Genomic DNA, 57,367 nt, shown 5'->3' on the forward strand with positions numbered 1-57,367 from the left:
CCGCGTACCGGCGGCCGACCCGGCGGGCCGTGTTCTGGTCAGCGTGGATGGACGGATCAGCCAGCCGCTGCTCCAGCTCGGCGTACTCGTCGAGGAGGGCGGCCAGACGCTCGCTGCTCATGGACGGGTGCTCCTTCGACGACGGCGCTGGAGGGGTGAGACGGACGGCGCCCGCGCCCGGTGGGAAACCGGACGCGGGCGCCGATCGCGACGTTACTTGCCCTTCTTGGCCTGAACCTTGGCGTACTTCTGCTGGAACTTCGCCACCCGGCCGGCGGTGTCCAGGACGCGCTGCTTGCCCGTGTAGAACGGGTGGCACGCGCTGCACGTCTCGACGTGGATGGAGCCGCCCTTGGCGGTGCTGCGGGTGGTGAAGGTGTTGCCGCAGGAGCAGGTGACGTCGGTGGTCACGTACTCCGGGTGGATGTTGGGCTTCATGTCGCCTCGGTCCTCTCGTGGATGGTCGCCGGGTCGCCCTCGTCACGGTGCGCGACGATGCGGGCGTGAACCGGAACCGGTGGCCGATTGACCAGTGTGCCACGGGCGTACGCCGAGCCGGCAGCCGGCCCGCACAGCAGGTCCGGCATCGACAACGCACGCCCGTACTCCCGCATTCCCGGCCCGCCGCCGGGCATTCACCTGACCCGGCCGATCCGACGTACGACACGGAGGGACCGATGGCCCGCCTGATCGCCACCCGGGGACTGCCCGCCTCCGGCAAGACCACCTTCGCCCGGACGCTGCAACCGTCCGTGGTCCGGGTCAACCGGGACGACCTGCGCCGGATGCTGCACGGCGAGCGGCTCTTCACGCAGTGGGCCGAGGCACAGGTGACCGTCGTGCAGCGGGCCCAGGTCGAGGCGCTGCTGAAGGCCCGGGCGGACGTCTGCGTGGACGACACCAATCTGCGCTCCCGGACGCTGCGGGACTGGGCCGACCTGGCCGCCCGCTACGGGGCCGAGTTCGAGGTGCACGACTTCACCGACGTGCCGCTCGAGGAGTGCCTGCGCCGTGACGCCGCCCGCCCGGAGGCCGACCGGGTGGGCGAGGCGGCGATCCGGCGGCTGCACGAGCGGTACCTGGAGGGGCGCACGCTGCCGCTGCCCGTGCCGCAGGCCCGGACCGGCCGGGCGGCCACCGTCCACCCGCCGTCGGCCGAGCCCCCGGAGATCGTCCTGGTGGACATCGACGGCACGGTGGCGTTGAACGTCTCGCGCAGCCCGTACGACATGACCCGGGTCAGTGCGGACGCCCCGAACCCGGCGGTGATCGCGGCGGTCCGGGCGATGCACGCCGCCGGGTACGGGGTGGTCTTCTGCTCGGGACGGGACGCCTCCGCCCGGGCCGCCACCGAGGCGTGGCTGGCCCGGCACGTCAGGGTCCCCTACCTGGCGCTGCACCTGCGGGCGGTGGGCGACTCCCGCAAGGACTCGATCGTCAAGCGGGAGATCTACGAGCGGGAGGTCCGGGACCGGTACCGGGTGGTCGGCGTCTTCGACGACCGGATGCAGGTCGTGCGGATGTGGCGCGACCTGGGCCTCACGGTGTTCCAGGTCGCCGAGGGCGATTTCTGAGTCACGCGGAGGCCCGCACCGCTACGGCGCGGGCCTCCGGGTGCGGTGTCGGCCGGGGCCCCTTGTCTCCCCAGGATGCCGACAAGGGACCCCGCCGATCACCTCAGAATGATGGTCGCGGCGGCGGAAGCGGTGTTGACGTCGACCGTCAGGGTCACCGTCGCGCCCGGCCGCAGCGCCGTCAGCCGGCCGGTGGCCGGGTCGAACCAGGCCGCGTGCCAGGGCCGGAGCCCGAGCGGCGAGCCGACGTGCAGGTTGGGCGAGCCGATCCAGTCGGCGCTGACCGGCGCCGCCACCGGCACCGTCCGCACGTCGGCCTGGGTCAGCGTGGCCGTGACCGTCGCCGGTGCGCCGACCGCCACGGTGTCGGGGGCGGCCAGCGTCAGGCCGTCGACGTGCGCGTGGAACTCGGCGGACACCCAGCGGGGGCCGTCGGCGAGTGGGTCCCGGCGGGCCCGGTCGGCCTCGGCCGCCGTGACCGGGTCCACGCCGAACTCGGTCCAGCCGGTGAAGCCGCCCTGGTCGGCCGGGCTGGACGGACCCTTGCCGGCGTTGCCGTTGATCACGTACGGCACGCCGTCGACCCGGTCGGCGTGGAACGTGCCGACGTGCCCGCCGACGAACAGCGCACCCTTGCCGGTGCGGTGCTGGAAGTCGGCCAGCCACTGCTCCAGCAGCGCCGCCTCCTTCCGGTCGCCGAGTTGGCTGGCCTCGGCCGGGCTCGGGTCGCGGGGCGGGTGGTGGTGCAGGACGACCACCGAGCCGACCGCCGGGTCACCGGCCGCCGAGTCGAGCGCCTCGCGGAGCATCCGGACCTGGTCGAAGCCGCCGCCGCGCAGGGTGCCGGTGGACGAGTTGAGGGTGACGAAACGGGTTCCCCGGTGGTCGAAGACCCGCTCGGTGTCACCGAACACCGCCCGGAAGTTGTCGATCGGGGCGCCCATGATCTCGTGGTTGCCGGGGACGTAGTAGTAGGGCAGTTCGTCGCCCAACTCCTCGTCGAACAGCCGCTTGGCGAGCGCGAAGTCCGCCGGGTAGGCGGTGTCCACGAAGTCCCCGTTGACCACCACGAAGTCCGGTCTTGCGGCCTTGACCTCGCGGAGCGTACGGCGGGCCTGGGCGACCAGGTCGCTGTCCGGGTTGGCCGCCACGAACTGCGCGTCGGAGAGCACCGCGAAACGCCACGGCTCACCGTCCACCGTGCCGTCGCGCAGGACCACCCGGTCGGTCCGCGGCTTCTCGGCCGGCAGGTCGACCGCCGGCGGCACCTTGGCCACCAGGTCGTCGATGACCACCTCGCTGCGGTACTGCGCCGCGGCGTCGGTCTCCGCCACGTAGAAGCGGCGGATCCGCACCGGGTACTGCACGCCGGCTGGGACGGTGAACTCGACGTACCGCCAGCCGGTCCAGGTGACGTACGGCCCGCGCAGCACGTGCTGGGTGTCCTGCGCGTCGTGCAGGTGCAGGCTGGGCCACTCCCCGGTGCCGTTGCCGTGGATCCACATGCCGAACGCCTGCGGCTGGCCGGGCACCTCGATCCAGGCGGGCGGATCCGCGTACGCGGCCCTGGTGCCGGTCGACTGGCTGAAGTCGTACGACATCTTCAGGCCGGTGCCGGTGCGGCCCGGCGCGGGCGCGACGGAACCGCTGGCCCGGGCCTGGCTGAACCGCCAGGCGGCCGCGTCGTCGAAGGTGGCCACCGGCACGTCGGTGAGCCCGACGGTGACCGGCAGGACCGTGCTGCTGCGGCCGACGCGGACGGTGACCAGCGCGGAGCCGGTGTCGCGCAGCGCGGTCACCGACAGGTTGCCGTCGTCGGTCGGGGTGATGCGCAGCAGGTCCCGGTCGTATTCGAGCGTGAGGTCGGCGGGCTCGATCGGTGCGGTGTTGCCCTCGGCGTCGTAGCCGACCACGCCGAAGACGCCGCTGCCGCCGGAGCCGTCGAGCCCGACCCGGTCCACGGTGGAGTCGACCCGGTCCAGCGGACCGAGCACCGTGAGGTCGAGCGTGCCGCGCGCGCCGCCGCGCGACGCGGTGACGGTGACCCGACCCGGCGCACCGGCCCGGAACACACCCGTGGCGGACACGACGCCGCGCACGGCCGGGTTGGCCCGCCAGTGCGGGGCACCGGCCGCCGGCCCGTACGTCTCGTCGTACCCGGCGGCGGTGAGCCGGCGGGTCAGCCCGGGAAAGACCCGGTCCGGGCGGCCGCCACGGACCGGCGAGACGCCGGGCGCGCGGGTGGGGTCGCTCGCGGTCTCCAGCCAGTACCCGGTGAGCCGGCCGCTCCCCGTCGGCGCGTACAGGGCCAGGCCGTTGGGGACGGCCCGCTCGACACCGTCGGAGGGGCTGTTCTCCACCTGCACGGCGGCCGCTCCCGGTTCGCGGGCGAGCAGCGTCGACGAGCCGCCGCCATCGAGGTTGAGGGCGTCGTGGGCGCCGAGCTCGGCCATCATCCGGCCCATCTCGGTCTGCGTCACGCCCCGGCTGTCCACCTGCCGGCCGTCGACGGTGAGCATGATCATCCGGCGGCCGTCGGCGGTGAAGCCGACCGCCGTCCGGGGCGCCAGCGTGGCGTCGGCGATGCTCTGCACGACACCGCCACGTACCAGCACGTTGCCGCCGCCGACCGCCGCCTGGAGGCTGCTGCCGTCGGCCGGCTTCGGCCGGTAGGCGACCGTCACCGGGTCGCCGGGGCGCAGCCCGGCGAGGGCGTCGGCGCCGGCCTCGCGGCCGAGCAGGATCGTGGTGCCGGCGGGGATCGGCCCGCTGCCGGGCGTGGTCGCGACACTGGCGACGCGGCCGTCGACCACCACCACCTCGGTGACGCGCGGGGCGCCGGCCACCGGGCGTTCCCGGGTGTACGACCCCCAGAGGGCGGTGAACACGCCGATGCCGCCCGCCTGGACCATGTTGTTGAACTGGGTCAGCGCCACCGGGCCGGTGGGCAGGGTGGCGGTGCCGTCGAAGTGGACCTCGACGACCCGGCCGATCCCCTGGGTGGTGACGCCGACCGCGTTGTGGTGGCCGCTGACCGGGGACTGGACGAGTTGGCCGTGCTGGATGCCGACGCCCTGGGCGGCGCCGGAGTTGTTGATGTCGAAGAAGTCGCCGTTGACGGCGGCGACGGCGCGGGTGCGGTCGGCGGCGGTGCGCAGCGGCTCGGCCCGGCTGACCGCCCCCGAGTTGACGTAGTCGACGGTGACGCCGCCGGAGAGGTCGGCGGTGAGCGCGTCGGCGCGCAGCCAGCCGTCGGCGTCGTACCGGTCGAACGAGGTGAGCTGGAGGCCCGGCGCCACGGGACGCGTCGTCTTCGTGGTCTCCAGGCCACCGGCCGGCTCGACGCCGGTCCCGACCGGGGCTTCCGAGGTCGCGGCGGCGGGATCGCCGGCCAGCGTGACGGAGGCGGCGGCGTGCGAGGAGGCGAGCGGGGCGTCCTCGGCGGCGGTAGCGAACCGGGGTACGGCGTGCGCGGAGGCGGCCGCGGCGGTGACCGGAACCGCACCGGCGGCGAGCAGCGGCGTCAACAGCAGGGTGCCGACGAGACTGGCGGGTCGTCTGCGGGTACGCATGGACGACAGTCAACCGGCTGCGAATAGAAGTTTCAATACTCGGCCGCTCAAGCGAAGGAAAACTTCGCCGCGGGTGACTCGTCGACGCCGGTGTTCCCCACCGGACCGGCGGGACGCCCGGCGGCACCCACCACGATTCCCCCTTTGCTCTGCTTCAACCCACGCAACAAAACTCGTGTCGCCTTGTTGCGGTGGCTGAAGCAGAGCAAAGGGGGCGAAGCGAGGTTGTCGGCGTGGACGGCAGGACCAACGGCGAGGGGGCGCAGCCAACGGCCGCGCCCCCTCGTCTCGATCTACCGGGTCACTCCCCCGGCGTCGACTTCGCGATCTGCATCAGGAACTCGATGTTGGTACGCGACTGCTTGAGCCGGTCCAGCAGGAGATCCAGCGCGGCCTGCGAGTCCAGCGAGTGCAGCACCTTCCGGAGCTTGTGGACGATGGCCAGCTCCTCCGGCGCGAGCAGGATCTCCTCCTTGCGCGTGCCGGACGGGTGGATGTCGATGGCCGGGAAGGTCCGCTTGTCGGCGATCTTCCGGTCCAGCTTCAGCTCGGCGTTGCCGGTGCCCTTGAACTCCTCGAAGATGACCGTGTCCGCCATCGACCCGGTCTCCACCAGCGCGGTGGCGAGGATGGTCAGGGAGCCGCCGTTCTCGATGTTGCGGGCCGCACCCAGGAACCGCTTCGGCGGGTACAGCGCGGTCGAGTCGATACCACCCGACATGATCCGGCCGCTGGCCGGCGCAGCCAGGTTGTAGGACCGGCCGAGCCGCGTCACCGAGTCGAGCAGCACGACCACGTCGTGGCCCAGCTCGACCAGGCGCTTCGCCCGCTCGATCGCCAGCTCCGCAACGGTGGTGTGGTCCTGCGGCGGCCGGTCGAACGTCGCCGCGATGACCTCGCCCTTCACCGACCGCTGCATGTCGGTGACCTCTTCGGGACGCTCGTCCACCAGCACCACCATCAGGTGGCACTCCGGGTTGTTGTGGGTGATCGCGTTCGCGATCGCCTGCAGCACCATCGTCTTGCCGGCCTTCGGCGGCGACACGATGAGCGCCCGCTGGCCCTTGCCGATCGGCATGACCAGGTCGATCACCCGGGTGGTGAGGATGTGCGGCTCGGTCTCCAGCCGCAGTCGCTCCTGCGGGTAGAGCGGGGTCAGCTTGTAGAACTCCGGCCGGCGCTTCGCCTCCTCCGGCTCCATCCCGTTGATGGTGTCCAGCCGGACCAGCGGGTTGTACTTGTCCCGCCGCTGCTCCCCGTCCCGGGCCGCGCGCACCGCACCGGTGATCGCGTCACCTCGGCGCAGGCCGTACTTCTTGATCTGGGACATGGAGACGTAGACGTCGTTCGGGCCGGCCAGGTAGCCGGTGGTCCGCACGAAGGCGTAGTTGTCGAGCACGTCGATGATGCCGGCCACCGGGACGAGCACGTCGTCCTCGCCGACCTGCGGCTCACGACCGCCGTCGCCGCCCTCGGACCGCTCACCACGGCCACGACGGCGGTCCCGGAAGCGGCTGCGCCGGCCGCGCCGGCCGCCGCCCTCACCGTCCTCCTCGCCGTCGTTGTCACGCTCGGCACGCTGGCCGCGGTCGCCGTTACGGTCACCGCGCTCGTTGCGGTCACCGCGCTCGGCCCGCTCGCCGCGCTCACCGCGGTCACCGCGCTCGTTGCGCTCGGCCCGGTCACCGCGCTCGCCGCGCTCGGCCCGGTCACCGCGCTCAGCACGCTCGCCGCGGTCACCGCGCTCGTTGCGCTCCGCCCGGTCACCGCGCTCGCCGCGCTCAGCACGCTCGCCGCGCTCGTTGCGCTCCGCCCGGTCGCCGCGCTCGGCCCGGTCGCCGCGCTCACGGCCGCCGCGCTCAGCGCGCTCGCCGGTCTCGGCTTCCTCGGGCCTCGTCTCGACCCGTGCCTCGCCGGTCTCGGCGCCACGGGCCTCGCCGCCGCGGGCCTCCCCCGCTCCACGGCCACGGCGGCTCCGGGTCCGCCCGGTGGTCTCGGTCGCAGCCGGCTGCTCGGCCGCCTGCTCCGGGCGCCGCTCGGCCTCCGGCCGCTCGCCCGAATCCCGGACCTCCGCGTGTACCTCATCCCGGGCGGGAGCGGCCGCAGCCGCGACCTCGGCCCGCGGTCGAGGGGTCCCGGTGGCGGCCGCGCCGCCCTGGCGCTCGGTGATCGCGCTGATCAGCTCACCCTTGCGCATGCGAGCCGTGCCCGAGATGCCGAGCGACGCGGCCAGGCTCTGGAGCTCCGGCAGCAGCATCGCCGACAGGCCGGTGCCACTACGACGACGGCGGGTCGGGGCAGCGGACGTGGCATCGCTGGCGACGTTGGAAACATCCGACGTCACGTCGGTGGTGTCGCTCAATGGATTCCTTCCCTCGATAGGCCGGGACTGCCCGGGGTCGAAACGCAGGTGGCCGGGCGGCCTCGGTGCACCCGCCTCGCGTGACGCGTCGCGGGAGTCTGTGACACAGCAGCCGGTCGCTATCCCGAATCACCGACGTGGTGGACGGGGCTCGCCGTCTGCGGCGACCTGTGGAGACTGCGGTGCGGCGTGGCCTAGGCAGGGGTGACGGGCTGACCGCCGAAAGCTTCGGGGTGCGCCGACCCGCAGGAAGATCGCATGCTTCGCGGCTGTGCTAAGTCTAGAGCGTAATCAACTCTTCCGACCTGCGGCAACAGGGTCCCGCTCCGCGTGTCCCAGTCTACCCCGCCCGACCCGGGCGCCGTGTGCCTCTACCGGCAACGACCAGACCTGCCATTCTGTTCCCGGATCCAGGTCCGCGGGCGGCTCGCTCAGCGCCAGCACGGTCGGGCCCGCCCCGCTGACCACAGCCGCCACATCCGCCGCACGCAACGCAGCGACCAGCGCCGCGGTCGCGGGCATGCCCTCGGCGCGGTAGTCCTGGTGCAGCCGGTCGACCGTGGCGGGAAGCAGCAGCGCCGGCGCCGCGGTGAGCGCGTGGACCAGCAGGGCCGCCCGACCCGCCGTCAGCGCCGCGTCCCGGTGCGGCACGGCGGCTGGGAGCGCGGCCCGCGCCGCCGCGGTCAGGCCGCGTTCGGCCGGCACGAAGACGGTCGGCCGGACACCGTCGGCGACCGGCAGGGACACCGCCCGCGCGCCGCCGGGCTCGGTCCACGCGACCGTGAACCCGCCGAGCAGGCACGGGGCGATGTTGTCCGGATGGCCCTCGATGCGGGCGGCGAGCCGGAGCACCGCCGCGTCGTCCATCCGCCGCTCCCCGTCGACGACGAGGGCCCGGGCCAGCAGCACGCCCGCGACGATGGCCGCCGACGACGAACCGAGGCCGCGCGCCTGGGGTATGCGGTTGACGCACTCCACGGCCAGGCCCGGTGGCTGCGCACCCAGCTCGTCGAAGGCCGCGCGCATCGCGCGCACCACCAGGTGCCGCTCGTCACCGGGTAGGTCGCCCGCCCCTTCGCCGGTGACGCTCACCGTGACGCCCCCCGGGGTGACCTCGGCGGCGACGTCGTCGTGCAGGCCCAGCGCGAGCCCCAGGGCGTCGAAGCCCGGCCCGAGGTTGGCGCTGGTCGCGGGAACCCGCACCCGGGCCGGGTCGGGCGTGAAGTTCATCGGCACGCGCTCATGCTAGGGCCACCCGCCGACCATCCGGATCTCTGCCCGCACCCTGGGACCGGCGGCGGTACGCGCCGGCGGGCGCCGCTGTCGGGCGGCTCAGTGGGCGACCGACTCCGGCTCGGGCACCGGGTCGGTCAGCGAGAGCCGGCGGGTCGCGATCCGCCAGCCGACCGCGTAGACCAGGGTGACCAGGCCGCAGCCGGCCAGCACCACCCGCTCGTCGACGACGTCCACGACGGAGGCCACCACCAGCTGGCTCACCGAGATGGCCAGCGTCGCCAGCATCATGTCGGTGGCGAACACCCGCCCCCGCAACCGGTCCGGGACCTCGCCCTGGAGGGCGAAGTTCGACATCACCCAGTTGCTGCCGCCGGCGAAGTGGGCCACGAAGACCAGTGCGAGGACCAGCGGGAACCAGGCGACCACGGAGGTGCCGAGGTAGGCCAGCCCGTACAGCGACATCGACAGGGCCAGGCCCGGGAGCAACCAGGCACGATTGCCCAGCACCCGCCGCATCAGGATCGGGCCGACCAGCGCTCCCGCGCCACGGACCGCGAAGAGCAGCCCGGCACCGATCGGGCCCGCACCGTAGACGCCCGCGAGCAGCGGGAACACGGTCAGCACGCCGTTGCCGAGCCCGACCGCCGACTTCACCGTCACCAGCGCCAGCACCCGGGGCCGGTGCCCGATGTAGCCCAGCGCCTCCCGGACGGCGGCCCAGGTCTGCTGCGCCGGCCGGTCCCGGTCCCGCGGGGCCTGCAACGGCCGGCGGATCAGCCCCGCCACGACCGCCGCCAGGACCAGGGCGCCACCGGCCACCCAGAAGCAGACGTACGGGCCGGCCGCGCTGCTCAGCACCCCACCCAGGGACGCGCCGACGATCGTCATCGTGCCCCACGCCGAGCCGGCTACCGCGTTGCCGGCGGCCAGCTCGTCCGGGTCGAGCACGTTCGGCAGGGCCGCCTGGGCCGCGGGCGAGTAGAACGCCTTGGCGACCGCCACCACGCCGATGGCGACCATCGCGAGCCAGGCGGTGCCGGCACTGCGTACGCCCAACAGCAGCAGCACGCCGGCCAGGGCGGCGACGTTGGAGCCAATCATGATCTTGCGCCGGTCGAACCGGTCGGCCACCGTCCCGGTGTACGGCAGCAACAGCGCCACGATGCCGGTGTCGACGGCGAGAACCAGCGCACCCCACACTCCGCTGCCGGTCAGCGACGGCAGGAGCACCAGCAGCGGCACCATGACGAACCAGTCGGCACCGAAGACCACCAGCTCGGCCAGGAAGAGGTTGCGGAAGTTCCGGTTGCGGCGCAGGACCGAGAGGATGGACGGCACCACCGAACCCTATCCACGCCGGTGCCGCCCCTTCCGTCGCTCGGCGGACAGCACGGGGAGAAAGATCGTCAGACGGCGGATGCCCCCGACCGACGGGTCAGGGGCATCCGGCCGGCGTCGGCTACTCCGTCGGCGGGAGCGGCGACCGGCGGCTCTTCGGCAGCCGCAGCACCTCGAACTGGTCCGTGTGGTCCAGCAGCGCCGCCGACGGAGCCGGCCGGGCGCCGGAACCGCCGGCCGGCCCGGCGGCTCCGGTGAGCGACCCGACCGGCTCGGCGGTGCCGCCGGCCGCGACGGCTGCCGGCTCCGGCTCGGGAGCCGGCTCGACCGGGTCGGCCTCGGCGGCGGGGCCCTCCGGCGGCCCGCCCCGCCGGGCGGCGCGACGGGCCCGGAACGACTCCTTGGTGTGCTCGACCATGGCGTACAGGGTCGGCACCAGGACCAGGGTGAGCAGCGTCGAGCTGAGCAGGCCGCCGATCACCACGATCGCCAGTGGCTTCGAGATGAAGCCGCCCTCGCCGGTGAGCCCGAGCGCCATCGGCAGCAGCGCGAAGATGGTCGCCACCGCCGTCATCAGGATCGGGCGCAGCCGGCGACGGCCGCCCTCGACGACCGCCTCCCGTACCCCCATGCCCTGCGCGCGGTACTGGTTGACCAGGTCCAGCAGCACGATCGCGTTGGTCACCACGATGCCGACCAGCATGAGCACGCCGATCAGCGCCGGTACGCCCAGCGGGGTGCCGGTGGCCAGCAGCAGCCCGATCGCGCCGGTCGCCGCGAAGGGAACGGAGACCAGCAGGATCAGCGCCTGGGTCAGGCTGCGGAACGTCGCCACCATGATCAGGAAGACGATCGCGATGGCGGCGAGCACCGCCAGGCCCAGGTCGGCGAAGGCCTCCTCCTGGTCGGCGCTGACGCCGCCGATGGCGAACGTGGCACCGGGCACGTCGATCGCGTCCAGCTTCTCCTGCAGCTCCTGGCTGATGGCGCCCAGGTTGGAGCCGGTGGCCGTACCGGTGACCGAGACGCTGCGCTCGCCGTCGATCCGGCTGACCTGCTGCGGCCCGTCGGCCTCGGTGACCTCGGCGATGGCGCCCAGGGTGACCGCGCCGACCGGCAGGGCCCGCAGCTGCTCCATCGAGAGCGGCGGCTCGGCCGCGGAGCGCAGCACCACGTCCCGCTGCCCGCCCTCGATCGTGACCTGCCCCAGCGGTGCGCCCCGGTACACCTGCGCGACCAGCTGCCCCACCGCCGTCTCGGTGAGCCCGGCCGCGGCGGCCTTCGTCCGGTCGACCTTGACGTCGACCCGCTTCACCTGGTTGGCGAGGCTGGTCGTCACGTCCTCGACGCCGGCGAGGTCGCGCATCGCCGCGGCCGCCTCGTCGGTGGCGCGGGTCAGCGAGGCGGGGTCGGCGGCCTGGACGACCACCTCGAGCTGGTTGGCCGACGCGCCGCCCTGGCCCGCCCCGAACCGGAACTCGCCCACGCCGCTGCCGAGCCCGGCGAACTTCTCGCGCAGGACCCCCCGCATCTCCTTGGCGTCGGTGTCCCCGCCGAGGGCGAGGGACCAGGTGGCGACGTTGTTGCCGCCGGCGCCGGCCCACGGCATGTCGCCGGCGCCGGCGGTCACCTGGTACGTCTCGACGCCCTCCGTCCCGGCGAGCACCGCCTCCACCCGCCGGGCGGCCGCGTCGGTGGCGGCCAGGCCGGTGCCCGCGGGCAGCTCCTGCGTGATGGTCAGCGTGTCCTGGCCGGAGTCGTCGAGGAAGTTGGTCTCCAGCTGGCGGGACAGCCCGAACGTGCCGAAGAGGACCAGGGCGCCGAGCCCGAGGGTGATCCAGCGGGTCGCCCGCCGGCCGGTGGCGAAGCCGATGACCGGCAGGTACCCGCGTTGCAGCGGGTTGCGCAGCTCCTTCTCCTCGGCGGCCCGGCGTACGGCCGCCACGTCCACCGCCCCGCCGGCCGGCTTGAGGAACCAGTACGCCAGCACCGGGATGACCGTCAGCGACACCAGCAGCGACGCGAGCAGCGCCACCGTGACGGTGATCGCGAACGGCGCGAAGAGCTGGCCGATGAAGCCGCCGACCAGCGCGATCGGCGCGAACACGGCGACCGTGGTGAGTGTGGAGGCGGTCACCGCGCCGGCCACCTCGCGGACCGCGGTGATGATCGCCTCCCGCTTGGGCTCGCCGTACCCGAGGTGGCGTTTGATGTTCTCCAGGACGACGATCGAGTCGTCCACCACCCGGCCGACGGCGATCGTCAGCGCGCCGAGGGTGAGCAGGTTGAGCGAGTAGTCGCCGATCCAGAGTGCGATCAGCGCGACCACCACGGACAGCGGGATGGAGACCGCGGTGACGACGGTGGAGCGTACGGAGAGCAGGAAGACCAGGATCACCAGGACCGCCATCACGAGGCCCAGCAGGCCCTCGGTGGTGAGGCTCTCGATCGACTTCTCGACGAACGGGGCCTGGTCGAAGACGACGGTCAGCTCGGTGCCGGAGGCGGCGCGCAGGTCCGCGAGCCGGTCCCGGATCTCGTGCGAGATCTCCACGGCGTTGCCGTCCGGCGTGGCGGTGACGGCGATGCCGAGGCTGTCCTTCCCGTTGGTGCGCGTGATCGCGGTGGCCGGAGCCGTCCGCTCCTCGACCGTCGCCACGTCACCCAGGCGCACCGGGGCGGCGGGCGCCACCGTGAGGACGATCCCGCGCAGGTCGTCGAGGGTGGCCAGCGGCGTACCCACCTGCACCGGGAGAGTCTCCTCGCCCTCCACCACGGCACCCGCCGGGACGGTCACGCCGTTGGCCTGCAGCGCCTCGCCGAACGCGCTCGGCCGGATCCCGGACGCCGCGAGCTTCGCCGGGTCCGGGGTGATGACGACGACCTCGTCCTGGACCCCGGTCAGGTCGACCGTGCGGACACCGTCGATCGACTCCAACTCGGGCACGACGGTGTCGCGGAGCGTCGCACCGAGCGCCCGCTGGTCGTCCCCGCCGGAAGCGGCGAGCACCACCGCCGGCAGGTCGTCCGTGCTGCCCGCGATGACCTGGGGTTCGACCCCCTCGGGGAGCCGGGCCCGGTTGAGCGCGGTCTGCATCTTGTTGACCACTTCGTCCACGTCGGTGCCGAACTCGTACTGCACCTGGACGGTGGCCGAGCCCTCGCGCGAGGTCGAGGTGACCTTCTCCAGCCCCGGGACGCCCTGGAGGCTGTTCTCGATCGGCTCGGTGACCTGCGACTCGACGACCTCGGGGCCGGCGCCGGGGTACCCGGCCACGATGAACGCCGCCGGGAACTCCAGCGACGGCAGGAGTTGCTGCTTCAGCGACGGTACGGCGAACGCTCCGAACGCCGTGGCGACCACCGCGATGAGGGCGACGAGCCCCCGGTTGGCGAGACTGAATCTGGCGAGCAGCGACATCGGCTGGACTCACTCCTGGAGTGGACTGCGTTGGGGGTGGAAGAAGTGTCCCGCACCCGATCGCGGCGACCGCGACGGGGTTGCGTGGCCGGTCCCACCGGCGGGACCGACCGGGACGGCGTCGGACCCGCCGAGGTGCGGTCAGACGAGGTCGAGCGAGCGGGCGGCGGCGAGGGGGTCGTTGGCGATCGTCACCGGGGCGGGGGCCGTCGAGATGGCCCACTCCGGGTCCTTCAGGCCGTGCCCGGTGACCGTGCAGACGACCGTCGAGCCCGCCGGCACGGTGCCCGCGGCGGCCTGCTGGAGCAGACCGGCGACGCTTGCCGCGCTGCCCAGCTCGACGAAGACACCGACCTCCCGGGCGAGCAACCGGTACGCGGACAGGATCTCCCGGTCGGTGACCGCGGCGATCAGCCCGCCGGAGGCGTCCCGGGCGTCGAGGGCCTTCGTCCAGCTCGCCGGGTTGCCGATCCGGATCGCGGTGGCGATCGTCGACGGCTCGCGGACCACCTGGCCGGTCACGATCGGCGCCGCCCCGGAGGCCTGGAAGCCGTACAGCTTCGGGGCCTTCGTGACGTTGCCGGCCGCCTGCTCCTCGGCGTAGCCCAGCCAGTAGGCGGAGATGTTGCCGGCGTTGCCGACCGGCATGCAGTGGATGTCCGGTGCGTCGCCGAGCGCCTCGACGATCTCGAACGCGGCCGTCTTCTGACCGTGCAGGCGGTCGACGTTCACCGAGTTGACCAGGGCGACCGGGTAGTCCTGGGCGAGCTTCGCGGCCAGCGACAGGCAGTCGTCGAAGTTGCCGCTGACCTGGAGCAGCTTGGCCCCGTGCACCAGCGCCTGGGCCAGCTTGCCGAGCGCGATCTTGCCCTGCGGCACCAGCACCGCACAGGTCAGCCCGGCCCGGGCCGCGTACGCGGCGGCCGAGGCGCTGGTGTTGCCGGTCGACGCGCAGATGATCGCCTTGTTGCCGGCCTCGACCGCCTTGGAGACCGCGACCGTCATCCCCCGGTCCTTGAAGGAGCCGGTCGGGTTGGCGCCCTCGACCTTGAGGTGGACGTCGCAGCCGATCCGGGCCGACAGGACCGGCGCGGGCAGCAGCGGCGTGTTGCCCTCGTGCAGGGTTACGACGGGAGTGGCCTCGGTGACCGGCAGCCGATCCCGGTACGCGTCGATGAGACCCCGCCACATGTCGTACTCCTCGCCTCGGAGCCCCGGCCGCGCCGGGGCCACGTCAAGCCTGCACCAGCCGGAGCGGACCGCCGCCGGCGGACCCGCCGGCACCCACCAGGCGGGACACGGTCAGGCGCCGCCCTCGACCCGCAGCACGCTGGCCACCGAGCGGACGATGTCCAGCCCGCGCAACTCGTCGACGGTCGACGCGAGCGCGGCGTCCGGCGCGACGTGGGTGACGATGACCAGATCGGCGTCCTCGCCCCGGCCGGCCGCCCCGCCGCCCGCCGGCCCCTGCCGGACGGTCTCGATCGAGACGTCGTGCCGGGCGAACACGCCGGCCACCGCCGCCAGGACACCGGGACGGTCGGCCACGTCCAGACTGATGTGGTAGCGGGTGAGCGCCTCCCCCATCGGCCGCACCGGCAGGTCGGCGTACGCGGACTCGCTGGCCGCGCGGACCCCGGCGAGCCGGTTGCGGGAGACCGCCACCACGTCGCCGAGCACGGCGCTGGCGGTCGGCGCGCCGCCCGCGCCCCGGCCGTAGAACATGAGCTGACCGGCCGCCTCGGCCTCGACGAAGACCGCGTTGAACGCGTCGCCGACGCTCGCGAGCGGGTGGGTCCGCGGGATCATCGCCGGGTGCACCCGCACGCTGACCGTCTCCCGGCCGTCCGCGCCGGCGCCCCGCGCGGCGATGCAGAGCAGCTTGATCGTGCAGCCCATGGCCTTGGCGCTGGCCACGTCGGCGGCGGTGACCTCGGTGATGCCCTCCCGGTGCACGTCGGCCGCCCCGACCCGGGTGTGGAACGCCAGCGAGGCCAGGATCGCCGCCTTGGCCGCCGCGTCGAAGCCCTCCACGTCGGCGGTCGGGTCCGCCTCGGCGTACCCCAGCTCGGTCGCCTCCTCCAGCGCCTCGGCGAAGCCGGCGCCGGTGGCGTCCATCGCGGAGAGGATGAAGTTGGTGGTGCCGTTGACGATGCCGGTCACCCGGGTGATCCGGTCGCCGTGCAGCGACTCGCGCAGCGGCCGCAGCAGCGGGATGGCACCGGCCACGGCCGCCTCGTAGTAGAGGTCGCCGCCGCCCTCGGCCGCCGCGTCGTGCAGGGCGCCGCCGTCCTCGGCGAGGAGCGCCTTGTTCGCCGTGACCACGCTCTTGCCCGCCCGCAGCGCCTCCACCAGCCAGCCCCGCGCCGGCTCGATGCCGCCGACGACCTCGACCACCACGTCGACGTCGTCGCGTTTGATCAGGCCGAGCGCGTCGGTGGTGAACAGCGCCGGGTCGACCGGCAGGTCCCCCCGGTCCCGGCCGATCCGGCGGACGGCGATGCCCGCGATCTCCAGCGGAGCGCCGATCCGGGCGGCGAGGTCGGCGGACTGCTCGTGCAGCAGCCGCACCACCTCGCTGCCGACCGTGCCACAGCCGAGCAGCGCCAAGCGCACAGGTGACGTCATCCCACATCCAAAGCGAGCAGGTCCTCTTCGGTCTCCCGCCGGACGATCAGGCGCGCCTGGCCGTCTCGCACCGCGACCACCGGGGGGCGCGGCACGTGGTTGTAGTTGCTGGCCATGCTCCGGCAGTACGCACCCGTGCCGGGCACCGCGACAAGATCTCCGGGCTGCACGTCGGCGGGCAGGAATTCATCCTTCACCACGATGTCCCCGGACTCACAATGCTTTCCCACCACGCGGGCGAGCATCGGCTCGGCGGAGCTCGTCCGGGAGGCCACCGTCGCCGAGTACGACGCGTCGTACAGCGCCGTCCGGATGTTGTCGCTCATCCCGCCGTCGACGCTCACGTAGGTCCGGATGCCGTCGACGTCCTTGACCGTGCCCACCTCGTAGAGCGTGAACACGGCCGGGCCGACGATCGCCCGGCCCGGCTCGATGGACAGGTGCGGCACGGCGAGCCGCTCGGCGGCGCACTCCCCGTCGACGATCTTCCGCAGCCGCTTCGCCAGGTCGGCCGGCGCGGCCGGGTCGTCCTTGGTCGTGTACGCGATGCCGAAGCCGCCGCCCAGGTCCAGCTCGGGCAGCTCCACGCCCCGCGCGTCGCGGATCTGGGCCTGCAGGGCGAGCACCCGGCGGGCGGACACCTCGAAGCCGCTCGCGTCGAAGATCTGCGACCCGATGTGCGAGTGCAGGCCGCGCAGCTCCAGCACGTCCTCGTCGAGGATGCGCAGCGCGGCCGCGATCGCCGCGCCGCCGGCCAGCGAGAACCCGAACTTCTGGTCCTCGTGCGCGGTGGCGATGAACTCGTGGGTGTGCGCCTCCACGCCCACGGTGACCCGGACCAGCACCCGCGGGCGCACGCCCCGCTCCCGGGCCAGCGCGGTGAGCCGGTCGATCTCCTGGAACGAGTCGACGATGATCCGGCCCACCCCGGCGTCCAGCGCCCGGCTCAGCTCGGCGACCGACTTGTTGTTGCCGTGGAAGCCGATCCGCGCCGGCTCCATCCCGGCCGCCAGCGCCGTGGCCAGCTCGCCGCCGCTGCACACGTCCAGGTGCAGCCCCTCCTCGGCGATCATGCGCACCACCGCGCGGCAGAGGAACGCCTTGCCGGCGTAGTAGACGTCCTCAGTGGGGAACGCGGCGCGGAAGTCGCGGCAGCGCGACCGCAGGTCGTCCTCGTCCAGCACGTACATCGGGGTGCCGAACTCGGCCGCGAGGTCGCGGACCGAGCGGCCCGCGACGACGAGCGCGCCGTCGGCCCCGCGCACGACGTTGCGCGGCCACAGCTCCGGCACCAGGGCGTTGACGTCGACCGGCGTACGCAGCCAGGCCGGACCGCGGCTGCCGATGTCCCCGTGCAGGGCGCCGGCCTCGTGCGCCCGCATTACATCCGCTCCGGGGCGGAGACGCCGAGCAGCCGCAGGCCGTTGGCGATGACCACGCGGGTGGCGTCGTTCAGCCAGAGCCGGGCGCGGTGCAGGTCGCTGACCTCCTCGTCGCCCTGCGGCAGGATCCGGCAGTTGTCGTAGAACCGGTGGTAGGCCTGGGCCACGCTCTCCTCCAGGTAGCGCGCGACCCGGTGCGGCTCGCGCAGTTCGGCGGCGGTGGCCACCACGGCGGGAAACTCGGCGAGCGCCTTGAGCAGCTCGTTCTCCTTCTCGTGGCCGAGCAGCTCAGGCCGGAAGGCGTCGCCGTCACCCCGGGTCAGCCCCACCTCGGCGGCGTTGCGGGCCACGCCCGCGGTCCGGGCCGCCACGTACTGGACGTAGTAGACCGGGTTGTCGTTCTTGGCCCGGGTCCACAGCTCCACGTCGATGTCGATCGGCGAATCGGCGGAGTACCGGGCCAGCGCGTACCGGGCGGCGTCCACGCCGATCGCCTCGACCAGGTCCTCCAGCGTGACCACCGTGCCCGCCCGCTTGCTCATCCGCACCGGCTGCCCGTCCCGGACCAGGTTGACCAGCTGGCCGATGAGGATCTCCAGGTTGCGGTCCGGGTCGTCGCCGAAGCAGGCGGCCATCGCCTTCATCCGCCCGACGTAGCCGTGGTGGTCGGCGCCGAGCATGATGACCACCCGCTCGAAGCCGCGCTCCCGCTTGTCCAGGTAGTAGGCGCAGTCGGCGGCGAAGTACGTCCACTCGCCGTTGGACTTGCGCAGCACCCGGTCCTTGTCGTCGCCGAAGTCGGTGGTGCGCAGCCAGGTGGCACCGTCGGCCTCGAACGTGTTGCCCTGCTGCCGCAGCCGGTCGAGCGCGTGCTCCAGCTCACCCCGGTCGTGCAGGTCCTTCTCGTTGAAGTACGTGTCGAACTCCACGCCGAAGTCGCGCAGCGACGACTTGATCTCGGCGAACATCAGCTCGACGCCCGCCACCCGGAAGACCTCCTGGGCGGCGGCGTCGTCGAGCGTCAGCACGTCCGGCCGGCGGGCCCGGACCTGCTCGGCGATCTCGGAGATGTACGCCCCGGCGTACCCGTCCTCGGGCGCGGGCTCCCCCTTCGCGGCGGCCAGCAGCGAGCGGGCGAACCGGTCGATCTGGGAACCGGCGTCGTTGAAGTAGTACTCGGTGCCGACCTCGGCGCCGGTGGCGCGCAGCAGGCGACTCAGCGCGTCGCCGACCGCCGCCCAGCGAACCCCGCCGATGTGCACCGGACCGGTCGGATTGGCGGAGACGAACTCGAGGTTGATCGACTGGCCGGCCAGCCGGTCGCTGCGCCCGTACTCCTCACCCGCCTCGACAATCACGCGGGCGAGCTGGCCCGCGGCGGCCGCGTCGAGACGGATGTTGAGGAAGCCCGGACCGGCGATCTCCACCGACTTGACCCCCGCGGCCCGGCCGAGCTGCTCGGCCAGCGCGGCGGCCAGCTCCCGCGGCGGAACGCCCACCTTCTTGCTGAGCTGGAGCGCCAGCGTCGAGGCGTAGTCACCGTGCTCGGGATTACGGGGCCGCTCCACCGACGTTCGCACCGGTAGCGCGGACCGGTCCAGGCCCCGCTCGGTGAAGACGGCGTGGGCTGCGGTTAGGACGACCTCGGCGAGTTCTGCGGGAGTCACCGATCCATGTTATCGGGGGTAGACTCGGTCCCCGCGGCGGCGACCCAGCATGTGCACCCGGCCCGCCAGATCCCCTGACCGACCGACCTGACGAGGCACGATGAGCATCAGCACCCCGGGTGGCCCGGAGCGCCGCCCCACCGTGGTCAGCACCGGCAAGAAGCCCGCTGCGGGCCGGCCGGCCGCGGGCAAGGCGGGGTCCGGCAAGTCCGGGTCCGGCAAGCCGGCGAGCGCGCCGCGCGGCGGCGGCAAAGGCCCCCGCAAGCCGATCGCCCCGGTGAAGGTCAGCCAGGGCCGCAGCTGGGGCCCGATCGCGCTGTTCACCGCGGTCGGCGTGCTGGCCGTCGCCATCATCGGGTACGGCGCCTGGGCGACCGTCCAGGGCTCGAAGCCGTGGGAGGAGCGCGCCAACGCGATCGACGGGCTCGTCAACTTCCGCGAGAAGGACCCGGAGCTCACCAAGGGCGGCAACCACCAGCAGGGCCCCATCGAGTACCCGGTGCTCCCCCCGGTCGCCGGTCCGCACAACGACGCCTGGCAGAACTGCATGGGCGACGTCTACGAGGGCCCGGTCGCCAACGAGCACGCGGTGCACAGCCTGGAGCACGGCGCGGTCTGGATCACGTACCGGCCCGACCTGCCCGCCGACCAGGTCGAGAAGCTGGCGGAGCGGGTGCGCGGCAACGAGAAGATGATGCTCAGCTCGTTCGAGGGCCTGGACAAGCCGATCTCCCTGCAGGCCTGGGGCTACCAGCTCAAGGTCGACAACGCCGACGACGGCCGGATCGACGAGTTCATCAAGACCCTCAAGGTGAACGCCTCCATCGAGGGCCCGACCGCCCTCTGCAACCAGGGCGTCACCGCCACCGGCACCGCGCCGAGGGATCTCGGCGCCCAGATGCCGCAGCAGTAAGGAGCTGCCAATGACCGCCTCGACCCTCGAAGGCACGACGGACGTACCGGCCGCCGGCGACGGCGACCGCGGGACCGCCCGCCGGTTCGGCACCCTCGCGGTGGCGCTCGCCGTCGTGGTCGGGCTCGTGCTCGGGTACGCCGGAGGGCTGCTCACCCCCGGCCTCACCCGGCCCGGGGACGCGTCGGTCGAGGCGGGCTTCGCCCGGGACATGACCACCCACCACGCCCAGGCGGTGGAGATGGGTCTGATCGCCTTCCAGCGCGGCACCGACCAGGAGGTCCGCACCATCGGTGGCGACATCGCCCTCGCCCAGCAGGGCGACATCGGCACCATGCAGACCTGGCTGCGGTCCTGGGGGCTCGACCCGACCGGCTCCCAGCCGCGGATGGCGTGGATGCCGCGCGGCACCGAGATGATGCGGGACGGGCTGATGCCCGGCATGGCCACCCCGGAGCAGATGGCGCAACTGCGCGAGGCCCAGGGCAAGGAGCTCGACGTGCTCTTCCTGGACCTGATGATCAAGCACCACATCGGCGGTATCCACATGGTCGACGCCCTGCTCGACGCCAGTGACGAGCCGGACGTGGTGCAGGCCGCGCAGACCATGAAGAACACCCAGCAGACGGAACTGACCAACCTCCAGAACGCGCTCAAGCGCATCCAGGGCTGACCCGGTTCCGCAGAGGCCCGCACCGCCGGTCGGCGGTGCGGGCCTCTGCCGTTCCTCGGGCGGTTGCGGCGGTGCACGCGGATCGCGGCGGCCCCACCCCTGGTCTTGGTCCCGGCTCGTGTGCCCGTCGCCGGTCAACCGGTCCGGCTCGGTCGCTGTCCTGTTCGTGATCGGCTCGGGTTGCGGCTCTCGGGCTATCCAGCACCCTGATCGACTCGGGTCGCCGCATCTCGGGCTATCCAGCACCCTGATCGACTCGGGTCGCCGCATCTCGGGCTATCCAGCACCCTGATCGACTCGGGTCGCCGCATCTCGGGCTATCCAGCACCTTGATCGACTCGGGTTGCGGCGTCTCGGGGTATCCGGCGGCCGTGACACCCCGAGATAGCGCACACGGAGTGGATCACCCGGGTGTGCTGTCCCTCGGGGGTCGGTCGGGCCGGTCGCCGGTCGAGCCGGTCGGTGGAGATGCCGCTGGCCGGCACCCGGGTTCGGGTGCCGGCCAGCGGCTTCATTTCCCCCTGTGAGGAAGGTCTGTGGTTGTGTGGGTCAGCTCCAGTGCTTGGCGACCAGGTCGGCGGCCTGCTGTTCCCACTGGGCGTAGTGGTCCGGGTAGGCCGAGACCTGCACGGTCTGGGCGGCCTTGGTCAGCGGCATGTCCTGCCAGCCGTCGACCTGCTGGAGGCCCTTGAGGAACGCCATGGTCGAGTACTCGGGGTCGGTGATCTGCTCCACCGTGCCCCACCCGCTGGACGGGCGCTGCTGGAACAGGCCCTGCGAGTCGTGGTCGTTGCGCTCACCCAGGTGACCCAGGTTCTCCAGCTTCGACTCCTGCAGCGCGGTCGCGATCGCGACCACGGCGGCCCGCTCGTCCATGCCGGACTTCTTCGTCGCCGCGATGATCGCCTTCACATTCGCGGTCTGCTCATCGGACAGGTCGATGCGCGACTGCTTGCCCTGCACACCGTGCGGGACCAGCTTGCCCGCATCGGGCTTGTCAGCCCGCACCACAGCAGCGGCGGCGGTGGGGGTGGTTTCGAGGGTCGGGGCGGCGTGCGCGGCGACCGGGCCACCGACCAGACCACCAGCAAACGCCAGACCAGCAATACCCAGAACGCTCTTACGCATGATCGTGTTCATGATGAAGCTCCATTCGGGGGTCGACACCACCCAGCCCAAAAGGGGGGACAGGCGTAGGCGGTGCAAGCACCATCCGAGGCGCTCAAAAACTAGGGGAAAGAACCACCGGCATCCGAGGGGCGGGGGGATGGCCCTTCACGGCGCCGGGTCCAGGTGTAACGACCGACCGGCCACCAACATTCCGGCGACCACTGGGCCAACCAGGATCCGGCTGACACCAGAGGCAACCCACACCACCAAGGGCGGGGGGCTCGATTGCGGTGCCACAGCCGGGCGATCGTGCCGTAGCCGGGCGATGACGTAAACGAGTCAGATCCACAGCCGCCGACCCGCATGCCCCAGGCCCATCAAGAACCCGCCCGGCTCACCCGGCCCGCCGGCCCTGCTCGATCGTCCAGAGGATGTAACGACCCCGAACCCGCCACCATTCCACCCCCACGATGCCCGACCACACCCCCAAACCCGACACCCCGACACAGACCTCGCGCGGAACTACGCTCACCGGCTGTCAGCCGGCTACCGCCCCTTCCGACCCAGGCGCGCGAACCCCCTCCGACCCGGCACGCTCTCCTTGCCTCTGGCCGGCACGGGTGCCCCGCCGATGAGGCCAGCTCCACAGCCCGGCCACTACGTCTGCGTAGCAGCGTGATCTTGCGCCGGCGGCGCGGCGGACCCAGAGATGGCGACCACGTTCACAGATGACCGATTCACACCGTCTGGGCGGTCCGACCGAATCCATCACTAAGAGAAGTTTCTCCGCACATATCGTGACCAGTTGCGATTCGGGCTCGTTGCGCAGGACGTGGGGGTTGCACTCAGAGACGCGCGGCGTTCGGTCACCAGCTGGTGCCGACGCCACACCATCGGCGGTGACGGGGCGGTGGCGGCCGTCCGTCGCGGAGCACGGCAGGGCGAGCCGGGAACGCTCAGCCGCGAGCAGGAACTCGAACTGATCGACACCTTGCGGGGCAGCTACCCCGACGCGTTCGGCCTGGACGAGGAGCTCTGGACGCGACAGAGCCTGCACACCCTCATCCAGAGCCGGTTCGGCCTGCCGCTCGACGCGGGCGCCGTCGGGGCGTACCTGCGGGCCTGGGGGTTGGGTCCGCGGGAGCCGCGGGAGCGCGCCTGCGGACTCTGCGTCGGCGCGGTCGAGCGGTGGGTACGCACCGAGTACCCGGCGATCACCCGAGCCGCCCAGGAGCACCTGGCGGAGGTGTACTGGATCGGGCGGATCCGGTTGCGCGGCACCATGCCGGCGGCCGACGTGATCTCCGCCGTCTCGTCCCGCGGCCGGGTCCGATTCATGATCACCACGCCGTCGGTCGACCCGCCGCTGCCGCGGGACTTCGTGCTCCGGCTCAGCGGGGAGGAGCAGCGCTCCGTGCACCTGATCGTGGACGGGTCCTGGCCGCGCAACGAATGGCCACGCCGGCTTCCCCGTCGCATCGTGCTGCACCCGCTGCCGAGCTGCGGCCGCGCCGTCGCCGCCTGACGTCCGCCAGGTGCCGACCGGCGAGCCGGGTCGCGGGCGCGGCGAACCCGCCGGCGCCCGCGACCGGACGGGCGGACCAGGAACCGCGCGATCCCCCGGCAGGCCGTCCCCGGGCCCTCACCGATCAGCTTTCCGGCCCGCCCGCCGGCTCATCAGGCCGCGGGCCGTGGCCGGTGGAAGGTCGGTGCGGAGCATCGGATACCGATTCGGCGATCGCGGTAGGCGTTTGCTAGTCTTCTCAGGTCGCTGAGCCCCCGTAGCTCAGGGGATAGAGCACCGCCCTCCGGAGGCGGGAGCGCAGGTTCGAATCCTGCCGGGGGCACCTCACAGATCTCTTCATCGTCGGCGGAACGCCGAGCGGTTTGTGCCGCCCCGGCGAGTGCACAGGAGACGGTGCCGGCTCGCGGGTCACCGCAGCCGCGGCGTTCGTACCGGATCACCGCACCCTTCGGCCTCGCGAAAGCGCCCGTCGCCAGCACCGGCGACGCTGCACCGCCGCTGCTCGAACTGGTCGGCAAGGACGACCCGCACGGGAGCAGGTCAGCAGGTCCGCTGAGCAAGCCGTCCCAGCCCCCGCCACGGTGGAGTGACGACGGTCGTCGAGACGTGTCGCGCGGGGCGGCGTCAGCCGCCGGCCCGGCGGGCACGGGCCCGGCGTTTCCCCTCGTGCATGGCCTGTACCCGGGCCACCGGAATGGTGTGGCCCTCGGCGACCAGGTCGGCCGGGAGCCGCTGCGGCGGGGGCATCGCTTCCGCCCACGGGTCGTGCGCGGCGACCAACGCGGGCGCGGTGCGGATCGTGAAGTCCCCCGGCGTGACCGACGACAGGTCGGCCCAGGTCACTGGGAAGGAGACCGGAATGCCCGGCCGCAGCCGCGGGCTGTACGCGGCCACCACGGTCGCCCCGCCGGCCCGGGTGGAGTCGATGAAGACCTTCCCGCCCCGGTCCTCCCGGATGAAGGCGGTCGTCGCGAGGGCCGGGTCGAGGCGGGCGGCACGTGCGGCGAGCGCCCGGGTGGCGGCGGCCATGTCCTCCGTCGTCGCGTCGCCCGCGACCGGCACGAACACGTGGACGCCCTTCGCCCCGCTGGTCTTGGCCGCACCGGACAGCCCGGCGTCGGTGAGGGCCCGGCGGACCAGCAGCGCGGCGGCGACCGCCACCTCGAACGGCGCGCCCTCCGGCGGGTCGAGGTCGAGCACGAGGTGGGTCGGGCGGTGCAGGTCGGCCACCGTGGCGAGGGTCGGGTGGTACTCCACCGCCCGCTGGTTGGCGAACCAGAGCAGGGTGCGCCGGTCGTCGCAGAGCGCGTACGAGATCTCGCGCTGCGAGGCCTCGGCCCAGACGCCGACGCGGCGGACCCAGTCCGGGGTGTACCTCGGGAGGTTCTTCTGCATGAACGGCGGCTGGCCGGGGCGTACCCGCACCACCGACAGCGGCCGCTCCCGCAGGTGCGGCAGGACGCGCGCGCTCACCGCGTCCAGATAGTCGACCAGGTCGCGCTTGGTCGCCCCGGCCCCGTCGAACAGCGGCTGGTCCAGGTTGGTCAGCGCGACCCCGTCCCGGGTCTCCTCGGCCCCGCCCATCCGATCACCCTGCCCGCCGTCCCGGTGGTGGTCAACCGGACACGGCGAAGGGGTCCCGCCCGGCCCGCACGGCGGCGAGCAGATCCGCCGTGCGTGCCTGGGAGGCCCGGTAGACGCCGACGCCCGACGGTGGCCACCGCGACCACCAGCGCGGCGGCGACCAGGGCGGCGGCCACGCCGAAGGCGGCCCGGTAACCGGCGGCGAGGGCCGCGGTCCCGGTCCAGCCGGCCTCCCGGAGCGCGCCGGTACGGCTCGCGGCCAGCGTGGCCAGTACGGCCAGCCCGAGCGCGCCGCCGACCTGCTGGGTCGTGTTGACCAGCCCGGAGGCCAGGCCGGCGTCGGCCGGTTGGGCGCCGGCCATCGCCAGGGTGGTGACGGCCGGCATGATCAGACCGCCCGCGATCCCGAACACCAGCACCGCCGGCAGCACGTCGACCAGGTAGTCGCCGGCGGCCGGCAGCCGGGCGAGGAGCAGGAAACCGACCACCGCGAGGCCGAGCCCGCCGAGCAGCACCGGCCGGGCGCCGTACCGGGCCGCGAGCCGGCCGGTAAAGCCCAGCGAGACCACCGCGATCGCCACCGGGGTGGGCAGGAAGGCCAGCCCGGCGGCGGTGGCGTCGAACCTCAGCACGAGCTGGAGCGCGAGCGCGAGCAGGAACTGGAACCCGAAGAACGCGGCGACCGCGAGGAACTGCACGACGTTGGCGGCGACCAGGTCGGGAGTGCGCAGCAGGCGCGGTGGCAGCAGCGGCGCCGCGGCCACCCGCTGCCGGCGGGCGAACGCGACGAGCAGCACGGCGGCGAGCACCGCGGCGCCGACCGTACGGGCCGATGTCCAGCCGTGTTCGCCGGTGCCGACGATGGCGAGCACGGCCGCCATCAACCCGGAGGTGCCGAGCACCGCGCCGGGGACGTCCAGGCCCGCGCCCAGACCGAGACCCCGGTCGGCGCTGAGCACCCGGCCGGCGACCAGCAGGACCAGCAGCCCGATCGGCAGGTTGACGAGGAAGATGGCCGGCCAGCCGGCGACCCCGGTGAGCACGCCGCCGGCCAGCATCCCGATCGACGCCCCGGCAGCCCCGGTGAAGCTGAACACGGCGATGGCCCGGGCCCGGGCGGCGGGCTCGGGGTGGAGCTGGACGATCATCCCGAGGCTGACCGCCGTCGCCGCCGCCCCGCCGGCACCCTGGAGGAAGCGGGCGACGACCAGCACGGCGGGCGTGGCCGCCACGGCGCACAGCAGCGACGCCGCGGTGAAGAGTGCGACGCCGGCCAGGAACACCCGCCGTCGGCCGAGCAGGTCACCGAGGCGGCCGGCGAGCAGGAGCAACCCGCCGAAGGCGATGAGGTACGCGTTGACCACCCAGGCCAGCCCGGCGGCGGAGAAGCCGAGGTCACGCTGGATGGCCGGGAGTGCGACGGCGACGACACTGCCGTCGAGAATGACCATGAGGCTGCCGGCGCAGAGCACGAGAAGCGCCAGCGGGCGGGACGGTCCGGTACGGGTCGGCATGGTGGAGCCTTCCTAAGTGCATGATTTGTTACCGACGCCATCATCTGTGACCATCAGGCGGAGCGTAAGGAGGCACTTTCATGTCCCAGGGGAACAGCGATGTGCCCGTGGCCGGCTGCGACGGGGCCGGCGGCCGCTTCGCACCGGGCCAGGCGAAGGCCTGCACCGTCCGCGAGGTGCTCGACCGGGTGGGCGGCAAGTGGAGCATCGGCATCCTGGTCGCCGCCTCCCGGGGCCCGGTGCGCTTCACCGAACTGGAGCGCTGCGTCGAGGGCATCAGCCGGCGGATGCTGACGCTGACCCTGCGCAACCTGGAACGGGACGGCCTGCTGCGGCGCACCGTCTACCCGACCGTGCCGCCGAAGGTCGAGTACACCGCCACCCCGATCGCCCTGGAGCTGTACGAGTCGCTGGTCGCCCTCACCGAGTGGGCCGAACGGCACCGGGCCGAGATCGCCGCCGCCCGGGCCGCGTACGACCGGGAGCACGGCCGTGTGGTGAACGCCACCGAACCGATCTGACCGATCGGTCAGCACCTGACCGATCGGTCAGGCATGCTGGTCGAGGAGGTGGGCCGGCATGGCACGGGTGGTACCCGAGACGCACGACGAGATCCTCGCCGCGGCGGGGCGACGGTTCGCGCTGACCGGCTACCGCGGCACGTCGCTGCAGGACATCGCCCGCGACGTCGGCTGCTCCAAGGCGGCGGTGCTCTACCACTTCGCCAACAAGGAGGCCATCCTCACCGAGCTGATGGCCCGGCCGATCGCTGTCCTCCGGGAGCTGGACGAGCGGATCGTCGCCGCGAGCGGTCCGGCCGAGGCGCAGCGCGTCGCGGCGGAGGGCTTCGTCGACCTGGCGGTCCGGTTCCGGCGGGAGATCGCGCTGCTGCGCGGCGAGTTCCCGGGACTGTTCCAGCAGCCCGCCTTCGCGCACATCCAGGAGATCTCCGAACGGCTCATCGACGCGTTCGCCGGGTACTCCGAGCGCCCGGCGGCCCGGATCGCCGCGCTGGTGGTGCTCGCCGGCATCGCCGAGACCTGCGGCGAATTCGTCGACGTGCCGGACGGGGAACTGCGTCCCGCGCTACTGGCGCTGGTACGCCGGGCACTCGAGCCCGTCGACTGACCTGACCCAACCACCCACGATCGAGGGGACACCGAATCCCATGGCGACCCTGCTCTACCGGATCGGCCGGGGCTCGATGCGCCGACGGCGCCTCGTCGCCGCGCTCTGGCTGGTCGTACTCGTCGGTCTCGGCCTGGCGGCCCTGACCCTGCGCGGCCCGACGGCGAGCGACTTCAGCATGCCCGGCACCGAGTCCCAGCGGGCGCAGGACCTGCTCGCCGAGCAGTTCCCGGCGGCCAGCGGCGCCACCGGCACGATCGCGGTCAAGGCGCCCGAGCCCGGGCTGCTCGGCACCCCGCAGGGCCAGGCGGTCGTCACCCAGGTCACCCAGGAGGCCGCGGCGCTGCCCGGCGTGGTCGGCGCCGTCGACCCGCTCACCGCCCAGGCCGTGACGCCGGACGGCCGGTACGGCCTGATCCAGGTCCAGTTCGCCGAGGGCGCGGACAAGGTCACCGACGAGCAGCGGGAGGCGTACGAGAAGGTCGGCGCCGCGGCCGAGGCGCAGGGCTGGCAGGTCGCCCCCGGCGGCGAGGTGCTGAACGCCGAGCCGGAGGTCGGCTCCACCGAGGCGATCGGTGTGGCGATCGCGGCGATCGTCCTGGTCGTCACGTTCGGCTCCCTGGTGGCGGCCGGGATGACCATGCTCAACGCCCTGATCGGGGTCGGCGTCGGCATGGCCGGCCTGTACGCGCTCAGCGACGTGATCGAGCTGAGCAGCGTGGCGCCGGTCCTCGCCCTGATGCTCGGTCTCGCGGTCGGCATCGACTACTCGCTGTTCATCACCTCCCGCTACCGGCAGAACCTGCTCGAAGGGCTGCCCCGGGACGAGGCGGTCGGCCGGGCGGTGGGCACCGCCGGCTCCGCCGTGCTCTTCGCCGGCGCCACCGTGGTCATCGCGCTGGCCGGCCTGGCGGTGGTGCGGATCCCGTTCCTGACCGTCATGGGTCTCGCCGCCGCCGCCACGGTCACCGTCGCCGTGCTGGTGGCCCTCACGCTCCAGCCCGCGCTGCTCGGTTTCGCCGGCCGTCGGGTGCTCCCGCGCAAGCTGCGCGGCACCTTCGAGGAGGGCACCGCCCCCGCCTCCGCGGACGACGCCCCGCCGGCCGAGGACCGCTCCGCCTTCGGGTTCCGCTGGGCCCGGCTGGTGACCCGCTTCCGGCTGCCCGTCATCCTGGCCGGCGTGGTCGGGCTCGGCGTCCTCGCGCTGCCCACCCCGGACATGCGGCTGGCTCTCCCGGACCCGGGGACCGCGCCGGTCGGGTCGCCGGCCCGGGTCTCCAACGACCTGATCAGCGAGGGCTTCGGGCCCGGCTTCACCGGCCGGTTGGCGGTCGTGGTCGCCGGGGACGGCCCGGAGGCCACCGCGGCGGCCGTACCGCAGGTCACCGCCCTGGTCCAGCGCACCGAGAACGTCCTCGCGGTGACGCCGCCGCAGCTGAGCCCGGACGGCCGGACGGCGCTGCTCGGCGTGGTCCCGAAGACCGGGCCGACCGACGCCGCCACCGAGACGCTGGTGGACGACATCCGCGCCGCGGTCGGCGGCATCCAGGGCGCGGACGTGCTGCTCACCGGCGTGACCGCGGTCGGCATCGACGTCTCCGAGAAGCTCTCCGACGCGTTGCCGGTCTACCTGCTGCTCGTGGTCGGGCTGTCGGTGCTGCTCCTGATGCTGGTGTTCCGGTCCCTGCTGGTGCCGGTGAAGGCGGCGCTGGGCTTCCTGCTCACCGTGGCGGCCACCTTCGGGCTCACCGTCGCGGTCTTCCAGCAGGGCCGGCTCGCCGACCTGGTCGGCCTGGACACTCCGGGCCCGCTGGTCAGCTTCCTGCCGATCCTGCTCATCGGCATCCTGTTCGGCCTGGCCATGGACTACGAGGTCTTCCTGGTCTCCCGGATGCGGGAGGACTTCGTCCACGGTGACACCGCGCAGCAGGCCACGATCAACGGGATGGGGCACGGGGCCCGCGTGGTCACCGCCGCCGCGCTCATCATGATCTCGGTCTTCGGCGGCTTCGTCTTCATGGACGACCCGGTCATCAAGTCGATGGGCTTCGCGCTCGCGGTCGGTGTCGCGATCGACGCGTTCGTGGTCCGGATGACCATCGTTCCGGCGGTCATGTCGCTGCTCGGCGGCAGGGCCTGGTGGCTGCCCCGCTGGCTGGACCGGGCGCTGCCCAACGTCGACGTGGAGGGCGAGGGCCTGCGCGCCCACCTGGCCGTGAAGGAACCCGCCCGCACCTGACCCCGTGGATCATGGAGTTGTGGTGCCCCGCAGAAGCCGCGAAAGCGTGCACGACGGGCACCACAACTCCATGATCGGCCGTCGGCGGCGGGGCGGATCAGACGCCCGCCGGGTAGGTCTCCATCTCGCCGGGCGCGGTCAACGCGGGCAGCGGGTGCAGGGCGGTCGTCTCGTCACACCAGATGAACGCGTCGTACCGCTCCCCCAGCCGGGTCGGCACGTAGTTGCCCCACGACTCGAACGACGGGTCGTAGACCACGCCGATCGCCCGGTGGTCCAGCGGCTCGGTGACCCAGCCCGGCTGGTCGCCGCCGAAGACCAGCACCGCCCGCTCGGGCATCAGCTCGTGCAGCCGCCCCTCGACCGCCGTGTCCCGGGCCGGCGGGACGATCATCACCTCGGCCGGCGAGCCCCACCGGGGCGCGGCGACCACCGTGCCCCGATAGCCGCCGAACCCGACCAGGACGACGTCCTCGCGGCCGTGCCGCTCGCGGGCCAGCTGACCGATGTTCACCAGGCCGTCGGCGGCCATGTCGGTCGCCCGCGCGTCGCCGACGTGGGTGTTGTGCGCCCACACCACCCCGCGCGCCCCCGGGCCGTAGCGCTCCAGCAGCCGGTCCAGCGTGTCCGCCATGTGGATGTCGCGGATGTTCCACGACTCGGGCCCGCCCCCGACCATCGCCCGGTAGTACCGCTCCGCGCCGGCCACCACCTCCGCGTTCTGCCAGGCGGAGAAGGCGTCCGCGCCGTCCGTCGCGGCGTGTTCCCGGGTACGCGCGAGCAGCCGCACCACCTCGTCCTCGCAGCGCGCCGAGACGAACCGGCTGGCTGCGCCGTACTCCTCGACCCGCTTGCCGTACGGCTCGAAGCACCGGTACGCGTCCTGCGCGGCCTCCAGCGACGCCGGGTCCTCCTCCCCCAGGTAGTCGAAGATCGCCTGCATCGACTCCCACAGGCTGTAGACGTCCAGTCCGTGGAACCCGGCGCGCTGCGCCTCGGGCCGCTCCACGTTCCACGCCCGCAACCACCGGCAGAAGCGGTTCACCTCGGCGTTCGCCCACATCCAGGTGGGCCAGCGCTCGAACCGTTCGAGGGCGGTCTGCGGTTCCGCGGCCCCGCCCGGGGCGGCGGTGACCGAGCGGTTCACCCGGTCGCAGTCCGGCCAGTCGCCTTCCACCGCCACGAACGTGAAGCCGCACTCGGCGATCAGCCGCCGGGTCAGCTGCTCCCGCAGCCGGTAGTAGTCGTAGCTGCCGTGCGTCGCCTCCCCGATCATCACGATCCGGGCGTCCCGGACGCGCTCCAGCAACGGGTCGAAGTCGCTCGGCGCGCCGAGCCGCTGAACCAGCATGACGCGCGGCTACCCGGCGGGCCGGTGGGCAAACCGGTGTGCCGGCGCGCGGAGCGGGTAGCCGGCGGCATGACCGTCACCGGGGTGCAGTTGCAGGAGTACCTGGCCGGGCTGGACTACCCGGCCTCCCGCGAGGACCTGGTCCGGTGGGGCCAGGAGAACGGGGTGAGCACGGAGATGCTCCAGATGTTGAAGGCCCTCCCGGCGGAGAGCTTCGACAACCCGGCCGAGCTGGCCGACGCCCTGAACGCGCTCGCCTGAGGTCACGTCCGCAGCAGCCGGAAGAGGGTCAGCCACTGCTCGGGCCACACGTACCCGACCGGCGTGGCCGGGTCGAGCCGGGTCGCGCGCAGGGCCGCCGCCACGCGCGCCCGCGGATGGCGCCGGCCCAGCGACGCCGCGAGGGAGCCGCCGGCGCCGTCGAAGCCCAGCTCCACCATCCGGCGGTACGCGGGCAGCGCCGCCGCCGGTAGCAGCGGCTCCGCCCGGCGCTCGACGCGCAGGATGCCGGCGTCGACCCGGGGCACCGGCCGGAACGCGCCGCGCGGCACCCGCCCGGCGAGCCGCCAGCTGAACTCCGGCCAGGTCAGCACGGTCAGCCGCGTCCACCGCCCGTAGTCGCCGCTGCGCCGGCGGGCGTACTCGAGTTGGGTCAGCAGGGTCGCCGCCCGCAGGGCCGGCGCGGACAGGCACCAGCGCACCACGGCGGAGGTCAGTGACCAGGGGATGTTGCCGACCACCTCGAACGGCGTCCGGGGCGGCTCGGCGGCCAGGAAGTCGGCCCGCCGCCAGGTCACCGCGGGCAGGTCCGCGCAGACCCGGGCCAGCTCGGTCGCGGCGACCGGGTCCACCTCGTACGCGACGAGGCGGCGGCAGCGGGCGGCGAGCGGGCGGGTCAGTTGGCCGCGCCCGGCGCCGACCTCCAGCAGGAGGCCGTGCGGATCGGGGCGGGCCGCCCGGACCAGCCGGTCGACGGCGGCCGGGTCGGCGAGGAAGTTCTGGGAGAGTATGCGACGGGACCGGTCACGTTCGGTTGCTCGGGTACGGCGGGGCGCCACGGGTCGTCGTCCTGTCTGTCGCCGTGCGGCGACGCGATGGACAGGCGGCCGGAAGTTCGGGCCTGTCCGAGTGGATCGGGACTCGGACGGCCCTGGGCGCGGGCGCGCGGTGCGCGGGTGGGTCAGTCGCGGGGCGCGCCGGCCAGGGCCGGACGCCGGACGCGCGGGCGGGCCACCAGCAGGGGCCCGAAGGCGGCCGGCGAAGCGGCCCCCTCGATCAGAGCGTGCGCAGACATGCCCGGCACCCTAACGCCCGCGAACTCCCCCGCTCCACCGATTTCGGCTGGGCCCACACAATCTTGATCAAGAGGTTCTGGTCAGGGAATCCGTGGCTTTCCGACGAAAACCTCTTGATCAACGCGGGCGTGGGTGGGGGTGGGGTGGGGTGGGGTGGGGGTGGGGTGGGGTGGGGTGGGTCAGGTGGGGAGGTCGACGGTGCGGGACTCGGTCCGGGCGGTCTCGGCCGCCGCGAGGACGGCCACCACCTCGCGGCCGAAGCGGACGTCGAGGCGGTGGTCCCGGGTGCCCGACTCGATCTCCTCCAGCAACTGGTCGAGCGCCGTCCCGTAGGCGTCCGCGACGGTGCCCTTGCCGAGCGGTGCGGTCTCGATGCCGCTGTCGCCGTAGAAGACGACGTCGCGGGTGACCGCCTCGCCGGGCGCGTCCAGGGTGAGCGAGACGCTGCTGGTCGCGCCGCCGTCGTGACTCAGGAGCAGGTGCACGAGGCCACGCGGACCGGTCATCGCGGCGACCCGGGTCACCCGGCCGAGCACCGGCAGGATGATCGACAGGGCGTGCGGGCCGACGTCCCAGAGCGCGCCGTGCTCCCGCCGCCAGGCGGACCCCGCGTACGGGTTGCCGGGCTGGTAGATCGAGGCGAAGAAGGTGGCGTTGCAGTGCTGCCAGCCGCCGTCGGCGGCGGTGGCGGCGAGGAACGTCGTGAGGTTCGGGTGGTACCGCTGGGTGAAGAAGACGACCGACGCGGCCCCGGAGGCCTGTGCCGCCGCCACCACCCGGTCGGCGTCGGCGAGCGTCAGCGCGAGCGGCTTGTCGAGCAACAGGTGCCGCCCGGCGGTGGCGGCCCGGGTCGCGATCTCGGCCTGCACGTCCGGCGGGAGGGCGATCGCCACGGCGTCGCACGCCTCGATGAGCGCGTCGACATCGTCGAACGCCGGAACTCCGTACCGCTGGGCGAGAGCGGCGGCCTTGGCCGGGTCCCGTCCCCAGACGCCGGCGAGGGTGGTGCGGGGATGGGCGGCCAGCCCCGCGCCGTGCGTCTCGCCCGCCCAGTGCCCGGTGCCGAACAACCCGAACCGCACCACGAGAACCCCCAAGCCGTCGTCGCCGCGGCACGCCCGCGGTCCCCCGGTCACGCTAGCCGGCCGTTCCACCGGCCGCGCGCGACATCCCGGGCGAGACCGCCGACACGGGTGTACTACAGGGATTAGTAGAGTGTCCCGGTGACCGAAGTGACCAGCGCGGCCGCGGCCGACTCCCCGGTGGACGGGCTCCTCGCGACCGTCCCGATCGTGCTGTCGCTCCTCGTCGCGGTGTGGGCCCTGGTGGCGACGCTGCGGCACCGCGCGCCGGACCGGGTGCAGTACGCCGGGCTCGCCGTGCTGGAGGTGGCCCTGCTGGTGCTCGCCGCGGTCGCCCTGGTCGCCCTGGCTGGCGGGGAGCGGCCGGGCGAGCCGGGTGCCTTCTTCGGCTACCTGGCCACCGTGGTCAGCCTGCCGCCGCTGGCCTGGGTGCTGGCCCGCATGGAGCCCACCCGGTGGGGGTCGGCCATCGTGTGCGCGGTCTGCCTGGTCACCCCGGTGGTGGTGGTCCGGCTGCAGCAGACCTGGGAGGTGCTCGGTGGCTGACGTGCGAGCGCCCGAGCGGAAGCGGACCAACGCCGGCCCGGGTCGCCTGCTGATCGCGGTGTACCTGCTGTTCGCGATCGCGGCGACCAGCCGGGCCGGGCTCCAGATCGCCACGAAGTTCGACCGGGCGCCGATGGCGTACCTGCTCTCGGCGCTGGCCGCCGCCATCTACATCGTGGCGGCGGTCGGCCTGGCCCGGGCCGGGCACGCCGGCCGGCGGGTCGCGCTGGCCTGCTGCACCGTCGAGTTGGTGGGCGTGGTCGGGGTCGGCGCGTTCAGCCTGGCCCGACCGGACCTCTTCCCCGACGAGACGGTCTGGTCGGAGTTCGGCAGCGGTTACGGCTATATCCCGCTGGTGCTGCCGGTGCTCGGCCTGTTCTGGCTCTGGCGCACCCGCACCGACCCCGCGCGCTGACACCCCTGCCACCCGCGCCGCGTTCCGGCCCTCGCGCACGGCCCGCGAAGCGCGGAAACGGCCACTCTTTCCGGGGAAGAGTGGCCATTTCCGGGGCCCGGCGCGGTCAGTCCTTCGGGCCACCCGCCACGTAGATGACCTGGCCGGAGACGAATGAGGCGCCCTCGCTGGCCAGGAACGAGATGGTGTGTGCGACGTCCTCGGGGCGGCCGACCCGGCGGACCGGGATCTCCGACTCGGCGTGCTTCTGCAGCGCCTCGAAGTCGATCTTCATCCGGGCGGCGGTCGCGGCCGTCATGTCCGTGACGATGAAGCCCGGGGCGACCGCGTTGACGGTGACCCCGAACGGGCCCAGCTCGATGGCGAGGGTCTTGGTGAAGCCCTGCAGCCCGGCCTTGGCGGCCGAGTAGTTCGCCTGGCCCCGGTTACCGAGCGCGGAGGTGCTGGACAGGTTGACGATCCGGCCCCACTTCCGCTCGACCATGTGCTTCTGGGCCGCCTGGCTGAACAGGAACGCGCCGCGCAGGTGCACCCCCAGGACCGTGTCCCAGTCGGCGTCGGTCATCTTGAACAGCAGGTTGTCGCGGAGGACGCCGGCGTTGTTGACCAGCACGGTCGGCGCGCCCAGCTCGGCGGCGACCCGCTCGACGGCCGCCTCCACCTGGGCCCGGTCGGCGACGTCGGCGCCCACGCCGAGTGCCCGGCCGCCGGCGGCGGCGATCGCGTCGACGGTCTCCTTGGTCGCGGCCTCCTCGATGTCCACCACGGCCACGGCCAGCCCGTCGGCGGCCAGACGCTTCGCGGTGGCCGCCCCGATGCCCCGCGCCGCACCGGTCACGATGGCGACCCGCTGCTCCTCCGACATGCCTACCTCCCGGTAACTTCGCTCGATCGAAGGAGCTTAACCCAGGGGTACGGCGGCACCTCTAGTACGTGCGGCCCCGGCACAGGCGGATCCAGCGGTAGCCGTGGCCGGCCAGCCGGAGCCGGTCCAGCTTGCCCACCGGCTCGTAGTTCCGGTCGGCCAGCACGTCGATCGGCTGGTCGGCCTCCGGCCCGAGATGGCTCAGGTCCACCTCGGCGTCCTCGGTACCGAGGTTGTGCAGGAAGACCATGGTGCCGGTCGGTCCGTCGGCCCGGTGCGCCAGCACCCCGGGCGGCGTGGCGACGTCGATGTGGGTGGTCGAGCCGGAGCCGACCTCGGGTGACTCACGCAGCGTACGGATCATGCGCTCGAACCAGGCCAGCAGCGACCCGGAGTCGCGCCGCTGCGCGGTGACGTTGACCCGGTCGTACCCGTACTCACCCTTGTCTATCACCGGCCGGACCAGCTTCTCCGGGTCCGCGGTGGAGAAGCCGGCGTTCGGGCCGTACGACCACTGCATCGGGGTACGGATCGCATGCCGGCCGGGCAGCGACAGGTCCTCGCCCATGCCGATCTCCTCGCCGTAGCGCAGCACCGGCGTGCCGCGCAGCGAGAACTGGAGCGAGTACGCCAGCTCGATGCGGCGCCGGTCGTTGCCGAGCATCGGGGCGAGCCGGCGGCGGATGCCCCGGTCGTAGATCCGCATGTGCTCCTCGGGGCCGAACTGCGCGTACACCTCGTTGCGCTGTTCGGCGGTGAGCCGGGACAGGTCGATCTCGTCGTGGTTGCGCAGGAAGGTGGCCCACTGCCCGCCGGTCGGCAGCACCGGGGTGTCGCGCAGCGCCTCGATCACCGGCTCCGGGTCCCGCCGCGCCAGGGCGAGCATCAGCCTGCCGTTCAGCATGAAGTCGAAGAGCATGTGCAGCCGGTTGCCCGACCCGCCGCTGTCGCCGAAGAACTGCGGCAGCTGGTCCGGCTCCACATTGGCCTCGGCGAGCAGGACCCCGTCCCCCCGCCGCCACTGGACGTGCTGCCGCAGCTCGGTGAGGAACTCGAAGTCCTTGGGCGAGTTCGGGTTGCCCGGCTCGGTCTCCTCGATGATGAACGGCACCGCGTCCATCCGGAAGCCGGCGACGCCGAGCTGGAGCCAGAACGACATGATCTTCTTGATCTCGGCCCGCACCTCGGGGTTACGCATGTTGAGGTCCGGCTGGAACTTGTAGAAGCGGTGGTAGTACCAGGCCTTCGCGGTGCGGTCGTACGTCCACGTCTCGTGCTGCTCGCCGGGGAACACCATGCCCTGGTAGCGGTCGTCCGGCTCGTGCTCGGACCAGACGTACCAGTCGCGGTACGGCGAGTCCGGAGCGGACCGGGCGGAGACGAACCAGGGGTGTTCGTCCGACGTGTGGTTCACGACCAGGTCGATGATCACCCGGATGCCCCGGTTGCGGGCCTGGTGCAGCAGTTCCGCGAAGTCGCCGAGCGTCCCGAAGCGCGGGTCCACATTGTAGAAGTCGGTCGCGTCGTACCCGTCGTCCCGGTTGGGCGACGGGTGGATCGGGTGCAGCCAGAGGCAGGTCACGCCCAGCCGGGCCAGGTAGTCGAGCCGGCCGAGCAGACCCTGGATGTCCCCGACGCCGTCGCCGTCGGAGTCCACGAACGTGTCGATGTCGAGGCAGTAGACGACGGCCTCGGAGTACCAGCGGTCCCGCATGCCCCGGATATGTCTCCGGTGTCGCCGCGCGCCAAACGCGAACGGTACGGTGCGTCGCATGAGCGAGCGAGTGGCCTGGTCCGCCGGCACCTGGCTGCACCCACCCGTCCACGTCGAGGAGGGGTCCGGCGGCGAGCTGATGGTGGAGCCCGCCGAGGGCAGCGACCTGTGGCGGCACACGTCGTACGGCTTCGTGCACGACGACGCCCCGGCCCTGCTCGCGCCCTTCCCCGCCGGCAGCGCCGTCGAGGTCACCTTCCGGCTGGACTACGCCGGGCAGTTCGACCAGGCGGGCGTGCTGGTCCGGGTGGACGAGCGCACCTGGGTCAAGGCCGGTGTCGAGGTCAGCGACGGCCACCCGCAGGTCGGCGCGGTGGTGACCCGCGAGGTCTCCGACTGGTCGGTCGCGCCGGTGCCGGAGTGGGCCGGCCGGGACGTGACGGTCCGGGCCAGCCGGGCCGGGGACGCGCTGACCGTCCGGGCCCGCGCCGGGGACGACCCGTGGCGGCTGGTCCGGCTCGCCCCGCTTCCGCCGGACGCGGTGGCGGCGGCCGGGCCGTACTGCTGTTCCCCCACCCGCGGCGGCCTGCGGGTCCGGTTCACCGGTTGGCGACGCGGGCCGGCCGACAGCACGCTGCACTGAGGTCACGTGTAACCGGTGCCCTGCGGGGTACCTCACTTCGATCCCCCGTCCGGCAGCGGAAGGATCGCGATGGCACTTGCGCAGAACGTCGACCCGCAGCAGTTCGGGGGATTCACCGGGTGGGTGGCCGGCGTCATCGACTCGCTCGGCGCGGCCGGGGTGGCGCTGCTGGTCGCGCTGGAGAGCATCATCCCGCCCATTCCCAGCGAGATCGTCCTCGCGATGGCGGGCTACCTCGCCGGCGAGGGCCGGTTCAACGTCGTCCTGATCGTCGTCGCGGCGACGGTCGGCTCGCTGGCGGGCGCCCTGGCGCTCTACTGGGTCGGCGCGGTCCTCGGCGAGGACCGGTTGAAACGGTGGCTGGACCGGCTCCCCCTGGTGGACCTCGACGATCTGGAGCGGGCGGACCGCTGGTTCGAGCGGCACGGCCGGTGGGCGGTGCTCTTCGGCCGCCTGGTGCCGGTGGTCCGCAGCCTGGTCTCCGTCCCCGCCGGCGCGAACCGGATGCCGCTGGTCGAGTTCATCGCCTTCACCACGCTGGGCAGCGGCGTCTGGAACGCGCTGATCGTCGGGCTCGGGTACACGCTCGGCGCGCGCTGGGAGGACGTCGACCGGTACAGCGACTGGTTCAACTACGCGATCTACGCCGTCTTCGCGATCCTGATCGTGGGCTGGGTGGCGAAGAAGGTCCGCCGGCGGCGCGCCCGCCGCGACCGGGAGTCGGTGGGCGCCGGCCGCTGACCGGGCCGCGCACCAAGGGGTACGCGGCCCGGCGCCGTCCGGTCAGGGCAGCGTGTCCAGGTGCGGGCCGACGGTACGGGCGAAGTTGTTGCCGTTGGTCACGTCCCAGTTGACCGACCAGGTCATCGCGCCACGCAGGCCCGGGTAGGTGCGCGGCGGCCGGAAGCTGCCGCAGTTGGCGCCCCGGGTCAGGCAGTCCAGCGCGGCGTTGACCACGCTGGGCGCGACGATCCCGCCGCCAGCGGCCCCGGGACCGGCGGGCAGGCCGAGCCCGACCTGGTCCGGCCGCAGCCCCGCCTCCAACTGGATGCAGGCGAGCGCGACGATGAAGTTCACCGTGCCCTGGCTGTACGCGGCGTTGTTGTCGCAGCCGAGCATCGAGCCGGAGTTGTAGAACTGGGTGTTCACCACGGTGAGGATGTCCTTGATGTCCAGCGCCAGCTTGAAGTAGCTGCCGGCGGGGTTCTGCATGTCGATGGTCTGCGGCGCCATCGCGATGATCAGCCGGGAGCCGACCTTGGCCCGCAGCGACCGCAGGGCCTGCCCCATGTATGTCGGGTTGAGGCCGTTCTCCAGGTCGATGTCGACGCCGTCGAAGCCGTACCGCTGGATGAGCGCGTACACCGAGTCGCTGAAGGCCACCGCGGAGGCCGCGCTGTTGACGGCGACCCGGCCGGTCTCGCCGCCGACCGAGATGATGACCTTCTTGCCGCGGCCCTGCAGGGTGCGGACGTCGGCGGCGAAGTCGGCGTCGGTGTAGCCGCCCAGCGCGGCGGAGAGCCCGGGGTCGACGGCGAAGGTCACCGCGCCGGGGGTCGCCGTCGCCTCGGCGAAGGCGACCGCCACCACGTCGTACTCGGCGGGCACGTCCCGCAGGCGAAGCTCGACCGCCGGGTTGTCGAAGTTGTGCCAGTACCCGGTGAGGATGTGCTTCGGCAGGCCGGTCACCGGAGGCGGGGTGGTGGGCGGTGCGGTGGTCGGGGGCGCGGTGGTGGGCGGTGCGGTCGTCGGCGGGGCGGTCGTCGGCGGCGCCGTGGTGGGTGGCGTCCCGCCGCCGCAGGACGCGCCGTTGAGCTGGCAGTTGGCCGGCGAGCCGGGCCCGCTGCCGATGAACCCGAAGGAGACCGAGGCACCCGGCGCGATGGTGCCGTTCCACGACCGGTTGGTGAACGTGTACCGCTGGCCGGACGAGGTGAGCAGCGCGTCCCAGTAGGTGCCGACCGAGGTGCCGGCCGGCAGCTCGAACGTCAGGGTCCAGCCGTTGATCGTGCTGGCACCCCCGTTGCTGATCGTGTACTTCCCCTCCCACCCGCTGCCCCAGTCGGAGGTCTTGACGAAGGTCGCGGTCGGGCCGGCCGCGTACGCCGGCATCGCCACCCAGGCCGCGCCGAGGGCGGCGGTCAACACGGTGATCAGGGACAGGACTAGGGATCTGGAACGCTTCATGCGACCCTCCACACCCGGACAGGCATCCACGGACGTCTACGTTGGCGCTTATTATTAAGACTGTTAACTGTTGCTGTCCAGTGGTGGGGTGGGCGTTGAGAAGGGCCCCTTCGCCAACGCGAGGCGCGTCGACAAGGGGCCCTCCCCTACACCTCAGCGACGGAAGGTGAACCAGTTGACGTTGACGAAGTCGTTCGGCTGGCCGCTGCTGAAGGTCAGGTAGACCGTCCGGCGGCCGGTGGGGCCGGCGACGTTGCCGGGCACCGAACGCCAGCTCTGCCAGCCACCGGTGTTGCCGATGGCGAAGCTGCCGATCGGCGGGCTGGTCGGGCTGTCCAGCCGCACCTCGACCAGACCGCTCACGCCGCTGCCCGCACCGGAGGCGACCCGGGCGACGAAGTCGCGCGGCGGGGTGGTGCCGAACTCGACGTTGTCGTAGCGCGCCCAGTCGCCGTCGCGCAGCCAACCGATGTTCTGCCCGCCCTCGGAGCACGCCTCGGTGTTCACGCCGTTCTGGGCGTTGAACGACTCGGCCTGGATCGTCGCGTACGCGTCGCGCACCCCGCCGGGCGGCGGCGTCGTCGGAGGCGGGGTGGTCGGCGCGGGCGGGGTGGTGGGTGGCGTGGTGCCACCGCCCCGGCTGTAGACGGCCACGTAGTCGACGAGCATGGGCCGGCCCGGCACGGTGGCGGCGGTCGGGGTCGCGCTTCCGGCGACGCCGTTCGGGAACGCCCCGCCCATCGCCACGTTGAGCAGCAGGAAGTAACCGGCGTGGTTGGTCATCTGCGACCAGTACGGCTCGCCGACCCGGGTCTGGCTCACCGTGTGGTAGAGCTGCCCGTCGACGTACCAGCGCAGCTGCTGCGGGCTGGTCGACGCGTCCCACTCGAAGCGGTAGGTGTGGAACGCCGACTGGCAGGTGGAGCCCGGGCAGGCGCGGGACGCGCCGATCCCGTTGAACTCGTCGCACGGGCCACCCGGTGCGACACCGCAGTGCAGCACGCCCCAGACCGAGTTGAGCCCGTTGACGTTCTCCATCACGTCGAACTCGCCGATGCCCGGCCAGTTCTGGTAGTTGCCCCGGTACGGCGATCCGAGCGCCCAGAACGCCGGCCAGTACCCGGCCGCCTGGGCGCCGGTCACGTTCGGCATCTGGATCCGGCCCTCGATGGCCAGCACCCCGCCGGAGGGCGCCTTGAAGTTGCTGCGCACGGTCTCGATCCGGGCCGAGGTCCACTGCCCGGCGCCGTCGCGCAGCGGGGTGATCCGCAGGTTGCCGGCACCGTCGTGGCTGACGTTGGCGGTGCTGGCGGTGTACGTCTGGATCTCGCCGGTGCCCCAGTTGGGCGGACCGCCCGGGTAGCTCGTGCCGGTGTCGATGATCCAGTTGGCCGAGGACGGCAGGGTGCCGGCCGCGCCGGTGAAGTCGTCGCTCCAGACCAGGCTCCAGCCGGCGGGCGGTGCCGGGACGGCGGCGTTCGCGGTGACGGTCAGGCCGGTCAGTGCGGTGGTGGCGACGGCGGTGAGCAGCGCCAGCGCCAGTCTTGTGCGGCGTCGTGCGGGCAGGGCGGCGGGCGCCCCGGGTGGCGTGTGCATGGTTGTGCCTCTCTGCGGGGACGGGTCGAGAGAGCGCTCTCTCAGGAGTTGTACGTGCCGTTCACCCAGTTGTCAACGTCGATCTGTAACGCCGGCCGGACGGCGACCCGCCGGCACCCGGTTTCCGGACGCCAGCACGGTGGGTAACGACTGCACCGACCCCGGGCGCGGACGGACCGTGACCGGCCGAGACGGACGGTGATTCGTGATGACCGGTCAGGTGGTGGCGACGCCGGAGCGCACGGCGGACGGGACCGAGCTGCTCACCGTGGGCGTCGAGGAGGAGTTCCTGCTCGTCGACCCGCACACCGGGGTCGCCGTGCCGGCCGTCGACCTCGTCCTGGACCAGGTCCCCGCCGAGTTCCGCGGCCAGGTGGAGCGCGAGTTCCAGACCAGCCAGATCGAGATCGGCAGCCCGCCCGGCCTGGAGCTGAGCTCGATCCGCCACTCGCTGGGCGTGCTGCGGGCCGCCCTCGCGGACGCCGCCGAGCGGGCCGGCGTACGGCTGCTCGCGATCGGCACCGGCCCGGTCGACGGCCCGGTGCCGCCGGTGGTCGACAAGCCCCGCTTCGACCGGATGCTGGAGCGCTTCCGGCTACTGGTGCCCGGGCCCGGCAACAACGGCATGCACGTGCACGTCGGTGTCCCGGATCCCGAGACGGGTGTCCAGGTGCTCAACCACGTCCGGCCCTGGCTGCCGGTGCTGCAGGCGGTGACGGCCAACTCCCCGTTCGCGCGTGGCGCGGACTCCGGCTACGCGAGCTGGCGCTCGGTGGAGTGGGAACGCTGGCCGTCGGTGGCGCCCACGCCGTTCCTGGCGTCGCACGAGCATTACGAGCGGCTGATCCGGCAGCTCATCGCCAGCGGCGTCATGCTCGACGAGGGGATGCTCTACTGGTACGCCCGGCTGTCCGCGAAGTACCCGACCGTGGAGCTCCGCATCGGCGACGTCTGCCCGTCGGTGGACGACGCCGTGCTGGTCGCCGCCCTGGTCCGGGGCATGGTCGCCACCGCCATGGACGACATCGCCGCCGGCCGCCCGCCGATCCGCACCGACCACCACCTGCTCGTCGCCGCGCACTGGCGGGCCGCCCACGACGGCCTGGAGGGCGCGGGCGTCGACCCCACCGACGGCGAGCTGCGCCCGGCCTGGGAGCTGCTGGACCAGTTGGTCGCCCGGCTGCGTCCGGCGCTGGACCGACACGGCGACCTCGACGAGGTGAACCGGCTGCTCGGCGGGTTGCGCCGGCACGGCAGCGGGGCCGCGCGGCAGCGGGCGGTCCACGCCCGCACCGGCAACCTGCTGGACGTGGTGGAGGACGTCGCCCGGCAGACCCGTGGCCGGGATCGGTCCGTGACAGGATGAGCACGTGGCGCAACGGATGATCGTCATCGGCAGCGATGCCGCCGGCATGGCGGCGGCGTCCCAGGCACGGCGCCGCCGCGGCCCGGACGACCTCGAGATCATCGCGTTCGACCGGGGACACTTCACCTCGTACTCGGCGTGCGGCATCCCGTACTGGATCAGCGGCCTCGTGCCGGAGCGCGACCAGCTCGTCGCCCGCGACCCGGCGACGTTCCGCGGCAAGTTCCGGATCGACGTCCGGCTCCGGCACGAGGTCACCACCATCGACCTGGGCCGGCGCGAGGTGGTCGCCCGGGATCTCGAGCGCGGCGGCGAGGTCCGCGAGCGGTTCGACATCCTGATGTACGCGACCGGCGCCGTCCCGGTGAAGCCGGACTGGGCGCTCACCGGCGTGCGGGGCGTGTTCGGCGTGCAGACGCTCGACGACGGCGCCGCCCTGCGCGACTGGCTGGACGCGGAGCCGCGGCCCCGGCGGGCGGTGGTGGTCGGCGGCGGCTACATCGGCGTCGAGATGGCCGAGGCGCTGATCCAGCGCGGCCTGACGGTCACCCTGGTCGACCAGGCCGAACAGCCGATGTCCACGGTGGACGCCGACATGGCCGAGCTGGTGACCGACGCGATGCGGGGGCTGGGGGTGCAGATCCGCACCGGCCTGCGGGTGACCGGCCTGACCGAGCGGGACGGCCGGGTGTCCGCGGTGGACACGGTGGAGGGGCCGCTCCCCGCCGACCTGGTCGTCCTCGGGCTCGGCGTCCGCCCCAACGTCGAGCTGGCCGAGGCGGCCGGGTTGCCGATCGGGCCGAGCGGCGGGCTCCGGGTGGACCGGCGCATGCGGGTGGCCGGGGTGGACGGCGTGTGGGCGGCCGGCGACTGCGTCGAGAGCCTGCACCGGGTCAGCGGGATGCCGGTGAACATCCCGTTGGGCACGTACGCCAACAAGCAGGGCCGGGTCGCCGGCATCAACATCGGCGGCGGGTACGCCACCTTCCCCGGGGTGATCGGCACCGCCGTGACCAAGGTCTGCGACCTGGAGGTCGGCCGTACCGGGCTGCGCGAGCGGGACGCGGTGGCGGCCGGCTTCGAGTTCGTCTCGGTGATCGCCGAGTCCACCAACCGGGCCGGCTACTTCCCCGGCGCCCGCCCGATGACGGTCAAGCTGATCGCCGAGAAGCCCAGTGGCCGGCTGCTCGGCGCGCAGATCGTCGGCTGGTCGGAGGCGGCGAAGCGGATCGACGCCCTGGCCGTCGCCCTGTGGAACAAGATGACCGTGGACGACATGACCGCGCTCGACATCGGCTACGCCCCGCCGTTCGCGCCGGTCTGGGATCCGGTGCTGATCGCCGCCCGCAAGGCCGTCGACGCCCTCGCCGCCTCCGGCCGGTAAGGAAGCCCCTTCTTGACGCCCCGTGCCTAGCCGGGGCCCCTTGTCGACGCTCGGCCCGGTCCGGCCGCCCGGCGGGACGACGGGCAGGATGGCGAGGTGACGATCCCCGAGGGACTGGGCTGGGTGCGGAACCAGCCGGGCGGGCCGGAGTGGCTGGCCGCGCTGCCCGGGCTCCGCGACGAGTGCGCCGAGCGGTGGTCGCTGCGGCTCGGGCCGCCCTTCGCGTACGCCTTCGCCTCGCTGGCCCTGCCCGCCGAACTGCCGGACGGCACCCCTGGCGTACTCAAGATCCAGTATCCGGACGCGGACAGCGCCCACGAGGCGACCGCGTTGGCCCGGTGGGACGGCCACGGGACGGTACGGCTGCTGGCGCACGACCCGCGCCGCCGGGCGCTGCTGATCGAGCGGTGCGTGCCCGGATCGCCGCTGTACGACCTGCCGATCGAGGCGGCGCTGGACGCCGTCGTCGAGCTGCTCCCCCGCCTCTGGGTGCCGGCCGGCCCGCCGTTCACCCCGCTCGCCGAGGAGGCGGCCGGCTGGGTGGACCGGCTGCCCGGCAAGTGGGAGCGGGCCGGGCGGCCGTACGAGCGGCGCCTGCTGGACACCGCGCTCGGGCTGCTCGCCGACCTGGCACCGAGCCAGGGTGAGCAGGTGCTGGTCAACCAGGATCTGCACGCCGGCAACGTGCTGCGGGCGACCCGCGAGCCGTGGCTGGTGATCGACCCGAAGCCGCTCTCCGGCGAGCGCGAGTTCAGCGTGGTGCCGATGGTCCGTGGCCGGGAGCTGGGGCACTCACCGGAGGCGGTGCGCCGGCGGCTCGACCGGCTCAGCGCCGGGCTGGGGCTGGACCGCGACCGGGTACGGGGCTGGACGATCGTGCAGACCCTGGCCTGGAGCATCGACGCCGGCCGGGTGTTCCCGCAGCACGTGGAGATCGTCCGCTGGCTGGCCGACGCCTCCTGACCCGGTCGAGCGGGCGCGCCTCGGGTCAACGCTGGCAGGTGGGGCACCAGTAGAGGTTGCGACCGGCCAGTCCGCCCCGGCCGATCGGGGTCGCGCAGACGTGGCAGGGGGCGCCGGGGCGGCGGTAGACGTACACCTCGCCGCCGTGCCGGTCGACGCGCGCCGCCCGGCCCATCGCCTCGGGCAGGTGCTCGCCGCGGACCGTGTCGATCCGGCCGCGCTCGACGGCCTGCCGCATCAGGGCGACCAGGTCGGCCCAGATCAGCTCCCAGCCGTCGCGGGTGAGCTGCCGGCCGGGCAGCGTCGGCGGCAGGCCCGCCCGGAACAGCGCCTCGGTGACGAAGATCAACCCGGTGCCGGCCACCACCGACTGGTCGAGCAGCAGCGCGGCGAGCGGAGTCGGGCTACGGGAGATCCGGGCGTACGCCCGCTGCGGGTCGGCGTCGTCGCGCAGCGGATCCGGGCCGAGCCGCTCACGCAGTGCGGCCACCTCGGGCGGGGTGAGCAGCTCGCACGCCGTCGGCCCGCGCAGGTCCAGCCAGTGGGCGTCGCTGACGAGCCGCAGCCGGACCTGGCCGATCGGCTCCGGCGGCTCACCCGCCCCGTCGGTGAACTTCCCGTACAACCCGAGGTGCACGTGCAGGGTCAACTCGCCGCCGTAGTGGTGCAGCAGGTGCTTGCCGTACGCCTCGGTGGCCTCCAGGACGGACCCGCTCAGCCGGGCGGCGCCCTCCGCGAAGCGGCCCTGCGGGCTCGCGGCGTGCACCTTCCCGCCCGCGAACAGCTCGGCATGTCGGGCGGCGAGGCGGTGGATGGAGTGACCCTCGGGCACGGGTGCCAAGCGTAGTCAGGCCCGTCGCCATCGCACCGGCCGCCATCGACCGCCGGTCCCCCGCCAGCCGCGCCCGCTGCGGCGAAAGTGTCGCGATCGTGACGTCTGGGTACCTCCACACCGTTACCGCGCGGGCGCCACCCGCTCCATCGGCCGCCGGCGCATCCATCAGGAGGTGTGAAGTGGCAAAGATTCCTTCCCTTTCGCGCCGGACGGAACCGGCGCACGACGACACCGCCGTCCGTGCGGACGACGCGGACCGGACCCGCACCACGGACGCCGGCGCCGCTGACCGCGACGCCCGGGACCGGGCCGCCGCGGCGCGCGCGGCCACCCGGTCCGGCCGGGCGACCCCGGGTACGCGTACCGCGGCCGATCCCGCCGTGGAGCGGACGCTCGACGGCCGCACCAACGACCTGGACCGGGACGCCGCGGCGGCACCCGGCGACGGCGACCGCCCGGCCGACCGGGGTCGCGGCCCGCTGACCGACCGCGACGGCGACGGTGTGCCGGACCGGCCGGAGCGGCCGGTGGTGGCCGGCCCGAAGCCGCGGGCCAGCCTGCTCGCCACGATCGGCCTGATCACCGGCGTGGCCGGCGTGTTGTTCGTGCTCACCGGCACGCTGGCCGGGTACGGGACCGGGCTCGGCGCCGCCGGGGCGGTCCTCGCCGTCCTCGGCCTGATGGCCACCCGGCGGCGGCACGTCGCGGGCACGACGGACGCCCTGCTGGGCATCGTGGCCGGGCTCGGCGCGGTGGTCCTCGGCGTCCTGGCGATGACCGGGCAGTTCGACTGGCCGACCACCGACGGGGACTGGGTGACGCGGTTCCGCGAGTGGCTCGACTCACAGTTTGTCGATCGTTTCTAGCGGGCACTGTCCGGCCCGCCGGCGATGCGCCGGCGGGCCGGTGGTTCACCGGCACAGCCCGAACAGCCTGGTGGTTCACCAGCCGGGCACACCCTGATTCGGGGGCGGCGGTTCGCCGCCCCCGAAGTGTGTCCGGGGGGAGCGGCCTCGTCGGGCCGGCGCAACAAAACGCTGCCGAACCGGGGCCAGACGCAACGTTCCGACGTCTCTTGCAACTTCCTGCGGTGGATCCCGCCGGCTCGCGCCGCATACCGTTGAACAACGGCGCCAGCCCGCGGGCCGCAGGTGGCCGGGCGCGCCCGACCCTGGGAGCAGGACAATGACGATGGACGCCACCAGCCAGCGCTTCCTGATGTGCCGGCCGACGTACTTCGCCGTCGACTACGCGATCAATCCGTGGATGGACCCGACCGCGCCGGTGGACGCCGACCTGGCGATCCGGCAGTGGGAGCAGCTGCGCCAGATCTACCGGGACCTGGGCCACACCGTCGAGGAGATCACCCCGGTGGCCGGCCTGCCCGACATGGTTTTCGCCGCCAACGGCGGCACGGTCATCGACGGCAAGGCGATGGCGGTGCAGTTCCGGGACCCGCAGCGCGCCGACGAGGCGCCCGCGTACCGCGCCTGGTTCGAGGCCGCCGGCTTCGAGATGTACGACCCGAAGCACGTCAACGAGGGCGAGGGCGACGTCCTGCTGGCCGGCGAGTACCTGCTCGCGGGCACCGGCTTCCGCACCGCGCACGCGTCGCACGCGCAGCTGCAGGAGGTCTTCGGCTACCCGGTGATCACCATGCAGCTGGTCGACCCGCGCTTCTACCACCTGGACACCGCGCTGACCGTGCTCGACGAGCGGACCGTCGCGTACCTGCCGGAGGCCTTCTCCCCCGGCAGCCGGGCCGTGCTGCGGCGGCTCTTCCCGGACGCGGTCCACGCCACCATGGCCGACGCCGAGGTGCTGGGTCTGAACGCGGTGAGCGACGGCCGGCACGTGGTGCTGCCGGCGCAGGCCACCGACCTGGCCGCGAAGCTGCGGGACCGGGGCTACGAGACGATCGGGATCGACCTGTCCGAGCTGCGCAAGGCCGGCGGTGGCCCGAAGTGCTGCACGTTGCGACTCCGTCAGGGAAAGGCGAGCAAGTGATCGAGGACAAGCTGCGGACGCCGGATGCGGTCCGCGACGCGGAGCGGTGGACCGCGCACAACTATCACCCGCTGCCGGTGGTCATCTCCTCGGCCGAGGGCGCCTGGCTGACCGACGTGGACGGCCGCCGCTACCTCGACTGCCTGGCCGGCTACTCGGCGCTCAACTTCGGCCACCGCCACCCGGCGCTGATCGAGGCCGCACACGCCCAGCTGGACAAGCTGACCCTGACCAGCCGCGCGTTCATCCACGACCAGTTCGCCGACTTCTGCCGTGAGCTGGCCCAGCTCTGCGGCAAGGACCTGGTGCTGCCGATGAACACCGGCGCCGAGGCCGTGGAGACCGGCATCAAGGTGGCCCGCAAGTGGGGTTACCAGGTCAAGGGCGTCCAGCCGGGCCAGGCGAACATCGTGGTGGCCGAGGGGAACTTCCACGGCCGCACCACGACCATCGTCAGCTTCTCCACCGACGAGGACGCCCGCGCCGACTTCGGGCCGTACACCCCGGGCTTCACCGTGGTTCCCTACGGCGACCTGGCCGCGCTGGCCGCCGCGATCGACGAGAACACCGTCGCGGTGCTGCTCGAACCGATCCAGGGCGAGCAGGGCGTCGTCGTGCCGCCGGAGGGCTACCTGCCCGGTGTACGCCGGGTGTGCACCGAGCGGAACGTGCTGTTCGTCGCCGACGAGATCCAGTCCGGCCTGGGCCGGACCGGCGCCACGTTCGCGTGCGAGCAGGAGGGCGTCGTGCCGGACATGTACCTGCTGGGCAAGGCGCTCGGCGGCGGCATCGTCCCGGTGTCGGCCGTCGCGGCGGACGCCGCGGTGCTCGGCGTGCTGAAGCCGGGCCAGCACGGCTCGACGTTCGGCGGGAACCCGCTCGCCTGCGCGGTGGCGACCGAGGTCGTCCGGCTGCTGGCCACCGGCGAGTTCCAGCGCCGCTCCGCCGAGCTGGGCGCCCGGCTGCACGCCGGTCTCCAGGCGCTGGTCGGCAAGGGTCTGCTCGCCGTCCGGGGCCGGGGCCTGTGGGCCGGCCTGGACATCGACCCGGCGCTGATGAGTGGCCGGGAGGCCTGCGAGCGGCTGATGGAGCGCGGCGTCCTCGCCAAGGACACCCACGGCTCGACCATCCGCCTCGCCCCGCCGCTGGTCATCACCGAGGAGGAGATCGACCACGCGGTGGCGCAGCTCGCCGCCGTCCTGGCCGGCTGAGCCGTCGTACGCGGGAGGCGCCGGGACCATTCGGTCCCGGCGCCTCAGTACTGGTCAGCGCGGCAGGCGCATCGCCATCGTCGGCGCCTCGGCCATCACCGACGCCGGGGTGTACGGCGCGCCGGCCGGCAACTCGTCCGGGCGGCCGACCTGCACCCCCGGGTACAGCTCGACCATGTCGCCCTCGGCCAGCACCCGGGACTGCCGGGGCTTCAGCGGGATCCGGTCCGCCTCCGCCATCGAACCGCCGGGGCGGACGCCGGAACCGTTGGTGCTGATGTCGGTCACGATGATCTCGCCAACACGCAGCTCCAGTTCCAGGTGACTGCGGCTGATCCACCGGCGGGCCTCGTCGTTGAGCCACTGACCGAGCATGATCCCGCCCGGAGCGTCCGGCGCGCGGCCGACCAGCACCGGCTCGGCCTCGGTGAGCACGAACCGGCGGCGGATCAGCCCACCGATGCGTACCGCCAGCACCGCCGACCGGGGGCGCGGGCCGGCGTCGCTCAGCCGGGTGCCGTGCCGCGGACAGGTCGGGACGCCACCGCGCAGGCTCGGCGGCGGCTGGGTCACCGGGCTGCGGTCGGTCACCGCGGCCAGGTCGGCGAACGCGCCGCCCCCGCCGCCCTGCCCGAAGAGTGCGCACGGGGACTCCGGGCACCGCCACTGCCGCGCCAGCAGCTTGACCCCGGCCGGCGACCGGTCCCCGGCGACCGGGGTTTCACCGCCGCCGACGTGGGCGACGAACGTCGGGCCACCCTGCCCCGGCACCGCGGCGAGCACCCGGCCGGGTTCGTCGGTGACCCACGGGAAGCGCCCGCGCAGCCCGTCGAACCGGGCCCGGCTGAGCACCGGCAGGCCGAGCAGGTCGGCCACCTCCAGCATCCGGTCGCCCGGGTTGTCGAGCACCTCGACGAGGCCGTCGTCGGCCCACCGGCGCACCACCATGCGCTCGTTCGAGGTGAGGTCGGCGTCGGAGAGCATCGCCCGGTGCACCACCGCGTAGACGGGGACGCTGTCCTCCTCCAGGTGACGCGCCAGAGCGTCGATCACCATGCCGAGCCGGAGCAGGCTGGCCGGCCGGCCGCCGTCGATGTCCTGGTACCGGATCACCTCGGCCAGGTCGAGCACCGCCCGGACCAGCGACGGGTCGGTGCAGACCCGGCCCTCGATGGCGTCCAGCACCTTGCTGATCTCGAATCTCATCGGACCTCCCCCACGGTGCGGTCGATCCGCCGGGCCAGGTCGAGATCACGTTCGGTGACGCAGCCGACCGAGTGAGTGACACAGCGGAAGGTCACCGTCCGCCAACGGATGTCGATGTCGGGGTGGTGGTCGAACTCCTCGGCCACCACCGCCACCCGGTCCACCAGGGCGATGGCGTCCGGGAAGCTCGCCAGCTCCACGGTGCGGGTGATGCCGGCCTGGTCCCCTGACCAGCCGGGCAGCCCGCTCAGCTCGTCTCGTACCGCCTCCGCGGTGAGCGCCTCTGCCATGGGGAGACCCTACCGGCACCCACAACCGAGACCCTGACCAGCAGCGACGGGATGTCTGACAGCGACGACCGGTGTTCGGAACGCGATCAGAGGACCGGACTGGCGGGACGAAAGTGCCCTCCGCACCGGACGGCGTCACGGCGACGCCGGGCGAGGTCATCCGGCCCGCAGCGGGCGGCCGACCTCGTGCAGGTGCGCGAGCGCCTGCCGGTACGACTCGACCAGGCCCACCTCGACGTACGGGACGCCCCGCTCGGCGCAGTACGCCCGCACGACGGGCCGGGCCCGGCGCAGGTTCCCGCGCGGCATGTTCGGGAACAGGTGGTGCTCGATCTGGAGGTTGAGCCCGCCCAGCGCCGCGTCGACGAACCGGCCGCCCCGCACGTTGCGCGCCGTCAGCACCTGCTTACGCAGGAAGTCCAGGTCGTCCTCCGCGGACGGCATCGGCATGCCCTTGTGGTTCGGGGCGAACGAGCATCCCATGTACAGCCCCCACAGTCCCTGGTGGACGGCCGCGAACACCAGCGCCTTCACCGGCGACATCACCAGCAGCAGGCCGCCGGCGTAGAGCACGGTGTGGGCGGCGAGCAGCACGCCCTCGGCGGTCCGGTGCCGCATCGGCGTACGGAACCGCCCGTCCGGTTCCCGGCCCAGCACCGCCCGCAGGCTCGCCACGTGCAGGTTCAGCCCTTCCAGCAGCAGCATCGGGAAGAAGAGCACCGCCTGGCGCCGGGCCAGCCACCGGGCGAAGCCCCGGGTCGCCCGGGCCTGCTCCGCCGTCCAGACCAGCGCGCCGGCCCCGACGTCCGGGTCCTCGTCGGCGTGGTTGGGGTTGGCGTGGTGCCGGTTGTGCTTGTCCACCCACCAGCCGTAGCTGAGCCCGACGGCGAGGTTGCCGGCGAGCAGGCCGACCAGCTCGCTCGGCCCGCGCCGGCGGAACATCTGCCGGTGTCCGGCGTCGTGCCCGAGGAAGGCGACCTGGGTGCTGGCCACCGCCATCAGCACGGCTACCACGACCTGCACCCAGGAGTCGCCGACCAGCGCGACCGCGGCCCAGGTGGCCGCGAACAGCCCGGCGGTCAGCGCGATCCGGGCCGCGTACCGGGCCGGTCGGCGTTCCAGCAGGCCCGCCGACCGGATCCGCCGGGACAACTCGGCGTAGTCACTGCCCTGCCGTACCGGTCGGTCCGCCACAAGCTCCCGCATGCTGCACCGCCTCCTGCCCATCTGCGGTCGCGCCGGTCGGCTCGACCCCCGTCACCAAGTTTCGCGAGAACGGTTGCTCTGGGTAATCCCGCACGCCCCCGGATCGGTGGTAGGGCACGCCCTACCGGCACCGGGGAGCCACCACCCTTGCCGGTCCGGGCGGGCGGCGTCGCCGACGGGGTCGATCCGGCCCGGAGGGTCAGCTCATCCGGCCGACCGCGTCCCGCAGCCGGGCCAGGTCCCGCCGTCGCCGCTCGTACGTGGCGGCCAGGCCGATCAGCACCAGCCCACCGGCGCCGAGGAAGCTCCATCGGGGCAGCAGGTCCCAGGTGCGGGCCAGTTCGTGCAGCGCCAGCGGGGTCAGCGTCAACGCGCCGAGCACGACCGGCGCCTGCCACCGCCGGACGGCGCCGGCGAGCACCGCCGCGAGCGCGGCGAGCCCGAGCAGGAGCCGCCGCACCGGCTGCGGTTCCGGGCCGACCAGCACCGACGCGAGAGTCGGCAGCAGCCCGGCCGCGAGGCCCGGCCCGATGGCCAGCCAGCTGGTCAGGCCCGGCCGGGTCCGCAGCGCCACCGCCCCGGCGGCCAACGCGAGGGCCGCGGCCGGCAGCGTGTACGCCTCCAGCACCGCGACGTCACCGGCGGCCAGGAGCAGCCAGCTGCCGAGCAGTTCACTGCCCCCGGCGACGGCGACGAACGCCCACCGCCGCCCGGCCGGCTCGCCGGGGCGCAGCAGGCGCAGCCCGACGGCCACGCCCCAGAGCACGCAGATGGCGGCCGCGTACCGGATCGAGTCCACGGCGAGCAGGAACGCCACCAGCGCCACGCCCTGGGCGGCGGCGTCCAGCACCTGCCGCGGCGCCACCGGCGTCCCGGTCGCCGCCGCACCGCCGGACGCCGCGCCGGCCGGACCATGCGCCACCGGGCCGGCGGCACCACGCCCTGCCAGACCGGCATCGGCCGGGCGCGGCCCCTCCGGCAGCCGAGCCGGCAGTGCGGCTGCGACGGCGAGGGCGAGCGCCGCGACAGCCAGCACCGAGAACGCCGCCGCGCGCAGCGGCAGCCCTCCGGCCAGCGGCGCGGTGATCGCGAGGGCGGTCCCGGCCACGACGGCCGCGAGCGTCCCGGCGAGCCGCGCGACCGCCTGCCGGGCGGCGACGCCGACCACGATGGCGGTCACCACGAGCGCGCCGAGGCCGGTCAGGGTGCCGGCCCGGGTGGCCAGCAGGCCCGACAGGCCGGCGGCGGTGAACACCAGCCCCACCGGCAGGGCGATCGGGACCAGCAGCGGACGTGGCGCGGCCAGGGCTGCGGCCAGCACCGCGATGACGCCGAGCAGCAGGGTCGCGGCCGGCAGCACCGGCCAGGGCACGCCCGCCGCCCGCAGCAGCACCGGAAGCGCCGCGGCCAGGAACGGCGCCGCGGCCAGGGCGGCCCGCCACCGCTGGCCGGCCGGCTGACCGACGCGGGTTGCGGCAGGTGGGGCTGTTCCGCCGTCCGGTGGCCCCGGGATGCCGCGTCCCGGGTCGGGCGACCGGCCGTCACCGGACACCGCCGTCGCGAGGGCGGCCAGCGCGGCACCGACCGCCAGTACGAGCAGCGCCAGTCCCGCCGGGACGTCACCCGGCGTCGCTTCGATCGTCGGCACGCCCGACCAGACCGGCACGTCGCCGTACGGGGCGAGCAGCGCGGTGAACGCCACCGGCAGGAGAGCGGCCACCGCCACCGCCGACAGGCTCAGGCCGACCGCGACCAGGGCCGGGCCGCTGCCCACCAGGACCACGCCGAGCAGGGCCAGCAGGGCCGCCACGGCGGCGTACAGCGGCACCGGTTCGTCGCCCGCCACGACCGACGGCGCCAGGCCGACCGGCACGACCGCCACGGCGAGCGCGGTCGACGCGTACCGCAGGAGATCCGGCCAGTGTCGACGGACCGCGAGCAGGCCCGCCGGGAGCAGCGCGGCGGCGGCGAGCGCGGCCCGGGCCTGCCACCACTCCGGCGCACCCCCGGCGAAGGCCGCCAGCGTGGCGCCGGCCGGCACGGCCAGCAGTGCGGCGGCGAGCCCGGCCCCCGCGACGCCGCGTTGGACGCCGGTGCCCCGCCGACCGAGCGCGGCGACGACGAGCCCCGCCACCCCGGTCACCGCGAGCGCCGATCCGGCGCCGGCCGGCGCGGCCAGACCGACCAGCAGCGCGTGCCCGAGCAGGACGGCACCGGTCACCGCCGACGCGAGGACCGGCCCGGACCGGGCCGGCCGACGACCGACCGCGACCCCGAGCAGCGCCACCGCCGACGCGAGGTCCAGCGCCACCACGGCCGGCCACGGCGCGGCCCACCCGGCCGGCACGGCGAGCACCGCCACCCCGGCGCCCGCCGCCGCCAGCGGAAGGCGTACGGCCCGGGGCAGCAGCAGACCGGCGGCGGCCACCACGGCCAGCACGGCGACCGGGAGCTGCCATCCCCAGTCGAGTACCGGGCCCGGCTCGGCGCCCCGCCACGGCGGCGACGAGCGGACGACCGCACCGCCGGCGACGGTCAGCACGGCGACCGCGGCCACCTGCGCCAGGACACCCGTCACCACCAGCGCCCCGACCAGCGGACCGCTCCGCCACCCGGCCGGCAGCAACCGGACGGCCCCGGCGAGGAGCAGCACCACCAGCGCCGACAGCACCAGCAGCAGCCCTTCGCGCGGCTCCGCGACCGGCCGCAGGATCGCGGCCGCCAGCACCGGCACCAGCAGCGCCGCCGCGACTCCCCGGAACGCCGGCCCACCGACCACCAGGGCCGCCACCAGGAGGGTCCCCACCACCAGCAGCAGCGGCAACCCGGCCAGCAGCGGCGTGCCGGCGAACCGCCCGACCGCCAGCGGCACCAGGGCGCAGCCGGCGGCGAACGTCAGCGCGGCGGCGTACCCGAGCCACGCGACCACGAGCCCGGCCAGGACGACCGGCCCCCCGCCGGTCGCGCCCGTCCCCCGCGCCGCGCCCGTCCCCGGGACCGCGCCCGTCCCCGGGACCGCGTCGGTCCCGGACCGCGTCGCCGCACCGCCGTGCTCGGCCGGCGACGCGACGGCGGCCCGCCGATCGGCGCGCAGCGCGACCACCACCAGCAGGTTCACGACGGCCACGCCGACCGTCACCAGCGCCCAGCCGCCGGCCGACGGCCGGAACCCGGCCGCGAACAGCGGCAGCACCGGCTGCACCGCCAGCAGGGCGGCGAACCAGGGCACGGTGAGCCGGCTGAGCCGGGCGTACCCGGCGGCGATCGCCGCGCCGGCCCCCCCGACCAGCGCGGCGTACCGGGTGCCCGGCCAGCCGGCCACCCCGCCCAGGTTCACCGTCCAGGCGGCGTACCCGTCGAGGAACACCAGCAGCAGGCCCACCGCGGCGATGGTCTCGGCGGTCCCGCGCAGCCCGCGCCGCACGGCGGCCAGCGGCACGGCCAGGAACAGCGCGGTGACCGCCGCCAGGATCAGCGCCCGGCCGGCGACCCCGACGGTCGCCCAGGCCACCGCCGTGAAGACGACCGCGGCGGTGCCGAGCAGCAGGCCACCGAGGACGAACAGCACGCCCTGCACGGTGCGGGTGGAGGTCTCCGCGCCACCGGGCCGCACCGGAACCGGCCCGGCGACCGGCCGCATCGCCGCCGGGTGGACCGGCGCCGGGGGCTGTGCGGGGGCCGGTGCCGGGAACTCCGCCCGGATCGCGGCGGCAAGCTCCGTCCGGCGCCGCCGGGCCGCACCGAGCCGGTCCGTGATCTCCTGGTACGCCTGACGCGCCCGCTCCGCCTCCCCGGCGAGCGTCACGATCTCCCGGTCGAGCCGGATCACCTCGGCCGCGGGCGGGTACGGCGGGCGGCCGCACCCGGAGCAGCCGGTGCCGAGATCGGCCGGCGAACCGCAGGCGGGACAGGGGTAGGCGGAGTTCTCCACGCGGCTATCCTCGGCCGCCGGAGATCACCGGACCAGAGTGCGCGTACCTAGGGCAGGATCATCCGTTCGGGTCGGTCACGCCTGGGCTGGCCAGGAGGGCCGTCAGTCCCGGCCGGAGATCACCGACATCAGCGCCCCGTGGGTCTCGGCGTCGGCGGCCGCCACCAGCCCTCGGCCCGCCGGCCCGACCCGGCCGCCGCCATCGCGACCTCGACATCGTCAAGAACGGTGTCCGTGTTGATCAACGGAACGGACATCCCGTCAGCTTCGCCCGGCCACCCGGGCGACGAAGGCCCGCCAGGCATCCGGGGTGAACGTCAGCGCCGGCCCGGCCGGGTCCTTCGAATCGCGCACACCCACCACGCCGGGGAGATTGTCGGCCACCTCGACACAGGCCCCACCGTTGCCGCTGCTGCGGCTGCTCTTGCGCCACCGGGCGCCGTTCAGGTCCATGACTCCGCCACTTCCGCGATCAGGTCGACTGACTGCCAGTGGGAGAGCGCCTCGCCCCGCACGTTCTCCCACGCCGCCAGTATCGCCGCGATGTCGGCGGGATCGCTAACCACTTGCCCCTGCAACTGAGTGTCCAGATAGCCGGCCATCCGGTGGTCGGCGCTGGCCGCGATGACGAAAGGCCCGTTGAGCCCGGCGTACGCGCCGACCGTGGCGGGCACGACGTGGAGCCGCACGTGCGGTGCCGCGCACGCGGCGACCAGGGCGCGCAACTGCTCCCGCATCGTCTCCCGGCCGCCGACCGGCCGGCGCAGCACGGCCTCGTCCACCACCGCGGTGAACTGTGGAGGGTCGTCCCGGCCGAGGATGCCCTGGCGGGCGAGCCGCCCGGCCACCAGCCGCTCGATGTCGCCGGGAGCGTGCCGGCCGGCGCCGGTCAGCACCGCGCGGGCGTACGCCTCCGTCTGGAGCAATCCGGGCAGAACGTTCGCCTCGAACCAGCGCAGCGAGATTGCCTCGCGCTCGATCTCCTGCCACGGACGGAACCAGGTCAGATCTCGACGTCTCGAAGTGTCCGGCCAGATGTCCACCACGTCCCGACCGAGGACCTCGGCCGCCGCCGCCCGGTGCCTCGGGTGCGGGATGCGACCTTCGGCGAGCCAGCGGGACGTCGTCTTCGGGTCGACACCCACCCGTTCCGCGAGTGACTCAGTGGTGTGGCCGGTCTCGTTCAGGGCGGCCCGAAGTGCGTCGTTCATCGACCCTCCATCAGATGTCTTGGATTTCTGGGAACCATATCGCTACGGGGTGTAGTTGTCCGACCGCAAGCGGCAAGTTGTTCCGAAGAGGACGGTGTGAGCCGGTGGTGGACCCGAGACCCGCCGGTCGCGCTGTCGGGGCCGCTCCGGGCGAGCGAGTCGGGGCGGCCCCTTCCAGATCCGAAGGAGGCCTTCCG

47 protein-coding genes and 1 tRNA gene (2 of these 48 only partly in view) are annotated in these 57,367 nt (G+C 73.6%); 20 read left to right on the forward strand and 28 right to left on the reverse strand.

Annotated features, from left to right (window positions below):
* A protein-coding gene (gene prfA, locus EV376_RS00245; RefSeq protein WP_130320153.1) for a peptide chain release factor 1 crosses the window boundary here: on the reverse strand, positions 1-121 show its beginning. Its footprint begins 968 nt before the window's first position; 121 of the gene's 1,089 nt are visible here — the first part of the coding sequence; it begins with the start codon at positions 119-121; its stop codon lies beyond the left edge, outside the window.
* A gap of 92 nt (positions 122-213) precedes the next feature.
* Complete coding sequence (rpmE, locus tag EV376_RS00250) at positions 214-438, reverse strand: 50S ribosomal protein L31 (RefSeq protein ID WP_109900196.1); 225 nt, start codon at positions 436-438, stop codon at positions 214-216.
* Between the two features lie 239 nt (positions 439-677).
* Between rpmE and EV376_RS00255 the strand changes: the two genes are divergently transcribed.
* A complete protein-coding gene (locus EV376_RS00255; protein WP_130320154.1) occupies positions 678-1,574 on the forward strand; it encodes a phosphatase domain-containing protein in 897 nt (298 codons plus the stop codon).
* A 98-nt stretch (positions 1,575-1,672) separates the two neighbouring features.
* Here the strand turns inward: EV376_RS00255 and EV376_RS00260 are convergent, their stop codons facing one another.
* From EV376_RS00260 to argS, 9 genes are all read right to left on the reverse strand, one after another.
* Complete coding sequence (locus EV376_RS00260) at positions 1,673-5,146, reverse strand: phosphodiester glycosidase family protein (protein WP_130320155.1); 3,474 nt, start codon at positions 5,144-5,146, stop codon at positions 1,673-1,675.
* A 301-nt stretch (positions 5,147-5,447) separates the two neighbouring features.
* Positions 5,448-7,508, reverse strand: a complete 2,061-nt coding sequence (gene rho / locus EV376_RS00265; RefSeq protein WP_130320156.1) for a transcription termination factor Rho — start codon at positions 7,506-7,508, stop codon at positions 5,448-5,450.
* A 291-nt stretch (positions 7,509-7,799) separates the two neighbouring features.
* The gene (gene thrB / locus EV376_RS00270; protein ID WP_130320157.1) at positions 7,800-8,744 is read right to left on the reverse strand and encodes a homoserine kinase; all 945 of its coding nucleotides are present in this window, start codon (positions 8,742-8,744) and stop codon (positions 7,800-7,802) included.
* A gap of 96 nt (positions 8,745-8,840) precedes the next feature.
* Positions 8,841-10,082 (reverse strand): MFS transporter, encoded by a 1,242-nt coding sequence (locus EV376_RS00275; protein WP_130320158.1) that lies wholly within the window; start codon positions 10,080-10,082, stop codon positions 8,841-8,843.
* 121 nt (positions 10,083-10,203) lie between these two features.
* On the reverse strand, positions 10,204-13,503 hold the full coding sequence (locus EV376_RS00280) for an efflux RND transporter permease subunit (RefSeq protein ID WP_130320159.1): 3,300 nt from the start codon (positions 13,501-13,503) through the stop codon (positions 10,204-10,206).
* A gap of 141 nt (positions 13,504-13,644) precedes the next feature.
* Positions 13,645-14,694 (reverse strand): threonine synthase, encoded by a 1,050-nt coding sequence (gene thrC, locus EV376_RS00285; protein WP_130320160.1) that lies wholly within the window; start codon positions 14,692-14,694, stop codon positions 13,645-13,647.
* A 111-nt stretch (positions 14,695-14,805) separates the two neighbouring features.
* Complete coding sequence (locus EV376_RS00290) at positions 14,806-16,119, reverse strand: homoserine dehydrogenase (RefSeq protein ID WP_165438145.1); 1,314 nt, start codon at positions 16,117-16,119, stop codon at positions 14,806-14,808.
* Between the two features lie 8 nt (positions 16,120-16,127).
* The gene (gene lysA, locus EV376_RS00295; protein ID WP_130320162.1) at positions 16,128-17,513 is read right to left on the reverse strand and encodes a diaminopimelate decarboxylase; all 1,386 of its coding nucleotides are present in this window, start codon (positions 17,511-17,513) and stop codon (positions 16,128-16,130) included.
* Positions 17,513-19,180, reverse strand: coding sequence for an arginine--tRNA ligase (gene argS / locus EV376_RS00300; protein ID WP_130320163.1), 1,668 nt, complete (start codon positions 19,178-19,180; stop codon positions 17,513-17,515). The genes lysA and argS overlap by 1 nt, the downstream gene beginning before the upstream one ends.
* 100 nt (positions 19,181-19,280) lie before the next feature.
* Between argS and EV376_RS00305 the strand changes: the two genes are divergently transcribed.
* On the forward strand, positions 19,281-20,093 hold the full coding sequence (locus EV376_RS00305; protein WP_130320164.1) for a thioredoxin-like domain-containing protein: 813 nt from the start codon (positions 19,281-19,283) through the stop codon (positions 20,091-20,093).
* Between the two features lie 10 nt (positions 20,094-20,103).
* Complete coding sequence (locus tag EV376_RS00310) at positions 20,104-20,766, forward strand: DUF305 domain-containing protein (protein ID WP_130320165.1); 663 nt, start codon at positions 20,104-20,106, stop codon at positions 20,764-20,766.
* A gap of 549 nt (positions 20,767-21,315) precedes the next feature.
* On the opposite strand, the gene EV376_RS00315 is transcribed toward EV376_RS00310, so the two are convergent.
* A complete protein-coding gene (locus EV376_RS00315) occupies positions 21,316-21,906 on the reverse strand; it encodes an isopeptide-forming domain-containing protein (protein WP_130320166.1) in 591 nt (196 codons plus the stop codon).
* 802 nt (positions 21,907-22,708) lie between these two features.
* Here EV376_RS00315 and EV376_RS00320 point away from each other — a divergent pair.
* Both EV376_RS00320 and EV376_RS00325 read left to right on the forward strand, forming a co-directional pair.
* Positions 22,709-23,401: a winged helix-turn-helix domain-containing protein gene (locus EV376_RS00320; RefSeq protein ID WP_130328467.1), complete on the forward strand. Its 693-nt coding sequence runs from the start codon at positions 22,709-22,711 to the stop codon at positions 23,399-23,401.
* Between the two features lie 250 nt (positions 23,402-23,651).
* Positions 23,652-23,723, forward strand: a tRNA-Arg gene (locus EV376_RS00325).
* 302 nt (positions 23,724-24,025) lie between these two features.
* On the opposite strand, the gene EV376_RS00330 is transcribed toward EV376_RS00325, so the two are convergent.
* Positions 24,026-24,985: a non-homologous end-joining DNA ligase LigD gene (locus EV376_RS00330; protein WP_130320167.1), complete on the reverse strand. Its 960-nt coding sequence runs from the start codon at positions 24,983-24,985 to the stop codon at positions 24,026-24,028.
* Entirely contained in the window at positions 24,946-26,499 is a 1,554-nt protein-coding gene (locus tag EV376_RS00335) for an MFS transporter (protein WP_130320168.1), read from the reverse strand. Before EV376_RS00335 ends, EV376_RS00330 begins: the two co-directional genes overlap by 40 nt.
* An 80-nt stretch (positions 26,500-26,579) precedes the next feature.
* On the opposite strand from EV376_RS00335, the gene EV376_RS00340 reads away from it, so the two are divergent.
* Genes EV376_RS00340 through EV376_RS00350 form a run of 3 tightly spaced genes read left to right on the forward strand, consistent with a single transcriptional unit; the run spans position 26,580 to position 29,866 of the window.
* Complete coding sequence (locus EV376_RS00340; protein WP_130320169.1) at positions 26,580-27,020, forward strand: winged helix-turn-helix transcriptional regulator; 441 nt, start codon at positions 26,580-26,582, stop codon at positions 27,018-27,020.
* 58 nt (positions 27,021-27,078) lie between these two features.
* Positions 27,079-27,627, forward strand: coding sequence for a TetR/AcrR family transcriptional regulator (locus EV376_RS00345; protein ID WP_130320170.1), 549 nt, complete (start codon positions 27,079-27,081; stop codon positions 27,625-27,627).
* A gap of 40 nt (positions 27,628-27,667) precedes the next feature.
* On the forward strand, positions 27,668-29,866 hold the full coding sequence (locus EV376_RS00350; protein ID WP_130320171.1) for an MMPL family transporter: 2,199 nt from the start codon (positions 27,668-27,670) through the stop codon (positions 29,864-29,866).
* 97 nt (positions 29,867-29,963) lie between these two features.
* Here EV376_RS00350 and EV376_RS00355 read toward each other — a convergent pair whose 3' ends face one another.
* The gene (locus EV376_RS00355; protein WP_130320172.1) at positions 29,964-31,217 is read right to left on the reverse strand and encodes an erythromycin esterase family protein; all 1,254 of its coding nucleotides are present in this window, start codon (positions 31,215-31,217) and stop codon (positions 29,964-29,966) included.
* A gap of 69 nt (positions 31,218-31,286) precedes the next feature.
* On the opposite strand from EV376_RS00355, the gene EV376_RS00360 reads away from it, so the two are divergent.
* Entirely contained in the window at positions 31,287-31,478 is a 192-nt protein-coding gene (locus tag EV376_RS00360; RefSeq protein ID WP_130320173.1) for a DUF2795 domain-containing protein, read from the forward strand.
* A 2-nt stretch (positions 31,479-31,480) separates the two neighbouring features.
* Here EV376_RS00360 and erm read toward each other — a convergent pair whose 3' ends face one another.
* Both erm and EV376_RS00370 read right to left on the reverse strand, forming a co-directional pair.
* Positions 31,481-32,275, reverse strand: coding sequence for an ErmE/ErmH/ErmO/ErmR family 23S rRNA (adenine(2058)-N(6))-methyltransferase (gene erm, locus EV376_RS00365; RefSeq protein ID WP_130320174.1), 795 nt, complete (start codon positions 32,273-32,275; stop codon positions 31,481-31,483).
* A 416-nt stretch (positions 32,276-32,691) separates the two neighbouring features.
* A complete protein-coding gene (locus EV376_RS00370) occupies positions 32,692-33,597 on the reverse strand; it encodes a Gfo/Idh/MocA family protein (RefSeq protein ID WP_130328468.1) in 906 nt (301 codons plus the stop codon).
* Between the two features lie 138 nt (positions 33,598-33,735).
* On the opposite strand from EV376_RS00370, the gene EV376_RS00375 reads away from it, so the two are divergent.
* Positions 33,736-34,140 (forward strand): hypothetical protein, encoded by a 405-nt coding sequence (locus EV376_RS00375; protein ID WP_130320175.1) that lies wholly within the window; start codon positions 33,736-33,738, stop codon positions 34,138-34,140.
* Positions 34,133-34,555, forward strand: a complete 423-nt coding sequence (locus tag EV376_RS00380) for a hypothetical protein (RefSeq protein WP_130320176.1) — start codon at positions 34,133-34,135, stop codon at positions 34,553-34,555. The genes EV376_RS00375 and EV376_RS00380 overlap by 8 nt, the downstream gene beginning before the upstream one ends.
* Before the next feature lie 106 nt (positions 34,556-34,661).
* Here EV376_RS00380 and fabG read toward each other — a convergent pair whose 3' ends face one another.
* Positions 34,662-35,420: a 3-oxoacyl-ACP reductase FabG gene (gene fabG / locus EV376_RS00385; RefSeq protein WP_130320177.1), complete on the reverse strand. Its 759-nt coding sequence runs from the start codon at positions 35,418-35,420 to the stop codon at positions 34,662-34,664.
* Between the two features lie 61 nt (positions 35,421-35,481).
* A complete protein-coding gene (locus EV376_RS00390) occupies positions 35,482-37,134 on the reverse strand; it encodes an alpha-amylase family protein (protein WP_130320178.1) in 1,653 nt (550 codons plus the stop codon).
* Between the two features lie 58 nt (positions 37,135-37,192).
* On the opposite strand from EV376_RS00390, the gene EV376_RS00395 reads away from it, so the two are divergent.
* Positions 37,193-37,777: a DUF1349 domain-containing protein gene (locus EV376_RS00395; protein ID WP_130320179.1), complete on the forward strand. Its 585-nt coding sequence runs from the start codon at positions 37,193-37,195 to the stop codon at positions 37,775-37,777.
* Between the two features lie 69 nt (positions 37,778-37,846).
* Positions 37,847-38,518 (forward strand): DedA family protein, encoded by a 672-nt coding sequence (locus tag EV376_RS00400; RefSeq protein WP_130320180.1) that lies wholly within the window; start codon positions 37,847-37,849, stop codon positions 38,516-38,518.
* Between the two features lie 42 nt (positions 38,519-38,560).
* Here the strand turns inward: EV376_RS00400 and EV376_RS00405 are convergent, their stop codons facing one another.
* On the reverse strand, positions 38,561-39,964 hold the full coding sequence (locus EV376_RS00405; protein WP_130320181.1) for a cellulose binding domain-containing protein: 1,404 nt from the start codon (positions 39,962-39,964) through the stop codon (positions 38,561-38,563).
* A gap of 153 nt (positions 39,965-40,117) precedes the next feature.
* Complete coding sequence (locus tag EV376_RS00410; protein ID WP_130320182.1) at positions 40,118-41,560, reverse strand: carbohydrate-binding protein; 1,443 nt, start codon at positions 41,558-41,560, stop codon at positions 40,118-40,120.
* A gap of 208 nt (positions 41,561-41,768) precedes the next feature.
* On the opposite strand from EV376_RS00410, the gene EV376_RS00415 reads away from it, so the two are divergent.
* The 3 genes from EV376_RS00415 to EV376_RS00425 all read left to right on the forward strand — a co-directional run bounded on the left by EV376_RS00415 (position 41,769) and on the right by EV376_RS00425 (position 45,273).
* Entirely contained in the window at positions 41,769-42,926 is a 1,158-nt protein-coding gene (locus EV376_RS00415; protein WP_130320183.1) for a glutamate--cysteine ligase, read from the forward strand.
* 4 nt (positions 42,927-42,930) lie between these two features.
* Positions 42,931-44,310: an FAD-dependent oxidoreductase gene (locus tag EV376_RS00420; protein ID WP_130320184.1), complete on the forward strand. Its 1,380-nt coding sequence runs from the start codon at positions 42,931-42,933 to the stop codon at positions 44,308-44,310.
* A gap of 96 nt (positions 44,311-44,406) precedes the next feature.
* Positions 44,407-45,273 (forward strand): aminoglycoside phosphotransferase family protein, encoded by an 867-nt coding sequence (locus EV376_RS00425; RefSeq protein WP_130320185.1) that lies wholly within the window; start codon positions 44,407-44,409, stop codon positions 45,271-45,273.
* Positions 45,274-45,298: 25 nt separating this feature from the next.
* Here EV376_RS00425 and EV376_RS00430 read toward each other — a convergent pair whose 3' ends face one another.
* Positions 45,299-46,105 (reverse strand): DNA-formamidopyrimidine glycosylase family protein, encoded by an 807-nt coding sequence (locus EV376_RS00430; protein WP_130320186.1) that lies wholly within the window; start codon positions 46,103-46,105, stop codon positions 45,299-45,301.
* Positions 46,106-46,287: 182 nt separating this feature from the next.
* On the opposite strand from EV376_RS00430, the gene EV376_RS00435 reads away from it, so the two are divergent.
* The 3 genes from EV376_RS00435 to rocD all read left to right on the forward strand — a co-directional run bounded on the left by EV376_RS00435 (position 46,288) and on the right by rocD (position 49,326).
* Positions 46,288-46,974, forward strand: a complete 687-nt coding sequence (locus EV376_RS00435) for a thrombospondin (protein ID WP_486482479.1) — start codon at positions 46,288-46,290, stop codon at positions 46,972-46,974.
* Positions 46,975-47,299: 325 nt separating this feature from the next.
* Positions 47,300-48,115, forward strand: coding sequence for a dimethylargininase (ddaH, locus tag EV376_RS00440; RefSeq protein WP_207228479.1), 816 nt, complete (start codon positions 47,300-47,302; stop codon positions 48,113-48,115).
* Positions 48,112-49,326, forward strand: coding sequence for an ornithine--oxo-acid transaminase (rocD, locus tag EV376_RS00445; protein ID WP_130320188.1), 1,215 nt, complete (start codon positions 48,112-48,114; stop codon positions 49,324-49,326). The genes ddaH and rocD overlap by 4 nt, the downstream gene beginning before the upstream one ends.
* 54 nt (positions 49,327-49,380) lie before the next feature.
* Here the strand turns inward: rocD and EV376_RS00450 are convergent, their stop codons facing one another.
* From EV376_RS00450 to EV376_RS00480, 6 genes are all read right to left on the reverse strand, one after another.
* Positions 49,381-50,532, reverse strand: coding sequence for an FHA domain-containing protein (locus tag EV376_RS00450; protein ID WP_130320189.1), 1,152 nt, complete (start codon positions 50,530-50,532; stop codon positions 49,381-49,383).
* On the reverse strand, positions 50,529-50,822 hold the full coding sequence (locus tag EV376_RS00455; RefSeq protein ID WP_130320190.1) for a 4a-hydroxytetrahydrobiopterin dehydratase: 294 nt from the start codon (positions 50,820-50,822) through the stop codon (positions 50,529-50,531). Before EV376_RS00455 ends, EV376_RS00450 begins: the two co-directional genes overlap by 4 nt.
* Positions 50,823-50,978: 156 nt before the next feature.
* On the reverse strand, positions 50,979-52,028 hold the full coding sequence (locus EV376_RS00460) for an acyl-CoA desaturase (RefSeq protein WP_130320191.1): 1,050 nt from the start codon (positions 52,026-52,028) through the stop codon (positions 50,979-50,981).
* 199 nt (positions 52,029-52,227) lie between these two features.
* Positions 52,228-55,959, reverse strand: coding sequence for an SCO7613 C-terminal domain-containing membrane protein (locus tag EV376_RS00465; RefSeq protein WP_130320192.1), 3,732 nt, complete (start codon positions 55,957-55,959; stop codon positions 52,228-52,230).
* 261 nt (positions 55,960-56,220) lie between these two features.
* Entirely contained in the window at positions 56,221-56,412 is a 192-nt protein-coding gene (locus EV376_RS00475; RefSeq protein ID WP_130320193.1) for a DUF397 domain-containing protein, read from the reverse strand.
* Positions 56,403-57,170, reverse strand: a complete 768-nt coding sequence (locus tag EV376_RS00480) for a Scr1 family TA system antitoxin-like transcriptional regulator (RefSeq protein WP_130320194.1) — start codon at positions 57,168-57,170, stop codon at positions 56,403-56,405. The genes EV376_RS00475 and EV376_RS00480 overlap by 10 nt, the downstream gene beginning before the upstream one ends.
* A 196-nt stretch (positions 57,171-57,366) precedes the next feature.
* Here EV376_RS00480 and EV376_RS00485 point away from each other — a divergent pair, with 196 nt between their 5' ends.
* A protein-coding gene (locus EV376_RS00485) for a hypothetical protein (protein WP_130320195.1) crosses the window boundary here: on the forward strand, position 57,367 shows a 1-nt sliver of it. It continues 245 nt past the right edge of the window; a 1-nt sliver of its 246-nt coding sequence is all that appears in the window; the start codon is cut by the window's right edge — 1 of its three bases falls inside, at position 57,367; its stop codon lies off the right edge, out of view.

This window comes from Micromonospora sp. CNZ295, assembly GCF_004217535.1.

What these genes read in the sequence shown, in the direction of transcription:
- fabG (WP_130320177.1), bottom strand. Translation starts at nt 35,420, where the DNA reads ATGTCGGAGGAGCAGCGGGTCGCCATCGTGACCGGTGCGGCGCGGGGC.
- EV376_RS00340 (WP_130320169.1), top strand. Translation starts at nt 26,580, where the DNA reads ATGTCCCAGGGGAACAGCGATGTGCCCGTGGCCGGCTGCGACGGGGCC.
- EV376_RS00390 (WP_130320178.1), bottom strand. Translation starts at nt 37,134, where the DNA reads ATGCGGGACCGCTGGTACTCCGAGGCCGTCGTCTACTGCCTCGACATC.
- EV376_RS00410 (WP_130320182.1), bottom strand. Translation starts at nt 41,560, where the DNA reads ATGCACACGCCACCCGGGGCGCCCGCCGCCCTGCCCGCACGACGCCGC.
- EV376_RS00260 (WP_130320155.1), bottom strand. Translation starts at nt 5,146, where the DNA reads ATGCGTACCCGCAGACGACCCGCCAGTCTCGTCGGCACCCTGCTGTTG.
- rpmE (WP_109900196.1), bottom strand. Translation starts at nt 438, where the DNA reads ATGAAGCCCAACATCCACCCGGAGTACGTGACCACCGACGTCACCTGC.
- thrC (WP_130320160.1), bottom strand. Translation starts at nt 14,694, where the DNA reads ATGTGGCGGGGTCTCATCGACGCGTACCGGGATCGGCTGCCGGTCACC.
- EV376_RS00255 (WP_130320154.1), top strand. Translation starts at nt 678, where the DNA reads ATGGCCCGCCTGATCGCCACCCGGGGACTGCCCGCCTCCGGCAAGACC.
- EV376_RS00455 (WP_130320190.1), bottom strand. Translation starts at nt 50,822, where the DNA reads ATGGCAGAGGCGCTCACCGCGGAGGCGGTACGAGACGAGCTGAGCGGG.
- EV376_RS00280 (WP_130320159.1), bottom strand. Translation starts at nt 13,503, where the DNA reads ATGTCGCTGCTCGCCAGATTCAGTCTCGCCAACCGGGGGCTCGTCGCC.
- EV376_RS00475 (WP_130320193.1), bottom strand. Translation starts at nt 56,412, where the DNA reads ATGGACCTGAACGGCGCCCGGTGGCGCAAGAGCAGCCGCAGCAGCGGC.
- EV376_RS00350 (WP_130320171.1), top strand. Translation starts at nt 27,668, where the DNA reads ATGGCGACCCTGCTCTACCGGATCGGCCGGGGCTCGATGCGCCGACGG.
- EV376_RS00400 (WP_130320180.1), top strand. Translation starts at nt 37,847, where the DNA reads ATGGCACTTGCGCAGAACGTCGACCCGCAGCAGTTCGGGGGATTCACC.
- EV376_RS00460 (WP_130320191.1), bottom strand. Translation starts at nt 52,028, where the DNA reads ATGCGGGAGCTTGTGGCGGACCGACCGGTACGGCAGGGCAGTGACTAC.
- EV376_RS00305 (WP_130320164.1), top strand. Translation starts at nt 19,281, where the DNA reads ATGAGCATCAGCACCCCGGGTGGCCCGGAGCGCCGCCCCACCGTGGTC.
- ddaH (WP_207228479.1), top strand. Translation starts at nt 47,300, where the DNA reads ATGGACGCCACCAGCCAGCGCTTCCTGATGTGCCGGCCGACGTACTTC.
- EV376_RS00330 (WP_130320167.1), bottom strand. Translation starts at nt 24,985, where the DNA reads ATGGGCGGGGCCGAGGAGACCCGGGACGGGGTCGCGCTGACCAACCTG.
- EV376_RS00480 (WP_130320194.1), bottom strand. Translation starts at nt 57,170, where the DNA reads ATGAACGACGCACTTCGGGCCGCCCTGAACGAGACCGGCCACACCACT.
- EV376_RS00310 (WP_130320165.1), top strand. Translation starts at nt 20,104, where the DNA reads ATGACCGCCTCGACCCTCGAAGGCACGACGGACGTACCGGCCGCCGGC.
- EV376_RS00415 (WP_130320183.1), top strand. Translation starts at nt 41,769, where the DNA reads ATGACCGGTCAGGTGGTGGCGACGCCGGAGCGCACGGCGGACGGGACC.
- EV376_RS00315 (WP_130320166.1), bottom strand. Translation starts at nt 21,906, where the DNA reads ATGAACACGATCATGCGTAAGAGCGTTCTGGGTATTGCTGGTCTGGCG.
- EV376_RS00450 (WP_130320189.1), bottom strand. Translation starts at nt 50,532, where the DNA reads ATGAGATTCGAGATCAGCAAGGTGCTGGACGCCATCGAGGGCCGGGTC.
- EV376_RS00405 (WP_130320181.1), bottom strand. Translation starts at nt 39,964, where the DNA reads ATGAAGCGTTCCAGATCCCTAGTCCTGTCCCTGATCACCGTGTTGACC.
- lysA (WP_130320162.1), bottom strand. Translation starts at nt 17,513, where the DNA reads ATGCGGGCGCACGAGGCCGGCGCCCTGCACGGGGACATCGGCAGCCGC.
- EV376_RS00360 (WP_130320173.1), top strand. Translation starts at nt 31,287, where the DNA reads ATGACCGTCACCGGGGTGCAGTTGCAGGAGTACCTGGCCGGGCTGGAC.
- EV376_RS00335 (WP_130320168.1), bottom strand. Translation starts at nt 26,499, where the DNA reads ATGCCGACCCGTACCGGACCGTCCCGCCCGCTGGCGCTTCTCGTGCTC.
- EV376_RS00395 (WP_130320179.1), top strand. Translation starts at nt 37,193, where the DNA reads ATGAGCGAGCGAGTGGCCTGGTCCGCCGGCACCTGGCTGCACCCACCC.
- EV376_RS00355 (WP_130320172.1), bottom strand. Translation starts at nt 31,217, where the DNA reads ATGCTGGTTCAGCGGCTCGGCGCGCCGAGCGACTTCGACCCGTTGCTG.
- EV376_RS00345 (WP_130320170.1), top strand. Translation starts at nt 27,079, where the DNA reads ATGGCACGGGTGGTACCCGAGACGCACGACGAGATCCTCGCCGCGGCG.